The 57,671-nt window shown below is 68.9% G+C and carries 37 protein-coding genes and 1 tRNA gene (1 of these 38 running past the window's edge); 20 read left to right on the forward strand and 18 right to left on the reverse strand.

Translation table 11 applies throughout. The features are described from left to right. Positions 1-839 precede the first annotated feature (839 nt). Positions 840-1,832, reverse strand: coding sequence for a phosphotransferase enzyme family protein (locus FAB82_RS16495; RefSeq protein ID WP_136535638.1), 993 nt, complete (start codon positions 1,830-1,832; stop codon positions 840-842). Positions 1,833-1,913: 81 nt separating this feature from the next. Continuing rightward, positions 1,914-2,411, reverse strand: a complete 498-nt coding sequence (locus FAB82_RS16500; protein WP_136535639.1) for a hypothetical protein — start codon at positions 2,409-2,411, stop codon at positions 1,914-1,916. A gap of 301 nt (positions 2,412-2,712) precedes the next feature. Between FAB82_RS16500 and FAB82_RS16505 the strand changes: the two genes are divergently transcribed. Both FAB82_RS16505 and FAB82_RS16510 read left to right on the forward strand, forming a co-directional pair. Continuing rightward, positions 2,713-6,069 (forward strand): adenylate/guanylate cyclase domain-containing protein, encoded by a 3,357-nt coding sequence (locus FAB82_RS16505; protein WP_168801639.1) that lies wholly within the window; start codon positions 2,713-2,715, stop codon positions 6,067-6,069. Positions 6,070-6,645: 576 nt separating this feature from the next. Beyond that, the gene (locus tag FAB82_RS16510; protein ID WP_168801640.1) at positions 6,646-8,727 is read left to right on the forward strand and encodes a serine/threonine-protein kinase; all 2,082 of its coding nucleotides are present in this window, start codon (positions 6,646-6,648) and stop codon (positions 8,725-8,727) included. Positions 8,728-8,920: 193 nt separating this feature from the next. On the opposite strand, the gene FAB82_RS16515 is transcribed toward FAB82_RS16510, so the two are convergent. Beyond that, entirely contained in the window at positions 8,921-9,916 is a 996-nt protein-coding gene (locus tag FAB82_RS16515) for a ribonucleotide-diphosphate reductase subunit beta (protein ID WP_136535642.1), read from the reverse strand. Between the two features lie 181 nt (positions 9,917-10,097). Further along, positions 10,098-12,464: a ribonucleoside-diphosphate reductase subunit alpha gene (locus FAB82_RS16520; RefSeq protein ID WP_136535643.1), complete on the reverse strand. Its 2,367-nt coding sequence runs from the start codon at positions 12,462-12,464 to the stop codon at positions 10,098-10,100. 379 nt (positions 12,465-12,843) lie between these two features. Here FAB82_RS16520 and FAB82_RS16525 point away from each other — a divergent pair. After that, positions 12,844-12,916: transfer RNA gene (locus FAB82_RS16525), tRNA-Arg, on the forward strand. 151 nt (positions 12,917-13,067) lie between these two features. Here the strand turns inward: FAB82_RS16525 and FAB82_RS16530 are convergent. Further along, the gene (locus tag FAB82_RS16530) at positions 13,068-13,700 is read right to left on the reverse strand and encodes a TetR/AcrR family transcriptional regulator (RefSeq protein WP_136535644.1); all 633 of its coding nucleotides are present in this window, start codon (positions 13,698-13,700) and stop codon (positions 13,068-13,070) included. 240 nt (positions 13,701-13,940) lie between these two features. Between FAB82_RS16530 and FAB82_RS16535 the strand changes: the two genes are divergently transcribed. Together FAB82_RS16535 and FAB82_RS16540 are read left to right on the forward strand one after the other, a co-directional pair. After that, a complete protein-coding gene (locus tag FAB82_RS16535; protein ID WP_136535645.1) occupies positions 13,941-15,335 on the forward strand; it encodes an MFS transporter in 1,395 nt (464 codons plus the stop codon). Next, positions 15,332-16,561 (forward strand): FAD-dependent monooxygenase, encoded by a 1,230-nt coding sequence (locus tag FAB82_RS16540; protein WP_136535646.1) that lies wholly within the window; start codon positions 15,332-15,334, stop codon positions 16,559-16,561. The genes FAB82_RS16535 and FAB82_RS16540 overlap by 4 nt, the downstream gene beginning before the upstream one ends. Positions 16,562-16,667: 106 nt before the next feature. On the opposite strand, the gene FAB82_RS28415 is transcribed toward FAB82_RS16540, so the two are convergent. After that, the gene (locus tag FAB82_RS28415) at positions 16,668-19,736 is read right to left on the reverse strand and encodes a S8 family serine peptidase (protein WP_168801641.1); all 3,069 of its coding nucleotides are present in this window, start codon (positions 19,734-19,736) and stop codon (positions 16,668-16,670) included. A 397-nt stretch (positions 19,737-20,133) separates the two neighbouring features. On the opposite strand from FAB82_RS28415, the gene FAB82_RS16550 reads away from it, so the two are divergent. Together FAB82_RS16550 and FAB82_RS16555 are read left to right on the forward strand one after the other, a co-directional pair. Further along, positions 20,134-21,030, forward strand: coding sequence for a helix-turn-helix transcriptional regulator (locus FAB82_RS16550; RefSeq protein WP_136535648.1), 897 nt, complete (start codon positions 20,134-20,136; stop codon positions 21,028-21,030). A 78-nt stretch (positions 21,031-21,108) separates the two neighbouring features. Beyond that, positions 21,109-21,579 (forward strand): hypothetical protein, encoded by a 471-nt coding sequence (locus FAB82_RS16555; RefSeq protein WP_136535649.1) that lies wholly within the window; start codon positions 21,109-21,111, stop codon positions 21,577-21,579. Between the two features lie 91 nt (positions 21,580-21,670). On the opposite strand, the gene FAB82_RS16560 is transcribed toward FAB82_RS16555, so the two are convergent. From FAB82_RS16560 to FAB82_RS16570, 3 genes are read right to left on the reverse strand one after another with little or no spacing between them, the layout of a single operon-like run. Next, positions 21,671-22,465: a DUF4097 family beta strand repeat-containing protein gene (locus FAB82_RS16560; protein WP_136535650.1), complete on the reverse strand. Its 795-nt coding sequence runs from the start codon at positions 22,463-22,465 to the stop codon at positions 21,671-21,673. Positions 22,466-22,468: 3 nt separating this feature from the next. Then, entirely contained in the window at positions 22,469-23,122 is a 654-nt protein-coding gene (locus tag FAB82_RS16565; RefSeq protein WP_136535651.1) for a response regulator transcription factor, read from the reverse strand. After that, positions 23,110-24,348 carry a sensor histidine kinase gene (locus FAB82_RS16570; RefSeq protein WP_168801642.1) on the reverse strand — a complete coding sequence of 413 codons (1,239 nt, stop codon included), beginning with the start codon at positions 24,346-24,348 and terminating at the stop codon, positions 23,110-23,112. The genes FAB82_RS16565 and FAB82_RS16570 overlap by 13 nt, the downstream gene beginning before the upstream one ends. Positions 24,349-24,649: 301 nt before the next feature. Here FAB82_RS16570 and FAB82_RS16575 point away from each other — a divergent pair, with 301 nt between their 5' ends. The 5 genes from FAB82_RS16575 to FAB82_RS16590 all read left to right on the forward strand — a co-directional run bounded on the left by FAB82_RS16575 (position 24,650) and on the right by FAB82_RS16590 (position 30,490). Continuing rightward, on the forward strand, positions 24,650-27,034 hold the full coding sequence (locus FAB82_RS16575) for an FtsX-like permease family protein (RefSeq protein WP_211116641.1): 2,385 nt from the start codon (positions 24,650-24,652) through the stop codon (positions 27,032-27,034). Between the two features lie 17 nt (positions 27,035-27,051). After that, complete coding sequence (locus FAB82_RS16580; protein ID WP_136535654.1) at positions 27,052-27,822, forward strand: ABC transporter ATP-binding protein; 771 nt, start codon at positions 27,052-27,054, stop codon at positions 27,820-27,822. Positions 27,823-28,101: 279 nt separating this feature from the next. Further along, positions 28,102-28,263, forward strand: a complete 162-nt coding sequence (locus FAB82_RS27185; protein ID WP_168801643.1) for a hypothetical protein — start codon at positions 28,102-28,104, stop codon at positions 28,261-28,263. A 374-nt stretch (positions 28,264-28,637) separates the two neighbouring features. After that, a complete protein-coding gene (locus tag FAB82_RS16585; RefSeq protein WP_136535655.1) occupies positions 28,638-29,903 on the forward strand; it encodes an AAA family ATPase in 1,266 nt (421 codons plus the stop codon). After that, the gene (locus tag FAB82_RS16590) at positions 29,900-30,490 is read left to right on the forward strand and encodes a DUF4276 family protein (protein ID WP_168801644.1); all 591 of its coding nucleotides are present in this window, start codon (positions 29,900-29,902) and stop codon (positions 30,488-30,490) included. Before FAB82_RS16585 ends, FAB82_RS16590 begins: the two co-directional genes overlap by 4 nt. A gap of 35 nt (positions 30,491-30,525) precedes the next feature. Here the strand turns inward: FAB82_RS16590 and FAB82_RS16595 are convergent, their stop codons facing one another. Beyond that, positions 30,526-30,768, reverse strand: coding sequence for a hypothetical protein (locus tag FAB82_RS16595; RefSeq protein WP_136535657.1), 243 nt, complete (start codon positions 30,766-30,768; stop codon positions 30,526-30,528). 273 nt (positions 30,769-31,041) lie between these two features. Here FAB82_RS16595 and FAB82_RS16600 point away from each other — a divergent pair, with 273 nt between their 5' ends. The 4 genes from FAB82_RS16600 to FAB82_RS16615 all read left to right on the forward strand — a co-directional run bounded on the left by FAB82_RS16600 (position 31,042) and on the right by FAB82_RS16615 (position 36,087). Continuing rightward, entirely contained in the window at positions 31,042-33,099 is a 2,058-nt protein-coding gene (locus tag FAB82_RS16600; RefSeq protein ID WP_136535658.1) for an NACHT domain-containing protein, read from the forward strand. Between the two features lie 144 nt (positions 33,100-33,243). After that, positions 33,244-33,894 (forward strand): LppX_LprAFG lipoprotein, encoded by a 651-nt coding sequence (locus FAB82_RS16605; RefSeq protein WP_136535659.1) that lies wholly within the window; start codon positions 33,244-33,246, stop codon positions 33,892-33,894. Further along, entirely contained in the window at positions 33,881-34,915 is a 1,035-nt protein-coding gene (locus tag FAB82_RS16610) for an MFS transporter (protein ID WP_211116642.1), read from the forward strand. Before FAB82_RS16605 ends, FAB82_RS16610 begins: the two co-directional genes overlap by 14 nt. Positions 34,916-35,304: 389 nt before the next feature. Next, positions 35,305-36,087: a DUF4097 family beta strand repeat-containing protein gene (locus FAB82_RS16615; RefSeq protein WP_136535660.1), complete on the forward strand. Its 783-nt coding sequence runs from the start codon at positions 35,305-35,307 to the stop codon at positions 36,085-36,087. A gap of 4 nt (positions 36,088-36,091) precedes the next feature. Here the strand turns inward: FAB82_RS16615 and FAB82_RS16620 are convergent, their stop codons facing one another. From FAB82_RS16620 to FAB82_RS16655, 8 genes are all read right to left on the reverse strand, one after another. Then, complete coding sequence (locus FAB82_RS16620; protein WP_136535661.1) at positions 36,092-39,217, reverse strand: AfsR/SARP family transcriptional regulator; 3,126 nt, start codon at positions 39,215-39,217, stop codon at positions 36,092-36,094. A 117-nt stretch (positions 39,218-39,334) separates the two neighbouring features. Next, positions 39,335-41,041, reverse strand: coding sequence for an Hsp70 family protein (locus FAB82_RS16625; protein WP_136535662.1), 1,707 nt, complete (start codon positions 41,039-41,041; stop codon positions 39,335-39,337). 69 nt (positions 41,042-41,110) lie between these two features. Beyond that, entirely contained in the window at positions 41,111-43,237 is a 2,127-nt protein-coding gene (locus FAB82_RS16630; protein WP_136535663.1) for an Hsp70 family protein, read from the reverse strand. Further along, on the reverse strand, positions 43,234-43,809 hold the full coding sequence (gene grpE / locus FAB82_RS16635; protein ID WP_168801645.1) for a nucleotide exchange factor GrpE: 576 nt from the start codon (positions 43,807-43,809) through the stop codon (positions 43,234-43,236). Before grpE ends, FAB82_RS16630 begins: the two co-directional genes overlap by 4 nt. A gap of 75 nt (positions 43,810-43,884) precedes the next feature. Further along, complete coding sequence (locus FAB82_RS16640) at positions 43,885-44,334, reverse strand: hypothetical protein (RefSeq protein ID WP_136535665.1); 450 nt, start codon at positions 44,332-44,334, stop codon at positions 43,885-43,887. Next, positions 44,331-49,736 carry a CHAT domain-containing protein gene (locus tag FAB82_RS16645; protein ID WP_136535666.1) on the reverse strand — a complete coding sequence of 1,802 codons (5,406 nt, stop codon included), beginning with the start codon at positions 49,734-49,736 and terminating at the stop codon, positions 44,331-44,333. Before FAB82_RS16645 ends, FAB82_RS16640 begins: the two co-directional genes overlap by 4 nt. Before the next feature lie 2 nt (positions 49,737-49,738). Further along, positions 49,739-52,669 carry a hypothetical protein gene (locus tag FAB82_RS16650; RefSeq protein ID WP_136535667.1) on the reverse strand — a complete coding sequence of 977 codons (2,931 nt, stop codon included), beginning with the start codon at positions 52,667-52,669 and terminating at the stop codon, positions 49,739-49,741. A 6-nt stretch (positions 52,670-52,675) separates the two neighbouring features. Continuing rightward, on the reverse strand, positions 52,676-53,125 hold the full coding sequence (locus FAB82_RS16655) for a hypothetical protein (RefSeq protein WP_136535668.1): 450 nt from the start codon (positions 53,123-53,125) through the stop codon (positions 52,676-52,678). A 268-nt stretch (positions 53,126-53,393) separates the two neighbouring features. Between FAB82_RS16655 and FAB82_RS16660 the strand changes: the two genes are divergently transcribed. The 4 genes from FAB82_RS16660 to FAB82_RS16675 all read left to right on the forward strand — a co-directional run. Continuing rightward, positions 53,394-53,684, forward strand: a complete 291-nt coding sequence (locus tag FAB82_RS16660; RefSeq protein ID WP_211116643.1) for a GNAT family N-acetyltransferase — start codon at positions 53,394-53,396, stop codon at positions 53,682-53,684. A gap of 163 nt (positions 53,685-53,847) precedes the next feature. Next, positions 53,848-54,366, forward strand: a complete 519-nt coding sequence (locus tag FAB82_RS16665) for a histidine phosphatase family protein (RefSeq protein WP_136535669.1) — start codon at positions 53,848-53,850, stop codon at positions 54,364-54,366. 78 nt (positions 54,367-54,444) lie between these two features. Continuing rightward, positions 54,445-56,583, forward strand: coding sequence for a HelD family protein (locus FAB82_RS16670; RefSeq protein ID WP_136535670.1), 2,139 nt, complete (start codon positions 54,445-54,447; stop codon positions 56,581-56,583). Between the two features lie 425 nt (positions 56,584-57,008). After that, positions 57,009-57,671, forward strand: partial view of an ABC transporter family substrate-binding protein gene (locus tag FAB82_RS16675; RefSeq protein WP_168801646.1) — the start only. The gene runs 1,086 nt beyond the window's last position; only the first 663 of its 1,749 coding nucleotides appear in the window; its start codon is at positions 57,009-57,011; its stop codon lies beyond the right edge, outside the window.

Raw genomic sequence — 57,671 nt, forward strand, 5'->3', positions numbered from 1 at the left:
CGGATCGGCATGGACCTCAAGCAAGCCAAAGCCCGAGCACGAGAGCGCTTCCGAACACCAACCGCCCCGGAGCATGAACGGGCAGCAGCGACAGCCGCCCCACCAGGCGACCGGTTACGGTGCCCCGCCGCGGGCAGTAACAGCGGCGGGGAAAGCACACCCATACCAGGATGTGCAGCCCGAACCCTCAGGACAACCTCCGAGGATCGGGCCCCTCCCCCTGCCCGCCAACCGAACCAACCCTCACCGGGCTCTCCATGGCCTCCACGGCCCCACACCAGAGCCCCCACACCGGCAACACCAAAGGCCCCCACTCCCGCAACGAACGCCAGCCACCTTCCACCTCCCCATCGCTGCCCGCCCCGACCGCCACCATCACCAGACCCGAAGGCCAGCGGCCGAGCCGAAGGGAAGTTCACCTTTTCATCGCTGATTCGTCTGAACCCCACCCCATTCGCACCTCGGCAGCCAGCAGACCGCCCCCATCCCGGGCAGCCCCCCGCTGTCGCTGATCCGTCTGAAGCCCGACCCACCCGCACCCTGGTCGCCAGGCGACTGCCCCAGGGCCAGACGGACCTCCACTGTCGCTGATGAGTTTGAGGCCCGACCCCAACACGCCCCGAACCCAGCAGACCGCCACCGAGTCAAGCGGACCCCGTCTGTCGCCGATCGGTTTGAAGCCCAACCCGGCACGACCTCTGACTTTGCTGATGACCTCAGCGGCAGTCCTTCATCCGTTGCAGCCGATGTCAGTCCGAGCCGTTCTCCTCCGACGAGGAACCGAAGAGACCGCCCGGGAAGTCATCCATGGTGAGGATGAGGCAGTCTTCGAATCGGTGTCAGGCGCGTAGCCAGGTGGCCCATTCCGGGGTCGACCCGACCATGGTCGTCAAGGCGCTGACGGAGAGTCTCACGGCGCGGGTGAACTCGGCGTGCAGCTCGGGGCCGCCGCCGCGGTGTCCGCAGGCCATCCACAGCTCCCAGGCCGTGGACGCGAGGCGTCCGGCCAGCATCCCGGTGAAGGCCGTCTCGTCGGTCGGGCCGATACCGCCCCCGGCGTCCGCGAACCCGGCCAGACAATTGTCCACAGTGGTCCGCTCGGGCTCCATGGTGCGGATGTCGGTGCCGTCCAGGCCGAATGCGGTCGCGATCAGCTCCCACCAGGGCACCCCCGGCGCCGCGCCGTCGAAGTCCAGCAGGGCCGGGCCGTCCGCGGTGAGCAGGATATTGGCGAAGCTGATGTCGCTGTGCACGATCAGCTTCTCCGGTGGCGACGCAAGGGCTGCCTCGGTGATCGGGTTGATGTACATCGCGGCGTCCTTGAGCGCCCGCGCCGCTTCCTTGTCGAGGACTCCGAGGTCGATCGCCTGGTCGAGCCATTCGTCCCAGTCGGATTCAGGATGGGGATTGAAGGCGAAGTCGATCGTCGGGTCGGCCGGGATCGCCAACCGTGCGAGAGCGGCGATGGTCGCGCCCGTCCAATGCGCGACCTCCGGAGCGAGGGGCGTGGTGGGGTGCTCGCCGTCGAGGAACCGCAGGGCCCTGGCGAAGCGGTTCTCGCCGATCGGTTGCCACAGACCCACCGTGGCTGCGTCGGGGATGAACGGCTCGGGCATCGCGACCCCGGCCCGCCAGGCCCCTATCTCCAGTTGACCCGCCTGTTCGATGGCTCTGGCGTAGTGGTCGCCCCAGTCGTTGTTGACCTTCACCACCCACGCGCCGGAGTCGGTGTCGACCTTCCAGGCCCAAGACCCCTCTTCATCCTTGAGTGCCGTCGCGGGACGCCGCGACCTCCCGAGGCCGAGTTGCTCGGCCACCTGCGCTGCATCCATGCGTGCATTCAACTCCGTCCCGTATTCGAGCACAACGGAATTAGGCGCCGTCTAAGAAGGTTGGTAGCGCCGGAGGCGAAATCACGTGTGGGTGGTGTCCGGGTCGGGTGGCGTGTCCCGGGCGGCGTGATCTTCCAGGAAGCACTCGAGAAAAGTCTTCCAATCGTCGGGATGGGCGAGCCCGCCCCCGATGTCGAGCCGGTGACGCTCCCCATCGGCACGGACTTCGAACACGCCCCGGGGATCGGTCGAGCGCTCAAGCCGCTCGAAGTTCTTGCGTGGATAGGTGCGCCAGGTGCCCCACAATCGATCCCGGGCCCTGATGGTTCTCGAGCTGCGGTCGTACGTGAATTGGACCTTTTGGGTCCGATCCACGACAGCGGCACCGGCGAGGCAGCTTATTAGACCGGCGATTACCAATACCCACTGAAACCCGGGCCGCGACGGGAAGAAGATGTCCACGGCTATAGCGAGCGGGAGGCAACCGACCACGTAGCCGACGAATGCCCAAGGATGGAGTCGGCGGCGGAAGCGGACCGTCAGCACGGCAGGCGTCGCCGGGTCGGGTTCAGGGGGCATGGGCGGTCTTTCGTTCTCGGAGCCTGCGAGGGGTTGGCTCAGTGCACTGAGTTTATCGAGGCGGGTGGGTCGGTGGTGGGCTCGCGCTCGCGGCGGCTCGGGCGGTCCGCCGAACGGGGGGTTTGTCGGGGTGGGCTGAGGATCCGTGAGGGAATTGTGCCCCTGCACACAGGTATCTGTCAGCTAGGACACGTATCCTTGCGACCGTGAACCGGAAGATCCTCGCCATTCCCACAAGGAGTGGGGAACAACACACCCTGGTCTCGGTGTTGGTGCTGCTGTGACCTGCCCATTCTGCTCCGTGCCCACGGTGCCGGGTGCGCGCTACTGCCATAACTGCGGTGCGCCCCTGTCGCCGGAGGCCAGCGCGCCCCAGACCGAGCGTCGTTACGTGACGGTGCTGTTCTGCGACCTCTCCGACTTCACCACCTGGTCAGAAAGCCTCGACCCCGAGCGGGTCTCGTCCGTGACCGACCGGCTCCTGGCCGAGTGCGTCTCCGCCGTGAACGAGTTCGGCGGGCACGTCGACAAGCTCACCGGTGACGGCCTCATGGCCGTGTTCGGGGCCCCGCTGTCGCACGAGGACGATGCCGAGCGCGCCATTCGCGCCGCCCAGGCCATGCAGAAGCGCGTCAGGCGCATGCTCAAGGCCGAGTCCGGCGGGGGCCTGCCCATCGGTCTGCGCATCGGGCTTCGGTCCGGGCTGGTCGTGGCCGGGATGCAGGCGAACCTCGAGTACACCGTCATCGGGGACACCGTGAACACCGCCGCGCGCCTGTGCGACGCGGCCGCTGTCGGCACCGTCTGGGCCGGCGAGGAGACCATGCGCGCCACCCGGCACGCCGCCGCCTGGCGCCGGTTGACTCCCGTGCGCCTCAAGGGAAAGCGTGAGCCGGTCGAGGTGTTCCAGCTCCTCGGGCTCGAAGACGAGCCGGGCACCCGCGCAAGTCTCGGGGACACCGCGCCGTTCATCGGTCGCGACACCGAGATCGGTCGGGTCACCGGCCGCCTCGAAGCCGTCATCGACCGTGGCGAGCCGCTGGTGCTCATCCACACCGCCGAGGCGGGGATGGGCAAGACCCGCTTCGCCCGCGAGGTCCGCACCATCGCCACCGAGCGCGGCGCCCGCGTCCTCACCGTCCGGGCCGCCCCCTACGGCGAGGGGCGCCGCTTCGGGCCGCTCGCCGACCTGGTGCGCAAGGCCGCCGGCATGAAGTTCGACGACGACCGCGCCACCGCCGAGGCCAAGCTCCGCCGCATCGCCGACGGGCACGACGCCCACGGCGACTGCCGCCTCAATGTCGAGATCCTGCTCGGGCTTCTCGGCCACGGGAGGCCCGTCCGCACTGACCGGGCCGGCGGGTTCACCGGCAAGCAGTCCGAGGCGTACACGATCCCCGAGGCCGTCGCCGAGCTCATCACGCACCTGGCCCTCCAGGGACCGATCGTGCTCAATATCGACGACCTTCACACCGCCAGCGCCGACGGCATAGACGCGCTCGGCGTGGCGCTCGCCAAGATCACCGGGCCCGTCCTGGTGCTGCTCTACGGCCGCCCCGAACTGACCCGGTCCTCCGGCGTGCTCACCCGCGTGTCCGAGGCCGAGGTCCACCCGCTGCCGCCGCTGGCCGGCGCCGACGCCGCCCGGCTGCTGCGCGGCTTCCTCGGCGGCGAGCGGCTTCCCAAGCAGGACGAGGAACGCCTGCTCGGCTTCGCCCAGGGCAACCCGTACTACCTCGCCGAGCTCGTCACGCTCCTGGTCGAGCAGGACCTGTTGATCCGCTCGGGGGAGTCCTGGCGGCTCGCCGCCGGGTCGCTGGCCGGGCAGATGCTCTCGCGCGACCTCGCCCAGGTGCTCGGCGCCCGCATCGACGCGCTCAGCCCCGCCGCGCGGGCGCTGCTGCGGGCGGCCTCCATCTTCGGTGACGCCGTCCCGCCCGAGGCCACCCAGCTGCTGGAGAAGGAGGTGCCCGGCGAGTTCGAGCGCGCGCTCCAGGAACTGCTCGACCGGCGCATGCTGCGGCGCCGCTCCTACGGCGGCTACCGCTTCGTGACGCCGCTGCTGCGCCAGGCCGCCTACGCGCCCATCGGGAAGGCCGACGCCGCCCACGCGCACGCCGAGATCGCCCGCTGGGCCGCCGACACCGAACTCGAGGGGCAGTCCTCGGACCAGCTCGTCGTCTACCACGCCGAACAGGCCGTCATGCTCGCCCGCGAGGTCGAGATCGAGGCGCTCGACGAGGTCTGGAACGTCCTCCCGCTCGCCCTCGACGCCGTCCGCAAGCAGGCCGCCAGCGCCATGGACGCCTCCGAGCCCGAGCGGGCCGTGGCCCTGCTCAATGACGTCGAGAAGCTCTCCACACTGTCCTATTCGGACCGGCTCCTGCGGGGCCGCGCCCTCACCAGGCTCGGCCGCACCGCCGAGGCCGAGGCCGAGATCGAGGGCCTCGCCGTCGACCTGGGCCTCATCGTCCCCGCCGACGAACACGACGACGACCACCCGTCCGGCCAGCTCTTCGGCGACGACTTCCCCGAATCCGAGGCCGAACTCGTCGCCCAACTCCTGCTGCTGCGCGGCCGGCTCCACCGTTTCAAGGGCGAGCTCGAATCCGCCCGCGGCGCCTGGACCGCCGCCCTCGCGCTCTCGCGGCGCGAAGGACTCGCCGGGCCCCGCTGCGACGCCCAGTGCCGCATCGGCCTGCTCGACTTCCTCGCCGGGCACCTCTCCGAGGCCGAGGCCCGCTTCCTCGACGCCTACGACACCGCCTTCGGCGTCGGCGACGACCGCCGCCTCGCCTGGGCCCTCCAGCACCAGGCCTGGGTCCTGGTCGCCCGCGGCGACTTCGACGGCGCCGACGACGTCCTGCGCGAGGCCGCCAAGGCCTTCGCCCGCCAGATGGACCTCGTCGGCCGCGCCTGGGTCCGCGGCGTCTCCGCGTTCGCCCTGCTCATGGCCGGCCGCTTCTCCGAAGCGCGGCGGCTGTCCGACGTGTTCCTCCCGATCGGCGCCCGCTCGGGCGACATCTTCGCCGTCGGGCTGCTGCGCGCCACCGGCGCCGCCGCGTCCGTCTCGCTCGGCCACCCGGAGGGCGCCGACGCCGCCGCCCGCAAGTCCTTCGCCGATTTCGACCGCATCGACGACGACTGGGGAAGGGGCTTCGCCAAGTACGTCCGCGCCCTCGCCGCCCGCTCGATCGGCGCGCTCGACCACGCCATCGACCTGGCCACCACGGCCGAGGAATACGGCACCCAGACCGGCCATCCGCTCCTGATCAGCTTGGCCTGCAACCTCAGAGGCCGCTGCGCCCTCGAAGCGGGCGACCTCGACACCGCCGAGGCCGCCGCGAACCAGGCGCTCGCGCTCGTCACCGAGGACGTCCTCGAACCGGCCCTGGCCGCAGCCCGCGCCCTGCTCGCGGAGGTCAGCGCCGCCAAGGGCGACCAGGCCGGGGCGCTGGAGGAACTGAAGGCGCTGGCCGAGCACTGGGACGAGCCGTCCCTGGGCTACCCGCGCCGGGCGATTGTGGCGCGCTACGCGCGGCTGCTGGACGAGTCCGGCCGCCGCGAGGAGGCCGAGAAGTGGGCCGCCTTGGTGCCCAAGTCATTCGGCGAGGACCCGGCGGCGACCGCCTGGGCCGAGCAGTACCTGGCATCGTAGGGCGGACTCCGAGACGATGCGAACCGCCAGCGCCCCGACCACTCCGAGCACCGGCCGACGGTCTCCTGCGACCGGAGTGCCCGCATCGCTGAGCCCAGCGCTGGGCCGAGCCCCGAGATCCGGCCTAAGAGCACAGACCTCCAGAGCACTGAGACCTGTGAACGGTGCGCCTGAAGTGGCGGAAGAGACGCGGCGGGTGGACGGGAGTGCCTCGAACCCGACGCATCGGCACCGTCGGCCCGCCCGTCCTCCCGCGCGCCACACGGGGGATGCATTCACTATGGGCCACCGAGGCTTTGCCCATTGTCAGCGACATATCAACCTTTCGGCCAGTTGTGACTGTCTCTTCGTTCAGGCGTATACAGATTCTGAGGCGCGTTGCCGTAACGTTATCGACCGAAGGTCCTACGACTCGCGCAGTACAGCGAAATCGGTCCGAAGCGCGACCCGCACTGACTCGCGCTCGGAACCGATCCATGCTCGACATCACGGAGGCTGTAGCTAGTGGACACGATCTCGTCCTACGGTGCGCCAACCGATCCCCACCCCCTTCCTCACGCTCCCCTCTCCCCACCGGTGGCCCCCATCTCCCCGGTGCGTCCAGGAGCAGCGACGACCGGAGACCTGGGAAGAGGACGCGAAATCGACCCCGAGTCCCTGCTCGAGGGCATCGAACGGCTCACCGGCTTCAGCGAAATCGATCGCGGCGCCTACTCGATCGTTTACAGCGCCACCAAATTCGACGACGGCAAGGAAGTCGCCGTCAAGATCGAATCGCGGCCGCTCACCGACAACGCCGGACGCGAGCGCTTCCGTCACGACGTCCAGACCGCCGGCCGCCTCTCCAACCACCCCTGCGTGGTCGAGATGGTCTCGGCCGGGCTCACCCACGCGGCCAACCCGTACGTGGTCATGGAGCGCTGCCGCGGGTCCGTGGCGGAGATGCTCGACCACTACACGACCCTCCCGCCGCAGCGGACCATCGAAATCGGCATCCGCGTCGCCGACGCTCTGGCCGCCGCCCACGAGGCCGGGATCGTCCACCGCGACATCAAGCCCGCCAATATCCTCGTCAACGACTACGGGCAGGCCGTCCTGGCCGACTTCGGGCTCTCGTGCCTCATGCCGGCCCCTCGCCCCGGCGAGCCGATCTCGATCATGGCGACCCCCGCGTACGCCCCGCAAGAGGTCTTCCGGATGCAGGAGACCGGGCCCAGCGCCGACGTGTACTCCCTGGCGGCGACGCTCTACACCATGCTCAACGGCTGCCCGCCGCGCTTCCACTCGGAAGGCGTCCGCGACATCAATGAGGTTGCGGCCCTGTTCGACCGGCCCATTCCGGAGATTCCCGGTATCTCTCCGCTGTTGCTGGAAATCCTGCGCACCGCGCTCATCAACAACCCCGAGGGACGGCCCACCGCCGTCGAGTTCCGTGAGTTCCTCGCGAGCATCCCCGAGGCCTCGACCGGGGTCCTCCCGCGCGTCACCGACACCGGTGCGCCCGTACCGGGTGCCGCCGCCGCTGCCGGGCCCGAAGGGGTCGGCACCTACGGCGCCTACAGTTCGCCGCCGCGGGAGGGCTTCGACCTCAGCGGGAACGCCGACGCGACGGGTACCCAGCCGACGTTGACCGACGCCGACCTCGCCGACGCGCCCGCGACGCTGCGGCTCGCCCCGGGCAGGCGGCGCGGTCGCCGCTCCGGCGTGTCGCGAGGTCCTGAAGCGACACAGACTGAAGCGACACAAACGATTCAGACGTCCCAAGTGGCCCAGGCGGCCCCCGGGCACCAGGCCGTCCAGTCGGCTCCGGTCTCCCCGGTCGGCCCTCGAATCGTCCCCGACCACGCCGCGCCGCGGCAGGGAACGCCGTCGAACTCGGGCGCCGAACGCCACCCCGCCACACCGCAGCCGGCCCCCGAACCCGGCCGGGCCTTCAACCCCGCCGACCCCGGGCCCTCCCCGGTGAACGAGACCGCCAAATGGGAGGCCTTCAGCGGCAGCGCCGGCGGCGGCCCCGCCACCAGCGGCGCCGGTGCGGGAGCCGGATTCGATCGCGAAGCGGCCGATAGGGACTCGCGCCTGCCGGTGCCCGTGCCGCGCCCCGAGACCGGCATGACCCGCCGCGAGCGGCGCCTCAAGGAAGGCGACACCGGCTCGGGAGTCGGACGGATCATCGGCCTGTCCATCGCCGCGCTCGTCGTGCTCGGCCTGCTCGTCTTCGGCGCCGTCTGGCTGTTCGGCGGCGAGGAGCCCACGAACCTCGCCGAACAGTCTATGGTCGGCCAGTACGAGAAGGACTGCACGCTCGATCAGGACGGCGTCGGCTGCGTCACCGAGGCGACCTGCTTCACCGGCGCCATCGACGCTCTGGATTCCGCCTCCTGCGACGGCGCGCACCTGTGGGAGGGCTACGCCACCGGCCAGCTCCCCGAGGACGTCGCCGACGCCGAGCCCGCCGATGTGGCGGCGAACGAGACCGTCGCGGCCGCCTGCGTCAACGGCCAGCGCGAGGGAGGCCCGCTCGAACAGCTCATCGGCTCGGACTCGGTCGAATGGACCACCGACCTGCACCTGCCGGGCGACGGCACCTTCATGTGCGTGGCGACGCCGTACGACGGCGAGGACGTCAGCGGCCCGACCTTCGTCCGCTCAGGTTGAACACCACCCGGTGAGCACCAACCGGTGAACACCGGCCAAAACTGAAACCCCCAGAGCGCAAACGAAAGGGCCCGGCACGGGTTTCCGTGCCGGGCCCTCGCATTCCTATAGGATATATCCTATAGGAACGGCGGCGTGCCAGGGACTGGGTGATCCACGGTTCGCAGGGCTTACCGTGTGGCACGGCCTTTGATCAGAACTCCTCGTCGAGGTCGACCTTGCCCTCCACGGCGGTCTGGTAGGCGGTCGGCCTGCGCTCGAAGAAGTTCGTCAGCTCTTGGACGTCCTGCAGCGCCATGAACGGGAACGGGTTCTCCGAGCCCCAGCGCTTCTCCATGCCAAGTCGCTCCAGGCGCTGGTCGGCGGCGAATTCCAGGTAGGACTTCATGTCCTTGACGGTCATGCCCGGCATGCCGTCGCCGATGAGGTCCTCGGCGAATTGGAGTTCGGCCTCGACGGCCTCCTCCATCATGTCGGTGACCTGCCGGCGCATCTCGTCGTCGAACAGCTCGGGCTCCTCGGCGCGCACGATGTCGACCACCGAGAACGCGAAGTTCATGTGGCACGACTCGTCGCGGAAGACCCAGTTGGTGCCGGTGGCGAGCCCGTCCAGCAGGCCGCGGCTGCGCAGCCAGTACACGTAGGCGAAGGCGCCGTAGAAGAACAGGCCCTCGATGCACGCGGCGAAGCAGATCAGGTTGAGCAGGAACTTGCGGCGGTCGCCCGCGGTCTCGAGCTCCCGCATGTCGAAGACCGAGTCGATCCACTTGAAGCAGAAGTCGGCCTTGCGCTTGATCGAGGGGATGTTGTTGACCGCGTCGAACGCCTTCGTGCGCTCCTCGGGGTCGGGCAGGTAGGTGTCGAGCAGCGTCAGATAGAACTGGACGTGCACGGCCTCCTCGAACAGCTGCCGCGACAGGTACAGCCGACCCTCGGGGGAGTTGACGTGCTGGTAGAGGTTGAGCACCAGGTTGTTCGCGACGATCGTGTCGCCGGTGGCGAAGAACGCGACCAGGCGGTGGATGAGGTGCTGCTCCTGCTCGGTGAAGCCGGCCAGGTCGGTCAGGTCCGAGGCGAGGTCGACCTCCTCGACGGTCCAGGTGTTCTTGATGGCCGCCCGGTACTGGTCGTAGAAGTCCGGGTATTTCATCGGTCGCAGGGTCAGGTCCATGCCCGGGTCGAGCAGCATCGGCGGGTCCTCATCTTGAGTCGGTGTATGTGCCGGCCGCGGAACGGCCTCGGCGCTTGGGTGTTCAAAGGGGGCGGTGCGAGGGGGAGATCGGGGAGCGGCCCAGGGCCGCTCCCCGCACTTCGTTACTGGCGAGACACTTCGTGCCTCGACGCTGCCGCGGGCCTCGCAGCGCTCTGCCCTATTGACATGCTTCGCATGTCTCCGGGTTCTCCAGCGAGCAGGCGACGTCCTCGGCGACGGTCTCGATCTGGGCCGGCTTGGCCTTGCTCACCGTGGTCTGGTTGATCCGGGTGGCCGGGCGGCTGCGCAGGTAGTACGTCGTCTTCAGGCCCGCCTTCCAGGCATAGCGGTACATCGACGAGAGCTTGCCGATGGTCGGGCTCGCCTGGAACAGGTTGAGCGACTGGGCCTGGTCGATGAACGGCGTGCGGGCGGCGGCCAGGTCGATGAGCGCCTTCTGCGGCAGCTCCCAGGCGGTGCGATAGCGCGCCTGGAGGTCGGCCGGGATCTCCTCGATGCCCTGGATCGAGCCCTCGGCGACCACGATGGCCTGCCGCAGCTGCTCATTCCACAGCCCGCGCTCCTTGAGCTCGGCGATCAGGTGGCGGTTGACCTGAAGGAACTCGCCCGACAGGGTCTCGCGCTTGAACACGTTGGACACCACCGGCTCGATGCACTCGGCGCAGCCGGCGATGGACGCGATCGTCGCGGTCGGCGCGATCGCGATCATGAGCGAGTTGCGCAGCCCGGTCCGTCCGATGCGTTCGCGCACGGCCTCCCAGCGCCGGCCCAGGGTGACGCGGGCGTTCTCGTAGTGGTCGAAGTGGAGGACCCCGTCGGCGGCGCGGGTCTCGTTGAAGTTCGGGTGCGCGCCCAGGTCCTCGGCCAGCCGCGCGGAGGTCTCGTAGGAGACCACGGCGATGCGCTCGGCGATCGCGGTGGACAGCTCCAGGGCCTCGGGCGAGTCGAAGTCGAGCTTCAGCTTGAAGAACACGTCGGCGAGACCCATGCAGCCCAGGCCGATCGGGCGCCACTTGCGGTTGGCCTTCTCGGCCTCGGCGGTGGGGTAGAAGCCAAGGTCGATGGTGCGGTCGAGGAACTTGACGGCGGTGCGGACCGTGTCCTCGAGCCGGTCGAAGTCGAAGCCCGCGGGGGAGCAGTGCTCGGCCAGGTTGACGCTGCCGAGGTTGCACACGGCGGTCTCGGAGTCGTTGGTGACCTCCAGGATCTCGGTGCACAGGTTCGACAGGTGGATGACGTTCTCGGGCCTCGCGGTCTGGTTCGAGGTCCGGTTCGCGGTGTCGGAGAAGGTGATCCAGCCGTTGCCGGTCTGGGCGAGCGTCCGCATCATGCGCCCGTAGAGCTCGCGGGCCTGGACGGTCTTGCGCGCCTTCCCGGCGGCCTCGGCGGCGCGGTAGGCGGCGTCGAAGTCGTCGCCCCACAGGTCGACAAGCTCGGGCGTCTCCTTGGGGTCGAACAGCGACCACTGGGCGTCGGCCTCGACCCGGCGCATGAACTCGTCGGGGATCCAGTTGGCCAGGTTGAGGTTGTGGGTGCGGCGCTCGGTGTCACCGGTGTTGTCGCGCAGCTCCAGGAACTCCTCGACGTCGGCGTGCCACGACGCGAGGTAGACGCAGGCCGCGCCCTTGCGGCGGCCGCCCTGGTTGACGGCGGCGACGGACGAGTCGAGGGTGCGCAGCCAGGGCACGATCCCGTTGGAGTGCCCGTTGGTGCCGCGGATGAGGGAGCCGCGCGAGCGGACTCGCGACCAGGCGATGCCGATGCCGCCAGCGTACTTGGAGAGGCGGGCGACCTGGCTGTAGCGCTCGTAGATCGAGTCGAGCTCGTCCTTCGGCGAGTCGAGCAGGAAACACGAGGACAGCTGCGGGCGGCGGGTGCCGGAGTTGAACAGCGTGGGCGAGGAGGGCAGGTAGGCCAGCTGCGACAGCAGGCTGTACAGTTCGGCGGCCTCCTCCACGCTCTGGCTCAGTCCGCAAGCGACGCGCAGCATGAAGTGCTGGGGGCGCTCGAGCACGGTGCGGTGCTCAGGGTGGCGCAGCAGGTAGCGGTCGTAGACCGTCCGCAGTCCGAAGTACTCGAAGCGGTCGTCCGCGGCCTCGTCGATGACGGCGTCGAGCTCGGCGCCGTGGGCGGCGACGAACTCGACCAGCTCGTCCGAAAGCAGCCCGTTCTCGCGGCTCGCCGCGATCGAGCTGGTGAAGGACACCACGCCCTCGGAAGCGGTCTCCTCGGCAATGTGCTCGGCGAGCAGCCGGGCGGCGAGCTTGGAGTATGTGGGCTCGGAAGCGACTGTGGCGGAAGTGATCTCGATGGCCCGCTCCCGCAGTGCGGCCTCGGTCGCGCCCGGCCACAGGCCGTCATTGATCTGCGTGACGACCCGCTCGGCGTCGACATCGGGGAGTCCGGCCGCATGGGCCCGAATCCGCGCGGCGATGACGGCGGCTGGGTCGCCGCCGCCCTGGGCGCCCCGCTGCTGCGGAGCGGTGTTGGTGGCGGCGGATGTCGTGGTGGCGAGCCCGGTCATCTCTGCGTCCCCTCATGACGTGCGAGTGCGTACGGCGGCCCGGCCCCGAATTCACGGTGGGAGTGAATCCGTCGGCCTGACAACGCAGAATCATACATGTAGTGGTCGCCCGGTGGGGTCGCCCCAACATGTTGCGTTTTTCCGGTGTTTCGAATGGTGTTCCCGCAGCGTGTCAGCTAAGCTCGGGGGTTTCTGAGGGGCCAGCCTATGCCCGACCACCGACACTCCAGAGCCGAAACCGCCGAGTCCGCCGAAGGTGTGATCCTCACCGGCCAAACCGCTCGCGAAGGCCCGGCCAACGGCTGATAGCATCGGTCCGGTTCAAGAGTTGAAGTTCAACTCTCTGTACTGCAAGTCTTGATTTACAAGTCTTGTGCGGGCCTCCGTAGCTCAGGGGATAGAGCACTGGTTTCCGGGACCAGGTGTCGCAGGTTCGAATCCTGCCGGGGGCACTGTGAGGAACTGCGTAACCATCGTGTGGTTACGCAGTTCTTTTTTGTTTCCTTGGGGGAGAGGGCCGGCGGCCCCGAGCACGGGCCGGTCGCCTCGCGCCAGTGCGTGGTCGGACGGGAGTTGTCCGGAGGGGATGCGGCCGTGGCGTCGTCATCCGGCCCGGTATGCCCGCAGGAACGCCCGCACTCCCTCGACGATGAGCGGGCGAACCCGAGCGTCCTCCGCGGCGTTCGCGGAACCGAGCCTGCTGAGCGTGACCCCGAAGGTCAGTGCGATGAAGTGGTCGGCCGCGAGCCGCGCGTCGGGGACGTCGAGCAGGCCGACCTCGGCGAGGGCGGCGAACCGTTCGCCCATGGCCTCCTCCGGCGCGTCGGTCAGGGCGCGGTCGTCAGGGTGGGGCAGGTGGCCGGATGCGGTGCGAACAAGTCGTTGCAGGGTGGTGTATTCCGCCGAGTCGAGCATGTCGGTCGAGATCCGCATCGAGAACGTGACAAGGGCGGGCTCTAGCTCGGCGGCGTCGGTGAGGTCGTTGAGCGTGTCGGCGAGGGTGCGCCGGACCGTCGCGAGCAATGACTGGCCCACGGCGTCGAAGACCGCGTGCAACAAGGACTGCTTGTCGCCGAAGTAGTCGTAGACCGTCCGCTTGGACACCCCGGCACGAGCGGCTACCGCGTCGACGCTCGATCGGTCGAATCCATCGGTGACGAACAACTCACGAGCCGACGAGAGGATGGCGGCCCTCTTCTGTGCGGACCCTGCACGCAGCGTCTTCCCTGTCGACATAGGCAGATCCTAACGGACCTTGCACACAGCTCCTCTCGGTCGTCGCGGGCAGGTACGGACAAATCGCACTGCACCGTGTAGTGTAGCGGTATTGAATGCCGGCACGGGGTCGTCATTTGATCGCCTCTGGCGGCGCGCGGTCGGCGCCCGAACCCGGAGGCGGACGCCACGAGGGCGCGGCGCACCACCGCAGGCGAGGCCCGCGCTCGCTGCTCGCGACCAACGATGAAGAGGACGTCAATGGCTGTAACTCTCGAATCCCCGGTCCGCATCGGGAAACTGGCGATCGGTGCCCTCGGCACCCTGGCACTCGCCCTCGGCACCCTGCAGGCAGTGGTGGAGCCGTCGCTCCCGCTGCTGCAACGCGATCTGGGGATCGGTAATGCCGAAGGCGCACTGATCTTCGTTACGTTGCTCATCACCGGTGCGGTCGTCGCACCCATCGCAGGCAAACTCGGCGACCGCTACGGCGGAAAGCGAGTCCTGGTCGTGTTGATGACAGTGGTCTCAGCCGGTGGCCTGTTCTCCAGCCTGGCGCCGAACCTGCCGGTGCTGCTGCTCGGCCAGGTACTGCAGGGCGCGATGGTGGGTGCGCTGCCCCTCTCATTCATCCTGGTGCGCAAACACCTCCCGCCAGGCCAGACGCAGGTGGCCGTCGGGATCGTCAGCGGATTGTTCACGGGCGGCAGCCTGGTCGGAATGCTGATCGCCGGGCCGATCGCGGAGGGACTGTCTCGACATTGGATGTTCGCGATTCCGACGATCGCGATCATCGCGACAACGCTGATCGTGTCCCGGTTGATGCCGGATGATCCGCCGGCCGAGTCGGACTCCAGGATCGACTGGCTTGGCGTGATCCTCCTGAGCTGCACGTTGGTCGCGCTCGTGCTCGGGTTCATGGCGGTGACCGGCGGCGGCCTGCCGCCACTCGCGGTCGGTGCCGTCACGGTAGTCGTGGCCGCCCTCGCGACCGGATGGGTCGCCGTCGAGCGCCGGGCGTCCTCGCCCATGGTCGATCTGCGAATGCTAACAACGCCGGCCATGTGGGGCTCGTGCGTGGTCACCCTCCTCATGAGTCTCGGTTTCGGGATGGCGGCCTATCTCGTCCCACAGCTGTTCGACGTTTCGGCCGAGGGGTACGGATTCGGGGCCAGCTCCACCGACATCGGACTGTTCCTGGTGCCCGCGACCATCGCCGGGGTGGCGGCCGGGGCGGTCGGCGGGATCGCGGCACGGCATTTCGGACCGCGTGCCGTGATCACCGCGGGCGCCATCGTCACGGCGGCCACCCTGATCGCCTTGGCGTCGCTGCACGACGCGGCCTGGCAACTGGTGCTCGCGAGGACGCTGATCGCGTTCGCGGTCAGCGTCAGTGCGGTGGCGTTGCTCGCCAGCACCGCCACAGCCGTCGCCGCCGAAGACACCGGCATCGCCACCAGCCTGCTCGTCGTGACTCGCGTGGTCGGCATCGCCCTGGGCGCTCAGATCGGCGCCGCGATCCTCGGCGCCGGGACCGACCCGGTGTCGGGCCTGCCGGCCGAATCGGCCTTCGCCACGAGTTTCGTCATCGCCGGCGTCATCGCCGCGCTGTCACTGCTCGTCGTTCGCGTCATGAAGAAAGGAACCCGGGCATGACCTCCACCGATCCGTCGAACACCTCGAGGAGCACCGTGAAGACCACGGTCCTGATCTCCGGGGCCAGCATCGCCGGACCCACGCTGGCGTACTGGCTGCACCGGTACGGCTTCGCGGTCACCGTGGTGGAGAAGGCGAGCGCGCCACGCGGTGGCGGCTACCCGATCGACGTGCGCGGAACCGCGATAGAGGTGGTCAGGCGGATGGGGATACTGCCGCGGCTGCGGGAAGCGCACATCGACTCGCGGCGGCTCGCCTTCCTCGACGCCGATGGCGGCGAGGTGGCCTCGGTCCACCCGTACGTCCTTGCCGGGAGCATCGAGGGACAGGACCTCGAAATGGGGCGCGGGCACCTGACGGCGACCCTCTACGCGACGGTCCGCGACAACGTGGAATTCCTGTTCGACGACTCCATCGACACCCTCGACCAGTCCGAACACGGGGTCGACATCACCTTCCGCGGCGGCGACCGGCGCACGTTCGACCTGGTGGTCGGCGCCGACGGCATGCACTCGCACACGCGGAGGATCCTGTTCGGCCCCGAAGAGCGGTTCCACCGCTACCTCGGCTACTGCTTCGCCGTGTTCACCATGCCCAACATCCTCGGGCTCTCCCACGAGCTCCTGATGTGGAACACCCCCGGCAGGGCCGCGGCCCTCTACGCCACCGGCGGGAAGGAGGACGAGCTGCACGCCTTTCTGAACTTCCACCGACCGGAGCCGCCGCTCGATGCTCTCCGGAACCCAGAAGCTCAGGCGGACTTGGTCACCGAGGTCTTCGCCGACGCCGGCTGGGAGGTGTCCCGCATCATCGACGCCATGCGCGGGGCGGACGACCTGTTCTACGACACGGCCGGCCAGATCCGCATGCCCGGCTGGTCGAGCGGCCGGGTCGCGCTCGTCGGGGACGCCGCGTACGCACCCTCGTTCCTGACCGGACAAGGCTCCAGCCTCGCACTGGTCGGCGCCTATATGCTCGCCAATGCCCTGGCCGCGAACCGGGACCACTCCGCGGCCTTCGCCGCCTACGAACACGACACCCGGGAGTTCGTAGCCGCGAACCAGGCGCTGGTCGACCACGGTGCGGCCGCGCTCTTCCCCACCACGGCGCACGCCCTGGAACAACGCAACGCCAGGCTCCGCGACCTTGTCGCCATGCCCGCCCCGACCCCACGACCGGCCTACACGGCCCTGACGCTGCCCGACTGCTCCCCGAAGCCGCGGTAGTCCTCGCTCGGGGAAGCAGCCGAGCCGCTTCCCCGAGCCGGACGGTCTCCCGGCATGAACTCCCCCAACCGGGAGTTCAGGCGCGGGGACCAGCCGCAGACGATGGTCAGTTCAGCACGACCACCGTCCGCCCCGCGGGCCGTTCTCCCGCGAAGTACCGCAACGCCGCGAGATAGCGGCCCTCAGCGTCCAGACCGGACCAGCTCGCGGTGACGGTGTGCTCGCCCGCCAGGTCGGCCTCGATCGACTCAGGATCCACGTGGAGGCCGGGCTCAGCGTCCCCTGGCAGGACCCAGGTGTGCACCGTCGCGTCGACCCGCTCGGTCGGCGCGTCCCACGCGTGGACGAAGACCTGGTACGTGCGGCCCGGTTCCAGGTCGATCTGCTCGTCGGATCCCTCCTCGAACGGTGCGTCCGCGAGTTCGAGCGTCCCGTCGTCGAGCTGTTCGTAGACGATGAGGTCCAGGTCGGTCCCCTCCTCGTACTCCTCGCCGACGACCGCGACCCTGCCCATGGCGCCGTCGGCCGGCACGGCGAGCTCGAAGGACGCGGTCGCCTCGCCCTCGCTCGGATCGTCCACCGGGAAGTCGGTCTCGCCCGCACTCGCGAGATCGAACTGTTCGACCTGCGAAGCGATCGGGCCGGACGCGGCGATGTCGAGCGTCCCTTCGAACCCGGTGCGCAAGTCGATCTCGACGGCACCCTCCGAGCCGCTGCCGAGGACCTCGTGGGGCGCGACGACATCCACGGCTCGCACCGTGATCGGGCTGCGGACCTCGTGGCCGTGCTGGTCGCTCCAAGTCAGCGCGCCGAAGGACCATTCGCCGGCCGCGGCGTCGGTGCGGGTGACCGTGACGGTGAACGTCTCCGACTTTCCGGGGTCGATGCCCAGCGACTGGCGGTCCACGCTCACCTCGAAACCGGCCGGGGCCTCGATATTCGGAACGTAATCGGCGTACTCGTCACCCACATTGGTCACCGTCCGGGTGACCGTCTGCGAGCCGGGCACGCCGTCGACGGTGATCGAGGGATAGTTCAGGTCGCTCGCTTCGACGACGCCGAGTTCGGCCTCGCTGGAGGCGCAGGTCTCGCCGCCGTCGAGCTCCTGGAACTGGCCGACGGCGCAGCCGTAGGCGACCCAGTCCTCGGCGCCGGAGTCGTATACCAGGCCGGGATCGAACATGGACCGACCGTCCGCGTGCCCGGCGCCGAAGTCGAACGGCGTGGCGTCCTCGCCGCCGCGCTGGATCGGGCTGCCCTCGGTGTCGGTCTGGTATGCGGTGGTCATCAGCGCCGACTTGACCGCCATCGTCGACCAGTCGGGGTTGGCGGCCTTGAGCAGCGCGGCGAGCCCGGCGACGTGCGGACTGGACATGGAGGTGCCGCTCATGATGCCGAAGTCCTCGTCTCCGGCCAACGCGTCCGGGGTGTACCCGGCGAGGATCTGCACGCCGGGGGCGGAGAGGTCGGGCTTGAGGATGTTGCCGCCCGGCACACCGGTCGGACCGACCGAGGAGAAGGACGCCATCTCCGGCGCGGGGTGTTCGACCGACTCGAGCGGGTGCAGCGTCACGGTCGCCTCGTCGCCGCCGGAGGCGTACTCCTCCAGGGCGTCGCCGGCCTCGACGTCGATGTGCGCCGCGAGGATCGGATTCTCGGCGGGGTCGGCGCGGAGATCGTCCACCTCGGGGTCTTCGTTGTAGAGGATCATCGCCTCCCCGCCCGCATCGAGGACCTCTCGGCCCTTTTCATGGAAGTAGGCGCCACCACCGCGGGCGCAGGCGACCGCCCGGCCCGCCGCTGCGGCCTCGTCGAGGGTGCCCGCGAGGCAGCGCCTCGCGTCCTCGGGATCGGCTCCGTCGAGCGCCACCGCTTCGGCCATCACCAGGTCGAACTCCTTGTCCTGGCTGGCCCAGCCGCCGATAGTGCCGAACGGGAAGCTCTGGCCGTCGCCGAGGCTCAGCGAGCCTTCGACGGCCCGGCCGTGCGTGGAAGCGGCGACCGTGGTCACCCACGGGGCGGGGTGGGCCACGTTGCCCTCGTCGCTCGCGCCGCTGTTCCCGGCGGACGCCGCGACGAAGACGCCGGCGGCGGCGGCGTTGAACATCGCGATCGACATCGGGTCGTTCACGGTCTCCCGGCTGCCGCCGACGGAGAAGTTGATGACGTCGACGCCGTCGTTGACGGCGTCTTCGAAGGCCGCCACCGTATCCGAGGTCGGACAGCCGCCGCCGTCGAAGGGACTGCCCCAGCAGGCCTTGTAGAACGCCAGCCGGGACGCGGGCGCCAGGCCCGAGATCGTGCCGCGGGATTCGCCGTCCTGGACGAGGTCGGTCTCGGTTCCGGCGGCGGTGCTGCCGACGTGGGTGCCGTGCGACCAGTCGGACCGCGGCGACCTGGGGCCGTCGAAGCCCGCACCCCAGTCGGTGGTGTCGTACCAGCGGGCGCCGATCACCTTGTTGTTGCAGGTGACGTTGTTCGCGGGGTCCTCGTCCTCGCCCTCGACGCACTCGCCGCTCCACTTGGCGTCGATGACGTCCTGGTCGGGGCGGGGCTCGGGCAGGGCCGCGAACGATGGGTGCTCGGGCCAGAAGCCGTCGTCGACGACGGCGACCACAGTGCCCTCCCCGGCGTGCTCCCGGCCGCCGAACTCGGTCTCCCACGAGCCCTCCGAACCGGACAGTCCGAGGAAGTCGGGCGAGGTGTCCAGCTCGAGTGTCTGGACCGTGTTGGGGAAGACGCCGGCGACGCGCTCGTCGGCGGCCAGCTCGGTGGCTTCGGCGGCGGACAGTGTGACGGCGACGCCGTTGAACACGGTGTCGTACTCGGCCACCGGTTCGGCCTCGGCTACCTCGGCGAGGACGGAGTCGCGGATCCCGGCCAGGTGCTCGCGGTACTCCTCGACCTCCCGGGCGTCCTGTTCGATGATCTCGCCTTCGGCGGGCGCGGTGCGTTCCAGGCCCGGCAGGCCTCCGTTGTAGACGGCGACCGGGTCGTCCGCGAACTGGACGATGTAGTCACCGCCCCTGAAGGACTGGGCCGGTGCCGGGTCGGCCGTCTGGGCTTGTGCGGGAACGGCGACGGCGGCGATGGCCATCGCGGTGGACGTCGCGACGAGGGCCGCGGCTCTGCGCCGCCGGCGGTCGGCGGTGCGGGGTGGACGTGACGGTTCCACTGGGAGTCTTCCTTTCAGGGGGGAGTGTTCGAGCGGCGGGGATCGCGCTGAGTCGGAATGGATTTGGTCGGAGCGCGCCCGCTGCTGGGGAGCGGGCACGCTCCGACTGGCGCGGCCAACCCAATACCGCGCCGTTGGGGGAGTGGTCATTCAGTCGGGCCCGGTCGGTGCCGTGCGGGCCGATCCTGAGGAACGGGAATGGCAACGGGGAGAAGCCATCCCATGACAGTTCCCCTAAACAGGATGTTCGACTTATAAGAGCTGGAACCTTCCTGAAGCGGGAACAGTTCGACAATATGATTGCTTGAAGCGACAACCATCGTCAATACGAACAAGGCTCGCAGGGGGGCCGGGTCTCGGTCCCCCAAGCAGTCGGGGCGCGTGTTAAGAAAGTGGCATGGCAGGAGTGCGGCAGGGCATGGGCACGGAACTGGGGCAGTTCCTGCGCGCGTGGCGGGAGAAGACCTCCCCCGAAGACGTCGGTCTGGCGGCGGGCCCCGGCGTGCGGCGCACTCCCGGGTTGCGCCGCGAGGAGATCGCGATGCTCGCCGGGGTCAGCACCGGCTACTACCGACGCCTCGAGCGAGGCACGGAGACCCGCCCGAGCCCACAGGTGGCCAATGCGCTGGCACGGGCCCTGCGCCTGAACGAGGCCGAACTCCGCCACCTGCGGATATTGGTGGCGCGCGCCGACTGTCGGGTCGCGTCGAAGGTCACGCCGAACCGCTCCGTGCCGCCGGGCATCGAATTGATGCTCGAGAGCCTGCGGCCGTACCCCGCCGTGGTGACCAGCCGCAGCTACGACCTGCTGGCCGCCAACCCGAGCGGGATGCGGATGCTGGACGGCATCGAGGACCTGCCTCCCGAGAAGCGCAACCTCGCCCGAGCCCTGTTCCTGCAACCGGTCGCCCGGAAGCGCTGCGGCGACTGGGAGATCATGGCGCGCGGCTGCGTCGTCCGCCTCCGGAGGCTGGCCGCGACCGAGCCCCCCGCTCCGGACCATTCCGGACTGGTTCGCGAGCTGCGGGCCCTGAGCCGGGAGTTCGCCGAGCTCTGGGACCGCTACGAAGTGGAGGAACCCGTTTACGGCGAGAGGAACTTCCATCACCCCGAGATCGGCGAGGTCAAAATGGGGTTCCAGGCCATGGAGATCCAAGGGACCCCAGGGCACCGGCTGCTCTACTGCTTCGCCGTCCCCGGCAGCCCCGAGCACGAGGCGCTGCTGCGGCTCGACGGGAACATTCCGGCCGCCCGCCATTCGTTCGCGGCCGAGCAGAGTGAGACGGCCGTCTGAGGTGGCAGTGGAGCTGGAACCGGGGGGCTACCCTGATCCGCGTGTGCCCCCCTTTTGCTTGCCCGAGAAGGAACCGGATTGTCCAGAAGAATGACGGTCGCGGTCGTGGCGGGGCTGCTGCTCGCTGCGACGCTCCTCACCGGCTGCGGAATCGTCCCCGGCACCAGCGGCTGCGAGGCCGCCACCGTTGAAGTCACCGAGGTGAGCGCCGAATCCGGGACCGAGCCGATCGCGCTCACCGCCAGGCTCACTTCGGACGGTGCGTCCGTCGAGGGGGCCGAGATCGCGTTCTACCTCATTCGCAGTCGTGATGGGGAGGACCAGGCGCCGGAGTACGCCGGATCCGGCATCACCGACGCCGAAGGCCTCGCCGAACGCCGCTACGAAGGCGGCTCGCAGGACATCCTCGCGGCCACCAGCGAAACGCTTGAGGCCTACACCGCCGAATACACCACCGACGGGACCGTCGACGGCACCCGCTACTGCGGGGCCGACAGCGACCGCGCCGCCATCGATGTGCCATGCGCCGGTTTCGGCTGCCGCTGGTGATCCCGGATCGTCATTGCGGCCGGGCGAGGCTCCGCCCGAGTCGATGGACTCGGGCGGATCTTCTCTCGTCACGGGGGCACTCCCGCGGATGTCAAGGGGCGTATTGGATCCGCAGGTCGCCGATGCGGGTTTCGACGGTGATGGTGTAGTCGGCCTCGGCGGCGGGCACGGTGTCGATGTCGATGGCGCTGTCTCCGATACCGGTGTCGGCGTCCACGTGGTAGGTCATCCCGTCGGCGGGGACGGTGACGACGATCGAGCCCACATCGGAGCCCGCCTCGATGTCGCTCAGCACCTCGGCGAAGGACAGACCGATGCCGCCGGCGCTCGTCTCCACTGTGGTGTCGGTCGAGCGCAGGCCGCGGGCGTCGATGTCGCCCATGCCGGTCCGCAGGTCCACGACGCCGTCGAGACCCGTCGCGCTCACGTTGCCGAACGAGGTGCGGACCTCGGCCGCGGCGCCGGGCGGCAGGGCGATCTCGTAGTCGACCGCGCAGGACTCGGGCCTGTCCCGGAGCCACCCGCCCGACCCGCAGTCCGCCCGCGCCTCGAAGGTCCCGTCGGCCCGCCACTGCTCTGGGGTCTCGGGTTCGGTGCCCTGCCAGGTGGTCTCGCGCGACACTTCCAAGTCCGGGCCGGTGCTCGCGTTCAGGTTCACCTGTCCGACTTCGACATCGATCTGGACGCCCGAGACCGGGGCGGCGTACACCGCCGCGTCGCCCTCGCTGCGCTCCGGGGTGAGGGCGGACCAGATCTTGCCCCCGGCGGCGGCCACGGCCAGCAGCATGACCACTCCGGTGGCGATGCCGCCTACGATCAACCAGGCCCGGCGCCGGGCCGGTGCGGGGGTCGCCTTGTCCCCGGGACTGCTCTGCACGGTGGTCATCGTTCAGTCCTCTCCGCTCGCGCGCAGGTACTTGAGGATGGCGAGCACCCGGCGGTTGTGTATGTCTCTGCGCGGAAGGCCGAGCTTGGTGAACATGCTGTTGATGTGCTTTGAGATGGAGCCGTCGCTGAGGAACAGCGTCGCTCCGATGGCGCTGTTGGAATGGCCCTCGGCCATGAGCGCCAGTACTTCCCGCTCGCGCGGGGTGAGCCGATCGAGCTCGTCTCCCTGGCGGCGCACCAGCAGTTGCGAGACGACCTCCGGGTCGAGGGCGGTGCCGCCCCCGGCCACGCGTTCGACGGCGTCCAGGAACTCCCTGACGTCGGCCACGCGGTCCTTGAGCAGGTAGCCGATACCGCGGGGCCGCCCGGTCAGCAGCTCGGTCACGTAGCGCTCCTCGACGTACTGGGAGAGCATGAGAATCGGCAGGTCGGGGTGAGTGCGGCGCAGCACCAGCGCGGCGCGCAGGCCCTCGTCGCTCTGGTCGGGCGGCATGCGCACGTCGGCGACCACGAGGTCCGGGCAGTCGCGCTCGACCGAGCGCAGCAGCTGCTCGGCGTCCCCGACGGTGTCGATCACCGCGAAGCCGCCGACCTCCATGAGCCGGGCCAGGCCCTCCCGCAGCAGGACCGAGTCCTCGGCGATCACGACGCGCATGGCAACTCCACTTCAATGCTGGTCGGCCCGCCGACCGGGCTGGTGAGACGGAAGTTCCCGTCGACCGAGCGCACCCGGTCGGCCAGGCCCCGCAGTCCGGTGCCGCGGTCGGGATCGGCTCCGCCGGAGCCGTTGTCGACGATGTGGAGGCGCAGCAGCGCCGGTTCCAGCGAGACCTCGATGGCGGCCCGGGTGGCCTCGGCGTGCTTGGCGACATTGGTGAGCGACTCGCACGCCACGAAGTAGGCCACGGCCTCGATGTCGCGGGGCACCCGGCGGTCCATGACGACCTTGACGCGCACCGGGATCGGGGACCTGGCCGCGACCGCCGACAGGGCCGCGTCGAGCCCGCGGTCCTCCAGGATCGCCGGGTGCAGGCCCCGCACCAGGTCTCGCAGTTCGGCCAGCACCTGTTTGGACTCCTCGTGCGCCCTGGCGAGCGCCCGATCGGCGTCCTCCGACAGGTCGGGAATGGTCGCGCGGGCGATGCCGAGATCGACGGCCAGCGCGGTGATGCGCTGCTGGGCGCCGTCGTGGAGGTCGCGCTCGATGCGGCGGCGCTCGGCGTCGGCGGCGTCCACTGTGGCGCTGCGGCTGGCGGTCAGGTCGGTGATCCGCCGCTCCTGCTCCTCGCTGCGGAGGACGCCGAGCATCCGGCTCGCCGCCAGAGCGTCGAGCGCGGCGAGTCCCCGCGTGGTCCAGGGGGCCGCGAGCACCAGGGCGATGCCGAAGCCGCACAGGACATACGGATGCGCGAACTCGTTCCCCTCGCCCAGGTACAGCGGCGCCGCAATGAGCGCCAGTCCGAACGCCCAGGCGGCGACGGCGAGCCATGCGGCGCCGTAACCGAAGAAGACCGCGAAGACGTGGTAGCCGAACCGGACCCAGGTTCTGCGTTCCCCCAATCGCCTCACGAGCACTTGCGGATTGACGGTGAAGGGGACCGAGGAGGGCTCGGTGGGCAGGTCGAGGGAGAGGAATGCCCGGTGGCGCGACCGCTGGAGGGCGGTGAGCGCACCGCCGAGCTTCAAAATGAGCGCGCAGCCCACGAGCGGAAGTATGACGGTGGGCGCCCCGAACAGGGTCAAGATCAGCAGGAGCAGCAGTGTGAGACCGCTGGCGAAACCGATGATCCCGCCCGATACCAGGTGGGCGAGCGCCCGCCAGGTCGCCGGCGCCCAGAGCGCCTTGACCAATGCGGAGGGTGCACCGGAAACGGAGTCCATGTGGGAACTGTAGTTCCGCCCGGTATCCGGCCGCATCAGCGCTGTCTGCCGATGCCGGGGTGAGGTTATCTCCACCCCGTTGCCGCCGTGGATACCTCGGCCCTGGGGTAGAGACAACCTCACCACCGGATTGGAGGTTAAGACCGATGCGGTGGCACTCGACCGAAAATACCGTTGCGTCATGCGGCGGGAAGCAGAACCTGCTCACCCGTGCCCCTCCGGCCGGCACCTCGAGCTCGCAACGCTCGACCTCCCGGCGGATTCACGCGATTCGGAGATTGGTATGAGACCCGGAAATTCAGTGAACCTCAACTACATCCGCAACGACTTCCTGGGGAACAAGGGCGTGAGCTTCGCCCTCCTCATCGTCCTGGTCCTGAGCGCATTTCTCATGGCGACCGGCGCGATGGTCATGGAGCGCCTGTTCGGAGCGGTCGATCAGCTCTTCGAAGAAGCCCGGCCGTCGCACTTCCTGCAGATGCACAAGGGCGAGTACGACTTGGAGGCATTGGAGCGGTTCGCTTCGCAGCACCCCGAGATCGAAGCCTGGCACGTCCAGCAGATGGTCGGATTCGACGGCAAGACGCTGCGATGGGAACGCCCCTCCGACGGTGAATCCGGCGACCTCTCCCAGAGCCTGGTCGACAACCTCTTCGTGACGCCGAACCGGGAATTCGATCTTCTGGTCGAGAAGGACGGCACGGTCCCCGAACCGGCCGTGGGCGAGGTGTACGTGCCGGTGTCGGTCCAGCAGTCGCAGGATTTGCGGATCGGCGACCGACTGGAGCTGAGTTCGGGAGGCACCGTCCTGGAGTTCCAGGTCGCGGGCTTCGTGCGCGATGCGCAGATGGGCGCCTCGCTCGCCGAGTCGACCCGGTTCCTGGTCTCCGAGACCGACTTCACGGACGTGGAGGCGATGGACGGAGGCAGGCCCGAGATCATCGTCGGGTACCGCCTCGATGACGAATCCGCGGTGCCGGACTTCCAGCGCGCCTACGAATCCGATGCGGCCCTGCCGCAGCAGGGGCAGGCGGTGACGATCCAGATCATCCGCCTCGTCAACGCGTTCAGCGACGGACCGGTCGCGCTCGCGCTGGTGTTCTCGAGCCTGCTGCTCATCACCATCGCGCTGCTGAACGCGCGGTTCGTGATTCGCGGGACGCTGGAGGACGAGGTCCGCGAGATCGGCGCGATGAAGGCGATCGGCCTGTCCGACAAGGCGATCATGGGCCTGTACATGTCGAAGTACCGGGCCTTGGCCTTGTTCGCGTGCCTCATCGGCGGGTTGCTCGCCGTCGTCGCGACGAACCTGCTGACGCAGTCGGTACAGGCGAACTACCCCGAGGCGCCGCCGAGTCCGGCGACGTTCCTGGTGCCGGTGGGGGCGCTGCTGGTCGTGTACTCGGTGGTGGTGGTCATCTGCCGCCGGGTGCTGGGCAGGATCCGCAAGATCGAGGTCGTCGGTTCGCTCGTCCACGGCACCACGCAAAGTGAGAAGCAGACGGTCCGCCGCGCGAGGCGCGAGGCGCGGACGGTGCGGAGGACCAGTCTGACCACGTACCGCGGCGGGAACGTCTCCCGGCGTCTGGCAGTGCTGGACCTGCGTCTCGAAGCGGGGCAGTGGATGCTGATCCCCTTCGTGTTCTTCCTCGCCTCGGTCCTCATGACCCTGCCGCTGAACCTGTTCACCACCTTCGACAGCCCCAGGTTCGTCACCTATCTCGGCGTCCCCGAGACCGACGTCCGCGCCGACGTGGCGTTCACGGACGACGCCGACGCGATCCGGGAGGCGATGGTCGCGGACATGGCCGAGGACGACCGGATCAGTGGGACGCAGACCTTCGCCAATGTCGAGTACCAGATCGAGGGCGAGGTGGGCTGGGAGGGCCTCGGAGTCGAGATCGGCGACTACGGCTCCAACTCGGTCCGGTACGTCGACGGCGAGCGGCCCGCGGAGGGCGAGATCGCCATGTCCCTGCTGAACGCCGAGAAGTACGGTCTGGGGACCGGCGACGAGTTGACGCTGCGCCGCGGCGAGGAACTGACGACCGCCGTCGTCTCTGGCGTCTACCAGGACCTCACCTCGGGAGGTCTGACCGCCAAGATGCAGGGCGAGGTCCCCGGCGGCGCCGATGCCTACGTGGTCTACGCGGACACCGTCGGCGGGGCCGATGCCGCGGCGATCGCGTCGGAGTACGGCGACCGCTTCCAGAGCGCCGACGTGGTCCCCATGCGCGAGTACGTCCGGCAGACCATGGCGTACGTGACCGACGCGTTCAAGCGGGCGGCCGTGCTGGCGTTCGTGTTCGGTGTCGGAGTCGCGCTGCTCATCACCTGCCTGTTCTTGAAACTGCGATTGGCCAGTGACCGCCCGAAGATGGGCATGCTCGCCGCGATCGGCTTCTCGACCGGCGAGATCATCGCGCAGGTCCGGTGGAAGACGCTCCTGGCCGCAGGTCTCGGGACCGGGATCGGCCTCGCGTTCGCGGCCGTCCTCGGCGGACCGTTCGTCGGCGCCCTGATCTCGATGGCGGGGCTCGGCATCTCCAACCTCGCGTTCATTCCCAACCCCTGGCTCACCTATGTCGCCTACCCGCTCGTCCTGATAGCCGCGGGTTACCTCGGCGCGCTGCTCCTCACCGCCCGCTTGCGCGGCGCTGACAAGAGCATGTGGATCCGAGGCTAGAGAAGAGGAGTACGACCATGTCCCACACACACAATGTCATCCTGGAATGCACCGACCTCTCCAAGACGTTCTACTCGACTGAACCGCCCACCGACGTTCTGGACGGCATCGACCTGACGGTCGGCGACGGCGAGTTCCTCGTCGTCATGGGCGCCTCCGGGTCGGGGAAGTCGACGATGCTCTACAACATCAGCGGCATGGACCGGCCCACCGGCGGCCGTGTCGCGCTCGGGGGCAAGGAGATCACGTCGCTGACCGATGCCGAGATGAGCCGAGTCAGGCTCACCGGCATGGGGTTCATCTTCCAGCAGGCGTACTTCCTGAAGAACCTCAATATCCAGGACAACATCCTGCTCCCCGCGCTGAAGGCCACACCGAAAGACCGGACCGGTGCGGTCAAGCGGGTCGACGATCTGATGGAGCGCTTCGGCATCGCCCACATCAAGCGGCACGGCATCACGCAGATCTCCGGCGGGCAGCTCCAGCGCGCCTCGATCTGCCGGGCGCTCGCCACCGAACCCGCGATCCTCTTCGCCGACGAGCCCACCGGGGCGCTGAACAGCACCATGACCGCCGAGGTGATGGACGCCCTGACGTCCGTCCACCGTGCCGGCACCACCATCGTCCTGGTCACGCACGATCCCGCCTGCGCGGCTCGGGGCGACCGGGTGGTCTATCTGCGCGACGGCCAGATCCTCGACTCCCACGCGATGGGCGCCTGGACCGAGGAGGGGGCTGAGCGGCGCGAGGACGACATCTTCGCCTGGCTCGCGAAGAAGGGGTTCTGAGGGAGGAACGCCGGGCCGCCCGGGGGAGTTCCCCCCCTCCGGGCGGCCCGCCCCGACGTCTCCGGGGCATCGAACGAAACCGCTGTGTACGAGGTGCGCGGCGGTTTCGTGCTTTCCGGGATCACGTCCCGCCCGTCACACTGTGAGCGCCGGTGACAGCCCGCCAGGGGCCGCGACAGGATGGGGACAGTCCGGTGACAGGGCGTTGGGCGATTGTTGTCGCAGCGAAGAAAACCAGACGACAACCCGTCGGCGACGAACCAGCAGGAGCACACCACCATGGCTACTTTCAACACCCCCGGGCCGATCTCGGCCACGGTCGACATCATCCTCGGAGACATCCGCTTCAATGCCACCGGCCGCGCCGACACCGTGGTCGAGGTCCACCCGATCGACCCGTCACGGCAGCTGGACGTCGAGGCCGCCGCCGACCGCCGTTAGCGGGCATGTCCCTGATCCGACCCCGCAGCCGCTGATAGGGCTCGAGCTCTGATGCGCGATGGTTTTAGGTGTCCCACTCGGGGCACTGCACAGGCTTGTATGGGTCTTCAGCTCGCGCAGGCCTTTTTGTGTGAATGGTGGGGTTTCGAGTCGGCCTTTGCGGCGGAGTATCGCCAGTTGACCTGGACATGTTATCGTCGCCCTCAGCTGGCGCACGTTGGAAGGTGGATGATGACGGAGTCCTCCGAAGCATCGAGGCAGGTGACCTCCGCCGCGTTCACCCAACTCAGTGAGGGCATGCGAGGATCCCTTCCTCAAGGTTCTAGAACCGGACAGTTGCTGCAGGCTGCCTCTAGCCCACCTTGCGACATCTGATGGAGACCGCAGACGCCATGTGGCCAAGAATCTCGATCAGCCGGGTTCGCATCGAGAACTTTAGATCGATTCGAGCCTGCGATGTCGAGCTGGGTTCACTGAATGTACTGGTCGGGCCGAACGCTGCGGGCAAGTCCAACTTCATGGATGCAATCCGATTCACCTCTGATGCCTTGTCGTACTCGCTCACCGATGCCATTCAGCGGCGGGGAGGCCTGCGGCAGATCCTCCATATGGCGCCTGGCTCCGGCGGATCCAATGCGGCCGCAATGTCGATTGGACTTCATCTTCATCGTCCTGAATCTGGTGACGCGCCCGCAGGGGACGCTCGCTACGAGTTCGCCGTTGGGAGTGATTCCACTGGCAGGGCCGCGGTGCTGTCCGAGCGTTTCGAAGGGTTCGGCAGCTGGGAAGACGCTGGGATCGCCAGAAGAGACGACGCGGCGGCCTTCGGCGATCGCGGCGTTGCCGAACTCCCCCTCGGGTTCGAGCTAGATCCCGGCAGCCTGGCCCTGAATCAATATGCGGGCACCGATCCAAGACGTGCGGTAGTGGACTTCTTCAAATCCGCCAGCTTCTACGACTTGCACATGTCCGCGTTGCGCGGCATTGATGACAGCGACCCGGCAATGCGTCCCGACAGGCTTGGGCCGCATGGTGAGCATCTGGGCCATATTCTCGGCCGCATCGCCGAACTCGATCCCGATGCGAAGGAGACGCTCGACGCGTACCTCTCCGCGATGATCCCGAATGCGATCGGCTTGGACCAGCGTTCAGAGTTGGACGGGACGGTCTCCGCAGTCGAGGGCCGCTTCGCCGCTAAATCAGGGGACACCGAGCTGAAGGTGCAGCGGTGGGCGCTCTCCGAGGGCACCCTTCGACTGGGCGGCATTCTCGCCGCATTGCTGCAACCTCACGTGTTCGATGGGGCCATTCCGTTCATAGGCATCGAGGAGCCGGAGAAGGCTCTGCATCCACCCAAACTGGGTCTGCTCTACGAAATCCTGGCGGCGGCATCGCAGAACACTCAGGTAATGGTCACTACCCAGAGCCCAGATCTATTGGACAACAAGGAAGCCAGACCTGAACACATCCTCGCCGTGGAGAACATCGACGCGGCGACGGTGGTCGGCCCACTGGACGAGGTCGGATGCAGTCTCTTCAACGACAAGATCCTGACCCTGACCGAACTTCTGCGAGTCGGTTCCATGCACCCCGCGCGTGTGAATCCGGAGACCGAGGGTCCCGACGGGGAGCCCGCATGACAGTCCCCGTGATCGCACCGATCGTCGAAGGCCACGGGGAAAGGGAAGCAGTGCAGGCACTCCTGGCGCGGCTGCTGCCCTGGTTGGACGATCAGCGGTATGTCCATGTACATCCGCCCAACCGTAAGCCCCGCGATCTGCTGCTCAAGAGCCACGGCCTTGCCGCAGCGCTTCGCGAGGCGATGACGCTCCGCCCGCTTCCGAGCGGAGTGCTGATCATGATCGACGCAGACGACGAATGCCCGATGACCTTGGCGGAACACCTTCGCGACCTTGCCAAAGTAGTACATCCCGACGCACCGAGTTTCGTGGTCATCCCAAATCGCGAGTTCGAGGCCTGGTTCCTCGCAGCGGCATCCTCATTCGCGGGCAAGTTCGGGCTGCCCGAGGACCTCCGCCCACCGCCCGACCCCGAGGCGATCCGCGACGCCAAGGGCTGGTTCACCAAGCGGATGCCAAGGGGCCGACCGTACAAGCCAGCCGTTCACCAGAAGCAGTTCGCCAAGCTCCTCGACCTCGATGCCGCCCGGGGGAGCTCGCGGTCATTCCGCAAACTCTGCTCCGACCTCGAACGCATTTTGACTTGATCCCGCTCGACCTCCCTCCTGTCGAACGTGGGCCGTCACCACTGAGACTGCGATCCGTCCCGGGCCGCCTCTCGCAACCGTCCGATGTGCTTGCCGAGGTTCCTGATCTGTATCGAACTGGCGCCGAAGGCGGCGGCGAGCAGTGGGCGGACGGCTTCGAATTCGGTCAGCGCCTCGTCAAGGTGTCCGATGGCCGCGAGCATCTGGGCGATGACGAAACGGGACTCGCGGACCTTGGCTTCTTCCTCCTCGTCCCCTCCAGGGACGGCGTTCTGCACATCGAACCGCAGATGCGGCAGTGCCTTCTCGAATCCGAGATCGAGTGTTAGGGCGTCCTCGCCGATGAGGAGCTGGGTTGGGCGCTCGGACTCGATCCAGCGCTCACGCCGTTACATGCGGAACTCCATGTCCGCCTTCCAGCCGAAATCGCTTTCGATCCCGCCTTCGATTCCGAGCGGGCCAAGGTCTTCGCCGAGCATATGACCCGCGCGATCTCGTTCTTGTTGTAGCCCTTCGGGAGGTGGCTCGAACAGTCGAAACCGGCCGCGCGGTTGGCACTGATCGCGGCCGGGTCGATCACTTCCGTGGTGATGCTCGGCCTGCTCTACGTCGTCCCCAAAGCCGTTGCGTTCCTGGTCGGCGCGCTCGCATTCGTGATCATCTGGGGGATCGAGTACGTACGGTACCTCAACGTACCGGCGGCGCCGAAGGTGTCTGAATCAGAGCAAATGGAGCGCATGGCTGACAAACTGTCACAGCAGGTGAGGAACGCGGCCCTTCAGGAGTTGTCAGTGCAATGCGTTGCGGACAGATCCGAGTTGGCCATCGATTGGAGCTCGACAGGCACGAGTGTGGCGTCGAAGCCGAAAATTGAGACCCTGTTGCTATCTCCCCCAAGGCGACTGGTGATAATCGGCCCTCCTGGATCTGGTAAGACGGTGATGGCCATGAACCTGGCGATCGCATTGCAGGACCCTGCCACCGGATCCAATATCGATGATCGTGTCGCGGTTCTGTTCTCGATGGCCGACTGGGTTCCGAGGAAATCAGGCCTTGCCGACTGGATGGTCAAACAACTTCGGCAGAACTATCGGATGAGCCGTCAGGATGCCGTATGGCTGATGCAGAATCACCGGATCATGCCGTTGCTCGACGGTTTGGATGAGATCTCGAGCAACATTGACGCCGCCGTCGAAGGCATAGAGGATTACCTTGCCGATGGTGGTCCCATAGTGGTCACTTCGCGGGAACCTGAGCTTCAGAAGGCGATGGAGAAGACCGGCCCGCTCAAATCGGCCGTCGCGGTTGAACTGCGACCGCTGACGATCGAGAGATCGCTCGGGTACTTGGACCCGCGATGTGAGCCCCGATGGCGTGAGGTTCGCGCGGCGGTCGCTGAAGGGGGCCACGAGCCACTGACTGAGGCGCTATCGCTTCCTCTGACGGTGGGCCTGATGCGCGAGGTCTATCGAGGAACCGCCTCCCGGCCGGAAGAATTGGTGCGGATGAGCACCCTTTCAGAAATCCAAGATCGGCTCCACAGCGAGTTTGCTCGCAGTGTCTTCCGGCATCAGCGCGAAGACTCGATGGGTCCCGATACGGGTGTTGATCGTGATTTCCGTAGCGGTCGTCGACGAAGGCGTGTGAACCTTGATCCGGGCGATGTCCAACGGTGGTTGAAGTTCTTGGCCGTCTGGCTCGAAGGAATGAGAGCGAGTGAGATTGCCTTGGGGCGACTGCCGGGGAGTCTCCGGCTTCGGTATCGGGTTCGAGGCCGCCTGGTAGTCGGCGCGATGACCTCGATTATGTGGACACTGACGTTCCTGCCGCTTTTCACTCCTCCGACGAGTTTGACCGACCTGGTATTCCTGGTCGGCACTGGCATCGCTGTCGGGAGTCTCATAGGGTCATTGGCGATACCTGGCCCGAAGAGTAAGAAACGCATGAATCTGGAACGAATCGGGTTCGCCAGTGGACGAAAGTTCCTTCGCCGATCGGCTTTCAGCCTCGTGGCCGGTTTCGCGGCCGCGGGGTTCATAGCCGGCATGACTATCATGCTTGCCCGAGTTCTCTCCGAGGTCCTGGATACTCGCTATACGACGTCTGATGGCACCCTGATCGAATCCGATGTCGAGATCAACGTGGTGATCGACGCGTCATTTTATAGAGGCGTCGCAGTATTCGGACTGATGATGACATTGGTGTACTTGGCTTTCTGGTCCGCTGCCCCGCGGAAGGAACCACGCGCGGAGAATCCTCGTGCAGCGCTCAAGGCAGACCGAAACGCACTGCTGGTGCGCATTCTGGCCATCGTAGGGTTGATGGGTTCGTTTTTCTCCCTTAGCGGGGGGTGGTACCTGGCGATCGTGATGGCTTTTTGGACGTCAGTGCTGCTGGCGCAGACTTCCACATGGTGGAACTTTCGCATAGCGAACGCGATATTGGCCATTGAAGGCGAATTGCCGTGGGACCTGCTCGGAGCTCTCGAGGAATGCCATCGGCGACGCCTCCTTCGCCAGGATGGGGCAGCGTACAGGTTTCGGCATGCGGAATTCCAGTCATTCCTGCTGCGTTCGGCTCGCGCTGGAATGGACTCGCCCGGACGATGAACACCGATCCCCACTGACCTTGCTATTTTCCGGTTCTCGATCGACAGGCAGCGCCGTGATCCCGGGACCAGCCGCCGGCAAGGAGCGTGCCGCCGAATGCTCTAGTTCTGTCGCGGACCGGCTTGGCGGCAGAGAATCAGAGGCATGCGTTCGATTCCCCTCGTGCTCAGTGCCATCGCCCTCGTCGCCGTCAGTGCCTGCTCCAAGGAGGAGGTGCCTCCTGCCGATGAGGTCGTTCCCGATGCCGCCTCGGCGATGGCCGAGGTCGAGAGCGTCCGGTTCGACCGCACTGTGGACGGCAGCGTCGACGGCTTCAACGTGAAAGCCGCCGACGGGTTCGTCACCGCTGACGGCTCCGCCGAGGGCACTGGCACCCTCACCGCGTTCGGCATGGACGTCGAAGCCGAATACGTCATCATCGACGAGGACGCCTGGGCCAAGGGGCCGACCGGCGGCTACCAGCAGGTCTCCGTCGGCGATGACATGCTGCCGTACGACCCGACCATCCTGCTCTCCCCTGATTCGGGGATCGCCACGCTGCTGGAGGCCGTCGACTCCGCCGAACCTCAAGACACCGAGGACGTCGACAGGGTTGCCACGTTTCGGTACGAGGTCGTCTTCGATCCGGCTGCTTTCGCCACTTTCATTCCCGCCGAAGGGGACTGGAATGCCGCCACCCTCTGGTTCGACCAGGAGACCGCCCGCGTCGTCAAAGCCGAGTTCACCCAAGGCGACGCGACGGTGACCCTGCTCCTGTCCGATTACGATGATCCGGTGACGATTGAAGCCCCCTGAACCCGGTCCGACCCGCCGCCGGGTCGCGATCGGCGCGGCCGGGGTCGCAGTCCTCATCGGATCGATCGACGCGTACGTGCTCGTCTCGGTCCAGGTCGACATGATCGACGAGTTCGATATCCCGGTGAACCACCTGGAGCGGGCCACGCCCCTGGTGACCGGGTACCTGCTGGGCTACACGGCCGGGATGCCGTTGCTCGGACGGCTTTCCGATCGGTTCGGGCGCAAGGTCGTCATCTACGCGTGCCTTGTTGCCTTCACCATCGGTTCGGTCGTCAGCGCCACCGCGACCGAGTTGGTTCCGCTCGTCGCCGGACGTGCGCTGCAGGGGCTCGCCGGTGGCGCGCTGCTTCCCGTCACCATGGCCCTCGCCGCCGGAGCAGTCCTCATGGTCACCCTCGTCGACGTGCAGCTCCTTGCCCAGACCCTCCATGGTCTCGACTCGGCAGGCGGAGTGCCGCTCCTGATGTGGTTCCTGGCCGGGCTTCCGGTGGGCGCTTTGGTCGGAGGTTTTCTCGCCTCCCGATTCGGTGAGCGCGTCCCCGCGGTCCTGGGTTTCGCCGCTGCTGCCGCCGCGTACTTTTGGATCGCCCGGGCCGTCCCCGACATCGAACCCGCCCTCTCCCTCGCCGGCGCCGCGCTCGGCATCACCATCGCCCCGCTCTCCTCGGCCGCGCTGCGCACCACCCCCGAAGGCAGCCACGGCACCGCCTCCGCCGTGGTCGTCGTCGCCCGCATGATGGGGATGCTCGTCGGCGTCGCCGCCCTCACCTCCTGGAGCCTCCACCGTTTCCAGGCCTCCACCGCCGACCTCGACACGCCCCTGCCCTTCGGCATCCCCGAAGCCGAATACCTCGAGCTTCAAGCCGACTACATTGATGCCCTCGACGCGGCCCTCGCGACCCAGTACGCCGAAGTGTTTACCGCGGCCGCCGTCATCTGCCTCGCCGCCGCCCTGGTCGCCCTGGGTATTCCCGGACGTGTGCGAGCCCGCAGTTCTTCGCTGACCCGGGGCCGCTGATGCTGTCCGCGCCGGCCGCCTTGACCTCAGCATCGCCACGTCCGACGAAGTGAACAGCCCGGAGGTCGCTGAGCGGCCGCGAGCGGTGCGATCGCGGTATCGCCCTCAAGGATCTGGAGGCCGTCCGCGAGCGGGTACTTCGCACCCGGTCCCAGTGCGGCAGGATCTTGAACTGGCCGTGATACCAGTTGGCGCAGCACATCGGGTATAAGAGGTGCGCGGCGGTTTCGTGCTTTCCGGGATCACGTCCCGCCCGTCGTCACACTGTGAGCGCCGGTGACAGCCCGCCAGGGGCCGCGACAGGACGGGGACAGTCCGGTGACAGGGCGTTGGGCGATTGTTGTCGCAGCGAAGAAAACCCGACGACAATCCAGCAGGAGCACACCACCATGGCTACTTTCAACACCCCCGGGCCGATCTCGGCCACGGTCGACATCATCCTTGGAGACATCCGCTTCAACGCCTCGGATCGCGCCGACACCGTGGTCGAGGTCCACCCGATCGACCCGTCGCGGCAGCTGGACGTCGAGGCCGCCGCGGACGTCGTCGTCGAGTTCGCCGACGGCAGGCTGCGGGTCTCGCACCCGAGGCTGCGCACCCTGTTCACCAAGAAGTACGGCTCGGTCAGGGTACTGGTGGCACTGCCGACCGGCTCGGAGGTGCAGGGCGACACCGCTCAGGGCGAGTACCTGGTCCAGGGCGCGGTCGGCACCTGCCGCCTGAAGACCGCCATCGGGGACATTCGGGTCGCCCAGGCCGTCGACGTGCGGCTGCGGACCACCGGCGGAAAGGTGATCGTGGACCACGTGAGCGGCGAAGCCGACGTGAAGGGCAACGGGGACATCAGGATCCGCCGGATCGACGGCACCGCGCAGGTCAGGAACATCGGCGGCGACATCCGCATCGCCCAGTTCGGCGGCGACACCGTCGATCTGAACTCCGCCACGGGCGGGCTGTCGATCGGCATCGCCGCAGGCGGTGCCGTCGAGCTGGACGCGCGCGCCACGGTCGGCGATGTCCGCGATTACCTTGCGGCGGCGGGCGCCCCGGAGCGGTCCGACCGGATCGTCAAGGTGCGCGCCCGCTGTCACGCCGGCGACATCGTGGTCCACCGCGCCGGCGCCGGCCACGACGCGCCGCAGCGGTCGTCGCGGTTCCAGGGCTGGCGTTGATCGGTCAGGTGGCGAGAACGGCTTCGGCCATTTCGCGCCAGTCTCCCTGCCGCCCTTCGAGAACCGCCTCTGCGATTTCGGTTTCGCCGAGGCGGTTCCGCGTGTCCTGGATGATCCGGTTGGCGTCGTGCTGCGCGCGGTCCGGCGCGCCGCGCACGATGTCGCTCGCCGTGAGCAGCCGCACGGCCTGCCGGTCCTGACCGAGCCGCACCGCGAGATCCGCGATCCCGATCATCGCCAGCGCGATCATCGGCGGATAAGCCACCTCGTCGGCGGCGCGGAGCGCCTCGGCCCGGCGCGCGCGGGCCTCGTCGATGTCCTCCGCGAGGTAGGCGAGCAGGTCCTTGATCGAGAAGTCGACGCCGCTCCAGGTGTCGACGATGCTCGAGCGGACCACCTCCAGCTGCTCGCGCGCCAGGTCCGGTTCGCCGCGCCAGCGTGCCAGATGCGCCTTTGAGAACGCCAGCTCGACCAGGGTGTTCGGCCAGGCGATCCGGTCGGCGCCCTGCTGCGCCTGGGCCATGGCGGTGGCGCTGGAGCGCTCGTCGCCGAGGAGCCAGTACAGCTGCGCCTGCCGCGCCCGCACGCCGACCACTTCCTCGGTGGCGCCGACCTCGGTCAGCGCTCCGGCCGCCTCTTCATTGAGCTCGCAGGCGCGCGCGAACTCGCCGCGGGCGGCGAGCCGATCGGCCAGCAGGGTCAGCGCCGAGGAGGTTCCCCAGCGGTCGCCGATCGCGCGGAACTGCTCCAGGGCGATCTCGACATCGCTGTCCACATCGGTCTCATCGCTGAAGAGCGTGAGCCGCAACCGAGCGCGACTGAGCCGGGCCTGCGCGCGCACCCATGGATCTGGGACGGTGAAGAGCTCCTCGAACGCGGGGAGGAAGTCGGTCGGCTCCCGTAGCATTCGCTCCAGCGGTCCGGTGAACGCGAGCATCGGGTGGTTGGCCCCGGAGCGCTGGGCGAGCTGGTGCGACTGCTCGATCCACTCCTGCGCCTGATACTGATCGCCGCCGTACCCGGAGGTCAGGAACAGTGTCACGACGCTGTAGGCCAGCGCCCTCACCTCGTCGGACGCCTCGCCATCCAGGGAGGCCGCCGCGACGGACAACTCGGTGCCCTCGGCTCTATGTCCACTGAGGAACCAGTACCAGCCCGCGGCCCCGGCGAGCCGCATCGCCTCCTGGGCCCATCCCTCACCGATCGCCCCGCGAAGGGCCGCGGTGATGTTGTCGTGCTCGGCTTCGAGCGCCGCCAGCCAGTCGAGCTGTTCGGCCCGGCGCAGATGCGCGTCGGCGGGCTCGACCAGATCGGTGACGTAGGCGAGGTGCGCCCGGCGCGCCGACTCGGACTCCCCGGCCTCGGCAAGCCGCTGCGCGGCATATTCCTTGATGGTGTTGAGCATCCGGTAGCGCGGCTCGCCCTCGCCGTAGGAGACCAGCAGCGACTTCTCCACCAGTGCGGTCAGCAGGTCGAGCGCGTATTCGTCTTCCGGGCACACGCGTTCCGCCGCTTCGAGACTCGCGCCGCCGGCGAAGACCGACAGTCGCTTGAGCAGGTCGCGTTCGGCCTCGCTCAACAGGTCCCAGCTCCAGTCCACCACCGCGCGCAGCGTCTTGTGGCGGGCGAGGGAGGTGCGGCTGCCGCCGGTCAGCAGCTTGAATCGGTCGTCCAGTCGGTCCGCCAGCTGATCGACCGACATGGTGCGCAGGCGGGCCGCGGCCAGCTCGATCGCCAGCGGCATCCCGTCGAGCGCCCGGCAGATGCGCGCCATTGTGGACATCGTCTCGGCGTCGAATCCGACGTTGCGCCGCACCGCGTCGGCCCGGTCCCGCAGTAGGCGAACCGCGGGCGAGGAGGCGGCCTCGGCCGGGCTCGCGCTCTCCGCGGGCAGGGCGAGCGGTTCGACCTGCCACAGCGCCTCCCCGGTGATGCCGAGCGGTTCCCGGCTGGTGGCGATGATCCGCAGGCTCCGGCATTCGCCCAGGAGCCGGTCGGCGAACTGTGAGGCCGCCTCGATCATGTGCTCGCAGTTGTCCAGGACCAGCAGCATCGCGCGTTCGCGGACGGCGGCGATGAGCCGGTCCGCCGCGCCCCCACTGGAATCCCCGCCGAGTAGGGACTGGTCGCGCAGGCCGATCGCGGTCAGTACGGCCTGTGCCAGCTCGCCGCCGTCCTGAAGTGTCCCGAGTTCCACCAGCCAGGCCCCGTCCGGCAGGTCGGTGAGCATTGTCCGGGCGGTCTCGGTGGCCATTCGGGTCTTGCCGGAGCCGCCCGCGCCGGTCAAGGTGACCAGTCGGTGTTTGGCGGCGAGTTCGCAGGCCGCGGCGACCTCCTCGTCCTTGCCGACGAACGAGGTCAGCTCGGAGCGCAGGTTCGTCCGGCGGTTCTGGGTCCGTCCCCCGATCTCGCCGCGCAGCAACGCGGTGTGCAGCGCCGACAGCTCGGCCGAGGGGTCGGCGCCGTACTCGTCGGCCAGGCGCTCCGACAGCTGCTGGTAGACCGTCAACGCCTCGGCGCCCCGGCCCGCGTCGACGAGGGCGCGCATCAATGCCGCGACGAAGCCCTCGCGCAGCGGGTATCTCGACACCAGGTCGGTCAGCTCGGACACCAGGTCCGCGCCGCGGCCGAGGCGGACCTCCGCCTCCACTCGGTCCCCGAGCACGGCGAGGTAGCGCTCCCCGAGCCCGGCGACGGCGGCGTCGAATGCCCTGCTGCCAAGCAGCGCAATGCCTTCCATCGGGGTACCGCGCCACAGGTCCAGGGCCGAGCGCAGCAGGGCCACGCGTTCGGGGTCCTCGGCGGTGCGGGCTCGGGAGACCAGGGCCTCGAACCGGCTCACGTCCACGTCGTCGGGCTCGACGGCCAGCCGGTATCCGCCGGATTTCGCCTCGACGAGTCCATCCGGCAACACCTTGCGCAGCCTGGACACCAGGACCTGCAAGGCGTTCACCGCGTCCGTCGGCGACTCCTCGCCCCAGATCCAGTCGACCAGGTTCGCCCGCGGGACGATCCGGCCGGGTTCGAGCGCGAGCGCCGCCAGCAGCCCGCGCAACCGGGCACCCGGGACCTCTACCGCGACGCCGTCGCCGGTCTGGACTTCGAATGAGCCGAGCATCCTGATTTGCACACGGCTTATCTTGCCGCATGGAAGCCGGACTCATCTATGCCGCGGTCCACACCTTCGTCGAGCAGGGGTGGGCGGCGCCGACTTGCCAGGGGACTCGGCGGTATTCATTTCCCGGGTTCAACGTGGTTTGAGTTGGCGCAGTAGGGCAATGGCGCCTTCGTGTTCGGGGTTCCACCTGAGGGCGTCCCCCAGGGTTTCGCGGGCCTCGGTCTTGCGGTTGGTCCGGTTGAGGGCCTGGGCGTGGAGGAAGCAGCGTTCGGCCAGGAGGTCGAAGATGCGGGCGTTGCCGGCGTCGTGGCTGATGGCGCATTTGAGCCAGGCCTCTTGACGCTTGAAGTTGGCGATGGTGGGTCGGGTCATGGCCGCGTCGCAGTGCATCTGGACCATCTCGGCGAAGAGCTCGGAGCCGCCGTCGTCGCGTTCCCAGGCGATGTGCATGACGTGGATGGCCTCCTTGAACTCGCCCAGTTCGAAGAACTTGCGGGCGCGGGCGCGGAGGCGTTCGGCGTCGCCGGTCGGGCCCGGGGCGCGGTCGGGATCGGGTTCGGGTACGGCGCCGGTGCGGCGGGCGACGATGTCCCGCAGCACCGCCTCCGCCTCCGTCATCACCTCTCGGGCCGTCTTCTCCGCCTCGTCCAGACGGCCCTTTTGCAGCAGCTGCCGCGCCTTGTCCAGTGCGTCGCCGCTGGCCTTGTCCGGAGCGGCCGCTGCTTCCTCGGGGGACGTCAGGAGCGTGGCCGGCAAGGGCGGCGCCTGCACGGCGGGCTCGGGGGAGTCCTCGGCCTCGGGCTCTGGCGCCTCGTCAGCCACCGCCGAGGACCGCGACGCCAGTTGGCTCGCGTACCGCAGCGCGCCCAGTTCGAGCGACATCGGCCCGGCCCGCTCGACCGGCAGTCCGGTCGCCTCTGCCAGGGCGCCCATGATCGGCATGCGGCTGCTGCCGCCGGTCAGGAGCAGGGCCGTGATGTCCTCCGCTTCCAGGCCGGCCTCCTCCAGGACGGCCCCGGCGCGTTCGAGGCTTCCCGTCGCCACGCGCCGAATGTCCTCGTCGAAGACCTCCTGTGAGAAGTAGACGGAGGTGCGCCGCAATCCGATGCGCGACAGGAAGGTTCGCGGATCTCCGGCCGCGCTGCGCTCCTTGATCTCGGCGGCGGTCTCGCGCAGCAGGTGCCAGCCGGATTCGCCGCCGAGCTGGTCCTCGATCGCGACCCGCTGGCCGGCGAGGGCGTCGAGCAGGGATTGAAGGACGCGGGTGTCGAAGAGGCCGCCGCCGGGGGAGGCGGCGCCGTCGTAGCCCATCGCTCGGTAGCGTCCCCGCGCGGCGCGGACCAGGCCGAGCTCGAATCCGGTGTAGCCCATGCCGAACACGAGGTACGTGCCGGTGGCCTCGGGGCCCGCGTGGGCGATGACGGTGGCGATCGAGTCGCTGACGAGGCTCACCTCGGGCAGTCCGGCCTGCTCGGCCGCGCGCAGCAGTGCGCCCCGCTGCCGTGAGGAGAACCGGGCCGGGACCCCGATCGCGGTGTGCCCCAAGCGGGAATCGGTCTCCTTCACCACCCGGTCGCGGATCTCGCTGAGCGCGGCGGCCAGCACCGCCACAGGGTCGACGGCGACGCCCTCGACCCGGACGGTGTCGGTGATTCCCAAGCGGCTCTTCAAACTCGGGAACGCGGCGGCCATCCCGGGGCGGGCCGGAGGCTCGCACAGCAGCCACGGCCAGCGTTTCCCGCGCACCTCGAAGTGACCGGCGGCCTCGACGCCGTGGCCGTAGGCGGCACGCAGGGCGGTGCCGCCGAGGTCCACTCCCAGGTTGACGACGCTCATCGCGTCGCCCCGGGCCCGATAGCGGTAATGAGAAGCCTCCTAAATCCTATAGGATATATCCTATAGGGATTACGACTCTTCGAGGCGACGGAGCATGCCGTCGAAGTTCTCGGCGTCCTCGACCTCGCGCAGCGAGGCCGATTCCTGCCTGACCTTGGCCAGCATGGCGTTCAGTGCCTGGGACTGCTGCTGCACCGTTCCGGTGCGGCCCTCCAGGTGCGCCTTCTGGAGGCTCGCGACCGAGTGGTTGATGCGCTGGGCGTCCTCGGGGCTGGCCTGGCTGGCGGCGCGCTCGGCGAGGTACAGCTGCGTCGCCAGTCCGGCGCCGAAGATGTCCCGATTGAGCACGTCGGTCATGCGGCGGCACTCCTCCGGATCCGACAGCATCAGGGTCTGCTCGGCCCGGTTGAGGTCCGACTCGATCTTCATCGCCTGCGACGGGTCCAGGTACTGCTCATAGACCCGCACGAAGTGCCGCGCGGCCTCGACGGTGACGATCAGGTCCTCGCGGTAGGCGATGTCGTCCTCGTCCACTTCGGTCTTCGCCGGCGCCTTCGTGCGGGCGGCGTCGACCTTGAGCGTCAGGTCCTTCTCGAACGGCGTGCCCGGGACGGAGATCTTGACGTGCAGCTCTCTATTGCGGTCGAACAGGAACGCCACGTCGACGCGGGTGTTGGCGTCGACTTCCTCGGGCAGCTCCCAGTCGATGACGCCCTGCTCGTGGTTCTCGCTCGCGACAGGACTGTCCCCTTCGTACACCGGGACCAGGATCTTGCGGCCGTCGGTGGTGCTGAAGGCCTCGTGCATGGACTCGGCCAGCGGGTAGGGCGTGCCGCGCGGAATGATCGGCACGAACGCGTCCGCGTTGCTGCCCTTGACGGCCGCGACCCCGAGCGCCATTCCGGTCACGTCGTACACGTGCGTGTCCCCGGCGGAGCGCGCATTGGTCAGGCTCTCCCCGCACTGGGAGCAGACGAGATCGGACTCGTCATTGACCGCCTGGCAGGCCGCGCACTCGACGCCGCGGAGCGTGTCCGCGAGGATGCCGGCGCCGATCGCGACGCACTCCATCGGGTCGATGTGCTTGCGCACCTTGCCCGGACCGAACATCCGCTCGACCGACGCCGCCACCTTCGGGACCAGCGTGGAGCCGCCGACCAGCAGCACGTCCGAGACGTCGCCGGTGCTCAGGCTCTGCCGCTCCAGGGCCTGGCGGACCAGGCCGAGGGTCTTGTCCACCAAGGGTTCGATCATCGCGTCGAACTCGTCCTTCGACAGCGTCATCTCGACATCGCCGACGCCCCCGGCGGTGCGGAACGCGGCCGGAATGATGATGTCGGCGCTGTCGGACTCGGTCAGCTCCCGCTTCGCTTCCTCGGCCGCCTCCTTGGCCAGGAACAGGAACTTGGTGTCGCCCGCGGGGTCCGTGCCGGACTCGCGCTTCACCCAGTCGATGATCTTGTCCACAATGAGCAGATCGAAGTCGTCGCCGCCGAGCCAGTTGTCCCCAACGAAGTCGAGCACCTGGAAGTGGTTCTGCCCCTCCGCGTCCTGCGTGGTGTTGAGGATCGAGATGTCGAAGGTCCCGCCGCCCAGGTCGTAGACCAGGACCCGGCGCCGCTCGCCCTTGTCCCACTCGAGCCCGAACGCGATCGCCGCGGCGGTCGGCTCGTCGATGATCCGCTTGACGACCATCCCCGCGGCCTCCCCGGCCTCGCGGGTGGCCGTGCGCTGCGCCTCCTGGAAGTACGCCGGCACGGTGATGACCGCGGCCGTGACGTCCTCGCCGAGCTTCTCCTGCGCCCCGTCCCGCAAGTGCCGCAGGATCATCGTGGACACCTCGACCGGCGAATACGTCGTGTCGCCCATGACCACGTGCGCGCGTGGGTCCCCGCCCGGCCCCGTCGTGATCTGGTAAGCCCGGCGCCCCCGCGCCTGCTCCACGGCCGGGTCGGCGAAGTCGCGCCCCATGAGCCGCTTGACGGACTGGATGGTGTGCTGGGGGTCGCGCTTGGCGAAGTTGAGGGCGTTGGCGCCGACCAGGAACTCGTCCTTGCCGTCGCGCCGCCGCAGGCCCACCACCGACGGCGTGCCGCTCTTGCCGTGGACCTTCACCACCGCCGCGCCTTCGCGGGCGCCGTCGCGCCGCGCCACCACGGAGTTCGTGGTGCCCAGATCGATCCCTATGGCGGTCATTCGGTTGCTCCCTCTTCGGATGGGGTCTTCTGTCCTGTTGAGACGATCACGGAGGCGGTCTGGACCAGCTCCCCGCGGTATTTGAGGCCGCGCCCGACCACGGCCAGCACCGTGTCCGCGGGTGCTTCGGCGTCCTCGCGGGCCTCGATGGCCCGATGGACGGACGGGTCGAAGAGCTCGCCCGGCCTGCCGATGAGCTCGATCCCCGAGTGCCGACCCAGCGCCTTCGACAGCTCGTCGGCGGTGCGACGGACACTGGCCCGGTACGCCTCGACATCGTCCGTCTCGGCCCCGTGCAGCCGCTCCAGCGCATCGGCCGCCTCCAGGACGCCGCGCGCGGACCGGCTCAGGTCCATGTCGAGCCGGTTGAGCTCCTTGGCCAACGACTCGGTCTGCGCGCGTTGGCTTTCCAGCTCGCGCATGAGCCGCGCATTGTCGGCCAGGTTCTGCGCCAGGGCGCCGCGCAACGAGGCGGGCTGCTCGACGGCCTCCGCTGCGGCCGCGGGCCGCTCGACCGGGGATTGGGGCCTGCGCCGCACCGGCTTGCGGCGGGGGGCGGGTTTCTTCGGCATGGGCTCCTCGTTCCTGTGGCTATCGATCGGGCCGGGACTGGGTGTCGATGAACGCGGACCGTTCATTCCTCATGGCTATCGGTCGAACCTGATCAGCTTGTCTATGAACGCCTGGGACGGGAACTGATCGGCCTCCGCCGGGAGCTCGACCTCGGGCGGCGGCCCGACCTCCAGCTCCGGCAGGTCCGCGGCCAGCGCGGCCGGCAGCTCCGGCGGCATCGACCAGTACCTGTCGGTGTCGACCTGCGCCTGGGATTCGCGCTCGCGGCGCACCCACGCCCCGGCCCGCTCGATCTCGGCCTCGGTGTCGACGTCGTACAGCAGCGCGTCGGCCAAGAGCCGCTTCGGCAACTCGCGCAACTCATCCCAGGCGGTCTGGGTCACCGGGTTCATCAGGCGCTTGGTCATCAGCGTGAACGAGGCGTCCTCGACCTCGTCCTGCGTGGAGGCGGGCCCGATGCCCGCGGGTTCCAGCGCCTCGTACGGATACCGCCCATTCCAGACGGTGTGAGGGTCCCTGATCATGCGTCCTCCCTTCTGCCGAGCGCGTCCAAGAGCGCCGCCCGGTACTCGCCGTTCGACGGCACGGCCGCCACCGCCCGCACCAGGTCGTCGATCGCCCCGGTCGCGTCCCCCGCCGCGAGCCGCTCCTTCGCCCTGGCCGCCAAGGACTCCGGTTCCTCATCCGGCTCCTCGTACGTCTCCACCAATTCCGCCAGCTCCTCCACCGACAGCGACGTCAGATTCAGGCTCTTGACCTCATCGAGCACGTCGCCGAGCACCGACCTCAGCCGCGCGCTGCGCGGGAATTGCACGAAGCCGTGGTCCAGCAGCGTCAGCGCCTCGTGCAGGTGCTCGAGCTTCGACTCGATGCGGTGGTCCGGAAGCCGATCGACCGCCGTGAGCAGCGCCCGGGCCAGATTCTCAATGATCCGGATGGAACCTGAATGCAGCCTGAAGGCGGTCCTCATATCGTCCAGCGGCCCCGCAATATCGGCCCGCAGATCCACGGTGCGGCTCAGGATCGCCCTGTCCACCAACAGATCCGCGCGCTTGCGGTCCAATTGCCGACGGCCCTTCGAGCCCACCACCGGCACGCCCGCCTCCAGTAGCGCGATCGCCTCGTTCACCCGCCGGACCTGATTCGTCCCCGAATCGGCCAGCGCCTCGGCCCGCCCCAGGATCATCCACAGCGCGGCCTGCCGAGTCCGGACCGTCATGGTCGCCCCGCCGGCCACCGCGACCGCCTCGTTCAGCGCCGCCATCGCCGCGGCGAGCCGATCCGGTGTCAACAGCAGTCCGTGCGCGAGCGACATGTGCACCCGCACGCCGAGTTCGACCGCGTCGTAACGCAGGCGGTCCCGGCGCTGCGGCAGGTGCGCGTAGGCCGCATTGCGCGCCAGGAAGTCCCGGCACCGGTTGCAATCGTTCGAATGGCCCCCGGCAGCCGGGCCGAAGCAGTCGTCGGGCATCGCCGCCCGCGAGCCCCGGTGGTAGCTCGGGAGCGCCGCCAGGGCGGCGTCGAAGCGGTGGTGCTCAAAGCAGGTGAACGCGACCGCCAGTTCGGAGAACGACCACCGCAGCCTGCGCAGCAGCGCGTCATTGATCGCGGCGGGCTCTTCGCCCGCCTCGCCGTCCGGCATCGCACCGGCGACGAAGCGCGCGAACGACTCCCGCAGCCCCGCGATCTCCAGGTATCCCGGTCCGCACGCCAGGGTCTGGGTAACGCTGGAATCGGTGTCGTCGGCGGTATCGACGGCGGGCAACGGCAGTCCGCCGGCCTCCTTGAGGCAGCGCGCCGCCTCCATTTCGGACTCGAACAGTTCGAGCAGAGCCCGATTGCGGGCCGCCGGCCCCGGGCGCCCCGCGCTGGCGTGCCGTTCCACCGTGCGCGCCAAGACATCCGTCAGGTGCTGGCCCAGGCTCGCCCGCAGCCGCGTCGAGTCCGCCGGGGTCACCGCCTGCCCGTAGCAAGCGGCGCGGGCCTGCCGCCAGCCCACCCAGAAGTCGTCATCGTTGATCACCGTCGCCCAGCACGCCAGGGCGGTCCGCCAGGTCGCCTCCGCCTGCTCCCACGCGCCGGTCTCCTCCAGCCGCTGCGCCTGCCAGTACGACGCCAGCGCCAGGCAGTGCGCGGCCGACATGTCCCCGGGGTTGGCGACCAGGCGCTCGCGCCACGCGCTAATGGCCTCGGCCCGCGCGCCCGACAGCAGCCGGAACAGCGGCGCATCGGCGGGCAGCCGTTCGCACAGGGCGGCAAGCGGATCGGACTGGTCGTCCGGCTCCATGGCGGCGAGGGCATCCCGCAATGGCTGCGGCTCCCGCAGCCAGTACAACTGCGCGTCGACAATGAGCCGCCCGGCGGGGGAGCGGAGCCGGTCCCACGCGACCCGGGCCTGCCAGCCCATCCGGCCCCGCTGCATCAGCATGAACGCGGCATCGCCGACGTCCGCGGTGGTGGAGGCCGGGGTGATGCCCGCGTCCCGCAGCGCCAGATAGGGGAAGGTGTCCTGCTCCAAGGTGATCGGGTCGGCCAAGAGCGTGGCGCTGGCGATCCCTTCCACCCACGGCAGCGCGGCGAGGAGGTGGCGCAGCCGCGCTAGGCGGGCCGCGCCGCCGGGTACGGAATCTCCGGCGGCCTCGTACGCCACGATCGCGGCCGACAACTGGCCTGACTGCTCCAACTGCCGGGCCTCGGCATGGGCGGCACGGGAATCGGTGTCGGCGTGGCCGGGGCAGGAGCCGTAAGCGGCTGCCGCTTCGGCCCAGGACTCCTGGTCCTCTGCGATGCGCCCGCGCGCGTAGTGGGCGACGACCGGGGCATCTCGGTGGTCGCCCAGGATCGCGGCGAGGTCAATGACTTGGGCCCACTGGGATTCCGCTTCGGCCAAGCGCAGCTTGGCGTAATGGGACAGGGTGCGCGTATTGGCGAAGTCCTGGGGGAGTTCGCTGCACAGGTCGAGCGCCTCCTCCCAGCGTTCATAGCGCACGGCGATGCAGGCGGAGGCGTAGCGGCGGCGCTGTGAGGTGTCGCGGTAGTCCGGCGGGAGGTGTCCGCTCAGTTCGACAACTTCCTCCCACTGCGTTTCGCTCTCGGCGTGACGCAGCAAGGCATAGACGAAGCGCCGTTCAAAGTCAGGTTTGCTGTCTTCGACCGCTGAACCGCGGATGGTTTCCCCTTCCGCAACCGGGCTGTAGATGCCACAGGCCTCCGCCCAATCGTCGGCCGCTTCGGCGAGCATTCCCTTGGCAAGGCTGCGGAGGAGCCAGACTTCGAAATCTCGCTCCTCATCGGGAGATTCGCGCAGCAATGCGATTACCGATTCCCAATCCGAGTCGGCGGCGGCGATCGATGCCCGTGCGAAACGGCGGCGGCGCCCTACCTCTCCGGATTCGAAGCTATCGGGAAGCTCGCCGAAACCCGCGAGTGCTAGGTCCCAAGTTCGGGTCTCGTCGTGGTAGCGACCAAGCGCGTAGCAGATCCGAACGGCAACATCGAACAAGCGATCCGGCATGATGCTGTAGTGCTGGCTGGCCTGAAGCCAGTCCTCTGCGGCTTCCGCCAGTCGTCCGAGCGCGTAATCGAGCCGGTTTTCGGCATCGTCGACCGACGTATTCCGGTAGTGCTCGGCGGCGCCCGCCCAGTCACCGGCGGATTCTGCCAGCCTTGCGTCGCAATATGAGGCACGCTGCGATGCGTCGGAGTAATCCGCAGGGAGGGCGGCGTACGCGGCGGCGGCGAGGGCCCACTCCTGTCCGGCTTCACCGGATCTCGCGCTGGCGTACAGCGCGTCTCGACCCGCTTCCAAGGGTGGATCGAGTTCGGGAACCTGTTCGAAGTACCCGATGGCCTCGATCCAGTGGTAGGTCTCAATGGCCAGGTGACCAGCCGCGAGGAGCTTCCGCTGCTTCGCGTCCTGGAAATCCTCCAACCCGGACAGATGCTCGGAGACACCCGCCCAGTCCTCGGATGCCTCTGCGGCCCTGGCGCTCGCATACTTCAACCACTGCTGGGCATCCGTTCCAGCCTCGGCGAAGTGCTCGCAGGCGCTCTCCCAGTTCTCGTCCTCGGCCTCCGCGCGTCCCAGGGCGTACGCGGCCCTAATAGGGGCGCCGGAGTAGTCACCGCACTGCCCGTACGCTTCGGCGGCCGCGATCCACTCGCCGCCCGCCTCGGCGATGCGTCCATCCACATAGCTCAAACACCGCGAGGTGTCCAGGTAGTCGTCGCGGAGTCCGATGATGTAGCGGTACTCCTCGCGGGCCTGCTCCCAGCGGCGGGCCCGGCGATGGGCGAGGGCTGCCGCGTAGCGCTCGGCCAGTTCGGCCTCCTCGGTCGCCGTCTCCAGAAGCAGTGCGGCACCGCGGAAGTCGGATCCGCTTTCCTCCAAGACCTCGCGGTAGTTTGCCGCGGCCACCTCCCATTCGCCGTCGGCCGCGGCTCTGCTCGCGCGTTCCATGGCCGTGTCGAGGGAGCCCAGGCGCTCGACCTCGTCGGCGAGGGTCCCGAGGACCGCTTCGGGAACCTTGTCGGCGATCCTGGCCAAGGTCTGTTCGGCCGAGAGCGGGTCGCCCTCGGCCGCCAGCACGCCGCACAACACATTGAGCCCCGGCAGTGCGAGCTCGAATTCGGCCTCGGCGACCAGGAGCCTGAGCGCCGGGTTCGGGTGCCGGGCGGGAACGATGCGCAGCAGGTGGTTCCACTCGCCCATGGTGCGCAGGTAGCGCGCGGCCTGCAACAGGGTCTCGACCGGCAGGTGGCCGGGCTCGTCGAGTTTGTCAAGGGCCGCTTGGCCTTCGAGGAGGGGATCGGCGTCGCCGCCGTGCTCCTCCTGGACCTCTCGGGCCTTGAAGAGCCAGGAGTGGCCGAAGGATTCGTGGCAGAACAGGCTCAGCGTGGCCCACTCGATGGACTGCGGCGGAACGAGTTGGCGGGCGGAGATGACCGCCTCGTCGAGCGTCTTGTTGGAGCAGACCCGCTCCAGCAGCAGCGGTCCGATCTTGCGGGCGGCCTCGTTGGTGATCAGGCCGTTCATGCCGACGACAGCCGGGATGCCGCGGCCGATGATGGCCTGCGCGAGCCCGGCGAACGTCTCGGTCCCGGGGGAGTCGGCCGAGTGACAGAGGTTGAGCATCACCAGTCGGAGTTTCTTGGCGCGCACCAGGATTCCCGAGAGCAGCTGGCTGTCTACCGGGTCGGCGGCGCCGTCCTCGGTCTCCAGGAGCACGACGCCCTCGCCGCGGGAGGAGTCCCAGATGCCGTGGGCGATGAGCAGCACGGCGGCCGGGCCGCTCTGGCGGTCGACCCAGGTCTCGATGTCGTCGCGGGTGGCGCCCACGCACACCTCGGAGCGGGAGCTGACGGCCGACCAGCGTTCGCGGGCGGCGGCGATCTCGACGGCGGCGTCGAGTTCGGCGAGGCCATTGGGCGAGGCGACGGCGATGAGGGTGTGGACGAGCTCGGGTTCGTCGGACGGGGCGGGGAGCCGCTGCTTCGGCGCGATGCCGCGCACCGAGCGGACCAGGGACCGATTGGCGTCGAGGGCGAGGCTCTGACCCGGCCAGTCGGGCGGGGTGCAAAGCGTCTCGATCGGCAGTTCGTCCAGCTCCGGCGGTAGGTCGAAGCGCAGCCGCAGACTGTGGGACTCGGTGAGGACACTGTGGAGCTGCCGGTCGAGGCCGGTGCCGAAGAGGACGGCGAAGACCTCGCGACCGAGGTTCCGCAGCCGCTCGGCGACGACGGTGCCGCGCGCGGCGGCGCGGTGGAGGCGGATGTCGATGAGGTCGTTGAACTCTCGGCGCAGCCGCGCCGGTTCGTCGCCGACGCGGATGACGGCCGCACCGGAGGCGGCGCCGCCGGCCAGCACGAGGTGGCGTCCGCCTCCGATGGGGCGCACCCGGATCCGGAGCTCTTCGAACTCGCGCACGCTCACCAGCCCCTTCGCGGCCGGCCGCCGCCGAGAACGGTGGAGATGAGGACGTGGAGCTTCTCGGACTCGGCCAGCAGCTCGGTCACCTCGGGGTGGCGCGGCTGGATGCGCAGGCCCGCGCGGAACTGCTCGGCGGACTGGTCCAGCAGCCCCACGGCCTCCCACAGGGCCGATTCGGACGGGCGGACCGTGCTGTCCAGGTTCAGCCGCTTGGCCGCCGTGTTCTGAAGCACCACACCGAGATTGCGTCGCGGCCCGATCTGGTGCGGGGCGAGTTCCACGGCGCGTTCGAGGTCCTTGCGGGCACTGCGCTCCTTCCCGTCGTTGGCCTTTCCGACGCCCCGCTGGCCGAGCAGGTCGGACAGGCGGGTGATGACGCGTTCGCGTTGGGGCTCATCGCGGCTGCTCAGCAGCGGCAGTACGGCTTCGAGGAGATTGATGGGCTCATCCAGTTTCCGGCGGCGGCTCAGGGTCTCGGCCCGCCCGAGCGCCGTCTCGGTCATCGGCTCGATTGCGGAGTAGCGCTCCCCATTGCGGTCGGCGTGGGCGATGGCGTGCCGCCACCGTTGCTTCGCGTCGGCGATGTCCATGGGCTGCTTGGCGATCGCCGCCTTGGCCAGATCGAGCAGCGCGGAGGAGGCGAGCGCGGCGGCCAGTTCGGACAGCTCTGAATGCTTGTCGGGGAGGGTCGCGAAGGCGGGGTTGCGATTGTCGAACTCGGCGCAGTCCAGGTCGCAGATCAGCGGCTCGTCGCCGCCGCCCCGCGCCCGCCCACCGCGCCGGCCGCGGCAGTCGGGGCAGCGGGTGTCGAGCGCGAGCTTGAGCGCCTCGGCGGGCTGGTCGGCATTGAGGCGGGCGAGGACGAGACCGGCCGCGGAGAACTGGAGGAGCGGGTCCCCGGAGGTCGCGAACTCATTGTCCAGGACGAATTCGCTGAGCCGACGGTGCAGACCGAGCTCGGCGATCCGCATGGGGCCGCATGAGATCCGCACCCCGCCGCCGATCGGCAGGCCGCCGAGCTCGGACAGGAGCGCGGTCGCGTCGCTCTCGCGGCGCAGCAGGTCGGCGGCGTCCTTCGCGCCCCCGCGCGCGGCGGCGTCCTCGATCAGCCGACGCAGCCTCCCCCGCATGTCCGCCAGGGCCGCGGCGGGTACGGAGCGGCCGTATCGCGTCTCGGCGGAGCGGACCCACTTCTGCCAGAAGCCATCGTCGTCCAGCAGCGGCGCCCACGCGGCGATGCAGCGTTCGGCCAGGCCGGAGGATTCGCCGTGCCCGGCGCCGTGCAGGAGGATGAGGGCGCGGGTGTGGGCGAGGCGCGCCCCGCTGGGCCGCCCCCGCGCGTCCAGGCGGGCGAGGGCGTCCTGGCGGCGGCCGCCGAGCGCGGAGGTGACGGCGTCGATGACGAGGGTGGCCGCGGTCGGCTCGCAGGCGGCGTCGCTGCGCCCGAGCAGCTTCGCGGCCCGGTCCCAATCGCCCTCGGCGGCCGCGTCGTAGGCGGCCTGGCGCAGGACGAACGCGGCCTCGCGGGCGGCCCGGCCGGTGCCGAGAGGTACCTCGGCGTCGCGGTCGAGGCGGAGCACTCCCGCCGCGTACCAGGGGTTCTCGGGGTAGTGGCGCAGCTGGTCGAAGTTCCCGGTGCGGTAGAGGCATTCGCCGAAGGTGTCGTCGGTCGCGACCGTGTCGCGGACGACTCCCGAGTTGGAGGCGTCGAAGGCGTCGCGGGCGCCGGCCCAGTCGCCGCCTCGGGCGAGGAGGGCGCCGCGAGCGCGGAGCGCCGTGCGCCAGATCGCCTCGGGGAGCTCGAAATCGAACAGCGACTCCAACTCGGCCTCGGCGTCCTCGCCGGCGCGAAGCTCGAGCAGCGCCAGGCCGAGCCGCACGACCGGATGGTTCGCAGAACCCCGCCAGGCCTCGATCGCGGCCTCCATCTCGCCCTCATTGAAGTCGAGCAGGCCCAGCAGCACCGCCCCGCGCTCTCCGGCGCCGGCCTTGAGATGCAGGCGGGCCGCCTCGGTATCGCCATCCGCGATCGCGGCGGCCGCGGCGTGGAGCCGGGCCGCCTCCAGGGGTGCCTCGATGCCCTGCCCCGCGGCGGCCTCGAGATCGGGCAGGGCCCCTCCGAAGTCGCGATCGCCGAGTCGTTCCAGCGCCCGTGCGTAGCGGGCGCTCGCCGCCAGGTGCTCGTGGCCGCGCACTCGCGACCAGGATTCGGCGCCCCGGTCGAAGTCGCCGAGCCGGTATGCGGCCGCGCCGTGCTGGAGCAGGACGGCGGCATCGCCGAGCCCGCCGTCGATCGCCTTGCCGTGCTCGGCGAGGACGGCCCGGGCGTCCCCGTCGCGATGGGCGATCGCGCCCCGCACCGCCGCGCCGATCGGGGTGGTCAGCGCGGACGCGTACCAGTCCGCTTGCGGCAGTTGGCCTTGGCGCAGCGCCAGCACGGCGGCGAGTTCGCGGGCGGCCACGGTCAATGGCCACTGCTGGGCGGCGGCGTACAGGTCGGCGAGCGCCTGGGAGTCGTGGCCGAGCTTGGCGTGGACGTAGGCGCGCTGGATGTGGGCGCGGCCGTTCGGGGCACCGCGTGCGATGGCGGCGGCGAAGTACCACTCGGCGCGGGCGAACTGATCGCCGTGGGCCGCGGCGCAACCGGCCCAGTAGTAACCGCCCCAGTCCGCGGGCCACAGCTGCTGGGTCTCCCCGAACCACCGGTCGGCGGCCTGGGGTTCGGCCCGGGCCAGACAGACGCGGCCGAGTCCGATGCGCGCGGCCGAGGCGATCGCGTCGACCGCGGGGTCTCGTCCGATTCGTTTCGCGGTCTGTTTGAGGGCCTTGTTGAATTCGTCCTCGGCGATGCCAAGATCATTTTCAGTGAGGGCCTTTGCGGCGCGGATGCCGGCGTTCCGCGCGCGTTTCAGCGCGATTCGATGGAACATCCGCGATCAGTCCCCGGCTTCGTCCAGCTCGGATCTCCATATCCGGCGATAGCGGTCGTAGTGCAGCGGCCCGGAGTCGAAGTCTTCAAAGTTCATTTCGAATAGGCGCTCGAACGCCTCGGGCGGCAGATCCGCTTCCAGAATGATGCGCAGTCCGGTGTCGGAGTCCTCCAGGACCATTGGTTTCGGTACGTCCCGGTCCCGTCCGCGCAGCCGGTCCTTCAGACCCCGGTACAGGTCGTGCATGGCTTCGCTGCCCAGCGCGGCGACGAAGGCCTGCAACGGGAGTGACAGGAGCAGCAACCAGTCGAGTCCGGTGGGGGAGCGGTGCGCCGCCTGCCGGTGCGCCTCGGCCTCGAAGCCGTTTTCGCGCAGCACCGCGATCCACTCGGATTCGACGTCCGGGGGAAGTTCGGGGGACAACAGCAGTTCGGCGCGATTGGGGGCAGTCGGCATTCGGGCTCCAGCGTGAGATGGCCGAGGCGGCGATTCGTTTCATGTTATCCCACAGTCTCAATCGGTGCGGGACGGCGAATTTCGCGGCGGTGTTCGCATTGACGGGCGGCGGCCATCCCGGCGGTCCCCGGCAATACCAATGGGGCTGGAGATGGGGAACAGCAAGCAATTGCGGATTCGGCGACTTCGGCCGACACGATTGGGGCCAGAGATAGGTAATGAGTCTCGTGTGAGTGCCATGGGGCCGATCCGCGGATAGGCTGGGGCCGTGGCTGAGATTTCAATCGTTGACAACCCCAAAGAGAACCGCTATGAGCTGCGAGAGGAGGACGGCGGCATCAGCGGATACCTGGAGTACCTGATCCGCGACGAGTTCGTCGTCCTGCCGCACACCGAGGTCGACCGCTCGCTGCGCGGCGGCGGCTGGGGCGGCAAGCTCGCCCAGTTCGCCCTCGACGACCTGAAGACCAAGGGCGCCAAGGCATACCCGACATGCCCCTTCGTTGAACGCTGGATGGACCGACACCCCGAGTACAACGAAGTCCGTTACCGCCCGTAGTCCAAGGCGCGCCGCATTGTTCACCTGAGCGCCCGATTCGAGTTAACGTTTCGTTCATCTGAGGGCGCACGATCATCACTATGTCGCTCCTCTCGGTGAACACCCTGCCCCCCGACCACCGTTCCCTGCGGGCGAGGCGGCTCGCGGGCGGTGCATCCCGCTTATGCTCTCCGCGCTCATCCTGCTCCGGCACGCCTCATCGTCCACCGACCCCGATCCGCCCCGTCTGACCGATGCCGAGGCTCGGCGCGCCTGGGCGCTGGCCGACTTCCTCCAGCTCTACAACCCGACGGTGCTGCTGGCCGCCCCGGGCGGGACCTGCTCCGAGACGCTGGCGCCGCTGGCGGACCGGCTCGACCTCAAGATCGCCGCATGTCCGGACCTCGCGGCGGACCGCCCCAAGTTCCCGGGCCGGTCCGGGGCCGCGCACCTCGCGGCCTGGCTGGCGGCCCGGGCGGTCAGGGTGCTCCCGGACCAGCGGCGGACGGCGGTGATCTGCGCGGAGAGCGTGGTACTGGCGGCACTCCTGGTGGCGGTGGCGGCGCGCGACGGCCACGACCTGTCGCGGTACGACCTCACCGTCCCGCTCGAAGAACCGGCGACGCTCCCGCCCGGAGGCGGCTGGGTCCTCCACTGCGACGACGGAAGACTGGTGGACGTCAAACCGCTCGCGGCCCGGTAATTCATTTGCCGCCCCACCCGGGGCCCGCATAGCATCGACGGTTCGCCTGCTTCATCCGTGCCGAACCGGGAGACCGTGATGCCCGCAAATGGACCAGCCGCCGAGAGCACAGCCGAAGCGGAATCTCACCAGAGTTCCCAACCGTCCGCCGGCGGCTCAGCAGAAGCCGACCTTCGCGCCGAGATCGCACTCCACGAGACCGTCCGGGCCGCCATGTCCGCCATGCGCGGGGCCACCTCCGACACCTACGACCGCCACGAAGCCGAATTCAACGAGGGCAACACCGGCCGGGGCGGCGGCGACGTCGGGCCCGACAAAGAGCTCGCCTTCGTCATGGCGAAGTACACCACCACCCGCATGAAGGACCTCACCGACCGGGACCTCGCCCTCTTCTTCGGGCGCCTGTGGTTCGACGGCACCCCCGAACACCCAGGCGAGGACTACCACATCGGCCGCCGCCACATCCGCGACGAGCACGGCGACCCCCTCGTCCTCGACTGGCGCGCCCCCGTCTCCGAGCACTACTACCGCGCCTCCGCCCACGACAGGCGCGAGGTCTCCAAGCGCCGCCGCTTCGGCTTCCAGGCCGCCCGCATCACCGGCTTCGAGGACGAGGACCTCCTCCTCGGCGAGGAGCTGAGCTCCGACATCCTCACCGCCGAAATCGAGCGCCCCCGCACCGGCCCCATGCGCGACATCGTCGCCACCATCCAGCCCGAGCAGGACGAGCTCATCCGTCGCACCGCCGACGCCAACCTCTGCGTCCAGGGCGCCCCCGGCACCGGCAAGACCGCCGTCGGCCTGCACCGCGCCGCCTGGCTGCTCTACAACTACGCCGAACACCTCACCAAGGCCGGCGTCCTCGTCGTCGGCCCCAACGAGGGCTTCCTGTCCTACATCTCCGGCGTCCTGCCCACCCTCGGCGAGAACTCCGTCTGGCAGGTCACCGTCCAGCAGCTCACCGGCGCCGACAAGGCCACCGGCACCGACAGCCACGAGGCCGCCCTCGTCAAACACGACGAGCGCATCGCCGCCGTCTGCGAGCGGGCCGTCTGGGGCCACGTCGGCACCGCCGAGGCCGGCGGGGTCACCGCCGACGCGGGCCTCCTCATCGCCGACGGCGGCTGGCGCTGGCGACTCGGACTGAACTACCTCAACGACGCGATCGCTCACGCCCGCAAGCACACCCGCACCTACTCGGCCGGACGCAAGGCCGTGGAGGACGCCATCGTCCAGGGCGCCCGCCGCCAGGCCGAGATCCGCGCCGGCCACTCGCCCGACGGCCGCTGGGCCACCAAGCTCAAACGCACCGACTCCGTCAAGGACTTCATGGAAGCGGTGTGGCCGAAGCTCAACGGCAAGACCGTCCTCAAGAAGCTCTACTTCGACGCCGCCTTCCGCGCCGACGCCACCCGGGGCATCCTCACCGAAGCCGAGGCCGAACTCCTGGCCCCCCAAGGGAAGAGCCTCAAAGCCAGCGCCGCGGACCTGCTCATCGCCGACGAGATCGAGTCCCACCTCAACCTGCCCGCGCCCGCCGACTCATACGGCCACATCGTCATCGACGAGGCCCAGGACCTGTCGCCGATGCAGTGCCGCGCCATCGCCCGCCGCTCCGGCCAGGGCTCGGTGACCGTTCTCGGCGACCTCGCCCAGGGCACCACCCCGTGGGCCGCCGCCTCCTGGAACGACCAGATGCGCCACCTCGGCAAGGACACCGCCATTGAGAAGAGCACTGTCGAGTACACCGAGCTGACCACCGGCTTCCGCGTCCCGGCCGTCATCATCGCGCTCGCCAACCGGGTCCTGCCGCACCTCGGCGTCGACGTCGCCCCGGCCGTGTCGATCCGGTCCGACGGCGCGCTCGACTACATCGCGCCGTCCGACCTCGCTACGGGCGTTGCCGAAGCGGTGGCGAAGGCCCTCGCCGAAGAGGGACTGGTGGGGGTGATCGCCGCCGACGCCAGAGTGGACGAGCTGCGGGCCGCGCTCCCCGGGACCGAACGGGTCGAACTGGTCGCGGCCAGCCTCGCGAAGGGCCTCGAATTCGACCACGTCGTGGTCGCCGAGCCGGCCGAGATCGTGAGCGCCCCGGCCACCGGCGGGGCCACCATCGAAGGGGTCGGCCTGCGCCACCTGTACGTCGCGCTGACGCGCGCGGTCTCGCGCCTTACCGTCGTCCACACCGGAGCACTCCCGGCCGAGATGCGGGCCTGAACGGCCCCGGGCCCCGCTGACCGTCCCCAAGGCACTCGCCCCGTCGCCATGTGACGCAAGGGGTTCCTGGGATTCCCATAGCGTGATTTCGAATGCCGGTGGGCCCCCGACGGCCCGTCCCGCATCTCGATTCGATAACAGTTCATGTCCATTTTATGGCCTCTCGGCAATATCCCCGAAATCTCTGCTTCCCCCAAGACTGTGACCGTCTGTCGGATTTGGCCCCTCACCAGGGTAAACGTCATCACGTAAACGGAAGGTATCCGAATTCCCTGTGCCGCAAGGGACTAGACGCCATAGCGCATCCTGACAGCAGCGAGAGGCAGGCTCGCGGTGCTGACCGGGTTTCCTCGTTCTCTCGTGCCGACGGGCGCTTTCGGGCGCCCGGTGCCCGCGCCCCACCGGCACAACCCAAGAGGAGACCTATGTTCCGTCATGTCCGTTCAGGATCGGCGCTGGCGATCGGTGCCGCCACCGCCTTGGTCCTCACGTCCTGCTCCGGCGGCGTCGACGCCGATCCCGGCTTCTCCGGCTGCGTGGAGCGGCCCGTCACCTGCAACTCCGGCGAGCGGGCCGAGGGCGGGGAGGTCACGTGGGGCCTCGACGGCTCCTGGACCGGTTGGAATCCGGTCCTCACCGCCGAGTACACCGCCTTCACCCTTCAGGTGACCGGTCCGATCTGGCCGGACACCGGCCACTTCGACCAGGAGAGCGAGTTCGTCCTCAATGACGGCGTCTTCGCCGCCGAACCCAAGCTCATCAGCGAGAACCCGGTCCAGGTCGAGTACGCCCTCAACCCGGACGCCACCTGGGGCGACGGCACCCCCATCAGCCGGGACGACTTCGTCTACAACTGGTACGCGCGCTCGGGCGACGACGCCAAGTGCGCCGGCTGCACCCCCTACGCCGACTCCAGTTCCCAGGTCGAGTCCATCGAGGCCTCCGGCTCCGGCAGCACCATCGTCATCACCTACGACGAGGACTACTCGTCATCGGAGTGGCAGTATGAGAACGTCCTGGCCAGCCCCGCCCACATCGCCGAGGCGGAGGGCTTCGACTGGGAGAACGACCCCGAGGATATGAAGGCC

Source organism: Glycomyces buryatensis, from assembly GCF_004912275.1.
Classification (GTDB): domain Bacteria; phylum Actinomycetota; class Actinomycetes; order Mycobacteriales; family Micromonosporaceae; genus Glycomyces; species Glycomyces buryatensis.

Excerpts from the sequence above, each read along its gene's own strand:
- FAB82_RS16560 (WP_136535650.1), bottom strand. The coding sequence starts at position 22,465 with ATGACCACCGTGCAGAGCAGTCCCGGGGACAAGGCGACCCCCGCACCG.
- grpE (WP_168801645.1), bottom strand. The coding sequence starts at position 43,809 with ATGCCGAAGAAACCCGCCCCCCGCCGCAAGCCGGTGCGGCGCAGGCCC.
- FAB82_RS16535 (WP_136535645.1), top strand. The coding sequence starts at position 13,941 with ATGGCTGTAACTCTCGAATCCCCGGTCCGCATCGGGAAACTGGCGATC.
- FAB82_RS16570 (WP_168801642.1), bottom strand. The coding sequence starts at position 24,348 with ATGGACTCCGTTTCCGGTGCACCCTCCGCATTGGTCAAGGCGCTCTGG.
- FAB82_RS16585 (WP_136535655.1), top strand. The coding sequence starts at position 28,638 with ATGGAGACCGCAGACGCCATGTGGCCAAGAATCTCGATCAGCCGGGTT.
- FAB82_RS16650 (WP_136535667.1), bottom strand. The coding sequence starts at position 52,669 with ATGTTCCATCGAATCGCGCTGAAACGCGCGCGGAACGCCGGCATCCGC.
- FAB82_RS16630 (WP_136535663.1), bottom strand. The coding sequence starts at position 43,237 with ATGACCGCCATAGGGATCGATCTGGGCACCACGAACTCCGTGGTGGCG.
- FAB82_RS16640 (WP_136535665.1), bottom strand. The coding sequence starts at position 44,334 with ATGATCAGGGACCCTCACACCGTCTGGAATGGGCGGTATCCGTACGAG.
- FAB82_RS16565 (WP_136535651.1), bottom strand. The coding sequence starts at position 23,122 with ATGCGCGTCGTGATCGCCGAGGACTCGGTCCTGCTGCGGGAGGGCCTG.
- FAB82_RS16590 (WP_168801644.1), top strand. The coding sequence starts at position 29,900 with ATGACAGTCCCCGTGATCGCACCGATCGTCGAAGGCCACGGGGAAAGG.
- FAB82_RS16665 (WP_136535669.1), top strand. The coding sequence starts at position 53,848 with ATGCTCTCCGCGCTCATCCTGCTCCGGCACGCCTCATCGTCCACCGAC.
- FAB82_RS16540 (WP_136535646.1), top strand. The coding sequence starts at position 15,332 with ATGACCTCCACCGATCCGTCGAACACCTCGAGGAGCACCGTGAAGACC.
- FAB82_RS16515 (WP_136535642.1), bottom strand. The coding sequence starts at position 9,916 with ATGCTGCTCGACCCGGGCATGGACCTGACCCTGCGACCGATGAAATAC.
- FAB82_RS16625 (WP_136535662.1), bottom strand. The coding sequence starts at position 41,041 with ATGAGCGTCGTCAACCTGGGAGTGGACCTCGGCGGCACCGCCCTGCGT.
- FAB82_RS16530 (WP_136535644.1), bottom strand. The coding sequence starts at position 13,700 with ATGTCGACAGGGAAGACGCTGCGTGCAGGGTCCGCACAGAAGAGGGCC.
- FAB82_RS16495 (WP_136535638.1), bottom strand. The coding sequence starts at position 1,832 with ATGGATGCAGCGCAGGTGGCCGAGCAACTCGGCCTCGGGAGGTCGCGG.
- FAB82_RS16655 (WP_136535668.1), bottom strand. The coding sequence starts at position 53,125 with ATGCCGACTGCCCCCAATCGCGCCGAACTGCTGTTGTCCCCCGAACTT.
- FAB82_RS16670 (WP_136535670.1), top strand. The coding sequence starts at position 54,445 with ATGCCCGCAAATGGACCAGCCGCCGAGAGCACAGCCGAAGCGGAATCT.
- FAB82_RS16550 (WP_136535648.1), top strand. The coding sequence starts at position 20,134 with ATGGCAGGAGTGCGGCAGGGCATGGGCACGGAACTGGGGCAGTTCCTG.
- FAB82_RS16520 (WP_136535643.1), bottom strand. The coding sequence starts at position 12,464 with ATGACCGGGCTCGCCACCACGACATCCGCCGCCACCAACACCGCTCCG.
- FAB82_RS16605 (WP_136535659.1), top strand. The coding sequence starts at position 33,244 with ATGCGTTCGATTCCCCTCGTGCTCAGTGCCATCGCCCTCGTCGCCGTC.
- FAB82_RS16615 (WP_136535660.1), top strand. The coding sequence starts at position 35,305 with ATGGCTACTTTCAACACCCCCGGGCCGATCTCGGCCACGGTCGACATC.
- FAB82_RS16580 (WP_136535654.1), top strand. The coding sequence starts at position 27,052 with ATGTCCCACACACACAATGTCATCCTGGAATGCACCGACCTCTCCAAG.
- FAB82_RS27185 (WP_168801643.1), top strand. The coding sequence starts at position 28,102 with ATGGCTACTTTCAACACCCCCGGGCCGATCTCGGCCACGGTCGACATC.
- FAB82_RS16500 (WP_136535639.1), bottom strand. The coding sequence starts at position 2,411 with ATGCCCCCTGAACCCGACCCGGCGACGCCTGCCGTGCTGACGGTCCGC.